This window comes from Knoellia sp. AC549, assembly GCF_979258975.1.
Genome location: NZ_OZ409890.1, coordinates 3,175,070 through 3,232,740, shown reverse-complemented (window position 1 = coordinate 3,232,740; position 57,671 = coordinate 3,175,070). Strand labels below are relative to the sequence as shown.

Annotated in this window: 44 protein-coding genes, 1 tRNA gene, 3 rRNA genes, 4 pseudogenes and 1 riboswitch (2 of these 53 running past the window's edge); of the genes and pseudogenes, 20 read left to right on the top strand and 32 right to left on the bottom strand. The window is 68.0% G+C overall.

The genetic code is table 11. The annotated features are described in order from the left end of the window. A protein-coding gene (locus ACZZ98_RS15735; protein ID WP_463517120.1) for an HNH endonuclease signature motif containing protein crosses the window boundary here: on the bottom strand, positions 1–271 show its start. Its footprint begins 1,337 nt before the window's first position; the window shows 271 of its 1,608 coding nt (coding positions 1–271); its start codon is at positions 269–271; the stop codon falls past the left edge of the window. Between the two features lie 269 nt (positions 272–540). Between ACZZ98_RS15735 and ACZZ98_RS15730 the strand changes: the two genes are divergently transcribed. The 5 genes and pseudogenes from ACZZ98_RS15730 (at position 541) to ACZZ98_RS15710 (ending at position 4,113) form a co-directional block, all read left to right on the top strand. Beyond that, a complete protein-coding gene (locus tag ACZZ98_RS15730; protein ID WP_463517119.1) occupies positions 541–1,290 on the top strand; it encodes a ceramidase domain-containing protein in 750 nt (249 codons plus the stop codon). 161 nt (positions 1,291–1,451) lie between these two features. Further along, positions 1,452–1,562 (top strand): annotated as a pseudogene (locus ACZZ98_RS15725) (NYN domain-containing protein); the annotation flags it as partial. A gap of 335 nt (positions 1,563–1,897) precedes the next feature. Then, positions 1,898–2,488: a DUF6318 family protein gene (locus ACZZ98_RS15720; RefSeq protein WP_463517118.1), complete on the top strand. Its 591-nt coding sequence runs from the start codon at positions 1,898–1,900 to the stop codon at positions 2,486–2,488. After that, complete coding sequence (locus ACZZ98_RS15715) at positions 2,488–3,459, top strand: hypothetical protein (RefSeq protein WP_463517117.1); 972 nt, start codon at positions 2,488–2,490, stop codon at positions 3,457–3,459. The genes ACZZ98_RS15720 and ACZZ98_RS15715 overlap by 1 nt, the downstream gene beginning before the upstream one ends. Positions 3,460–3,678: 219 nt before the next feature. Continuing rightward, the gene (locus ACZZ98_RS15710) at positions 3,679–4,113 is read left to right on the top strand and encodes a hypothetical protein (protein ID WP_463517116.1); all 435 of its coding nucleotides are present in this window, start codon (positions 3,679–3,681) and stop codon (positions 4,111–4,113) included. Positions 4,114–4,275: 162 nt separating this feature from the next. Here the strand turns inward: ACZZ98_RS15710 and ACZZ98_RS15705 are convergent, their stop codons facing one another. Continuing rightward, positions 4,276–7,611 (bottom strand): S8 family serine peptidase, encoded by a 3,336-nt coding sequence (locus ACZZ98_RS15705; protein ID WP_463517115.1) that lies wholly within the window; start codon positions 7,609–7,611, stop codon positions 4,276–4,278. A 236-nt stretch (positions 7,612–7,847) separates the two neighbouring features. Between ACZZ98_RS15705 and ACZZ98_RS15700 the strand changes: the two genes are divergently transcribed. Further along, positions 7,848–8,609: a nuclease-related domain-containing protein gene (locus tag ACZZ98_RS15700; protein ID WP_463517797.1), complete on the top strand. Its 762-nt coding sequence runs from the start codon at positions 7,848–7,850 to the stop codon at positions 8,607–8,609. A gap of 250 nt (positions 8,610–8,859) precedes the next feature. Next, positions 8,860–9,756, top strand: a complete 897-nt coding sequence (locus ACZZ98_RS15695) for an HNH endonuclease (protein ID WP_463517114.1) — start codon at positions 8,860–8,862, stop codon at positions 9,754–9,756. Positions 9,757–9,865: 109 nt separating this feature from the next. Here ACZZ98_RS15695 and ACZZ98_RS15690 read toward each other — a convergent pair whose 3' ends face one another. The 10 genes from ACZZ98_RS15690 to ACZZ98_RS15645 form a co-directional block, all read right to left on the bottom strand. After that, positions 9,866–10,228: a hypothetical protein gene (locus ACZZ98_RS15690; protein WP_463517113.1), complete on the bottom strand. Its 363-nt coding sequence runs from the start codon at positions 10,226–10,228 to the stop codon at positions 9,866–9,868. Positions 10,229–10,490: 262 nt separating this feature from the next. Then, on the bottom strand, positions 10,491–13,469 hold the full coding sequence (locus tag ACZZ98_RS15685) for a vitamin B12-dependent ribonucleotide reductase (protein WP_463517112.1): 2,979 nt from the start codon (positions 13,467–13,469) through the stop codon (positions 10,491–10,493). A 133-nt stretch (positions 13,470–13,602) separates the two neighbouring features. After that, complete coding sequence (gene nrdR / locus ACZZ98_RS15680; protein WP_463517111.1) at positions 13,603–14,118, bottom strand: transcriptional regulator NrdR; 516 nt, start codon at positions 14,116–14,118, stop codon at positions 13,603–13,605. A 296-nt stretch (positions 14,119–14,414) separates the two neighbouring features. Further along, positions 14,415–15,056, bottom strand: coding sequence for a hypothetical protein (locus tag ACZZ98_RS15675; protein WP_463517110.1), 642 nt, complete (start codon positions 15,054–15,056; stop codon positions 14,415–14,417). 246 nt (positions 15,057–15,302) lie between these two features. Beyond that, complete coding sequence (locus tag ACZZ98_RS15670; RefSeq protein ID WP_463517109.1) at positions 15,303–16,811, bottom strand: S8 family peptidase; 1,509 nt, start codon at positions 16,809–16,811, stop codon at positions 15,303–15,305. Between the two features lie 156 nt (positions 16,812–16,967). Next, entirely contained in the window at positions 16,968–17,831 is an 864-nt protein-coding gene (locus ACZZ98_RS15665) for a carbohydrate ABC transporter permease (RefSeq protein WP_463517108.1), read from the bottom strand. Beyond that, a complete protein-coding gene (locus ACZZ98_RS15660) occupies positions 17,828–18,832 on the bottom strand; it encodes an ABC transporter ATP-binding protein (RefSeq protein WP_463517107.1) in 1,005 nt (334 codons plus the stop codon). The genes ACZZ98_RS15665 and ACZZ98_RS15660 overlap by 4 nt, the downstream gene beginning before the upstream one ends. Beyond that, positions 18,829–20,121 (bottom strand): ABC transporter substrate-binding protein, encoded by a 1,293-nt coding sequence (locus tag ACZZ98_RS15655; RefSeq protein ID WP_463517106.1) that lies wholly within the window; start codon positions 20,119–20,121, stop codon positions 18,829–18,831. The genes ACZZ98_RS15660 and ACZZ98_RS15655 overlap by 4 nt, the downstream gene beginning before the upstream one ends. Beyond that, entirely contained in the window at positions 20,118–20,894 is a 777-nt protein-coding gene (locus ACZZ98_RS15650; protein WP_463517105.1) for a carbohydrate ABC transporter permease, read from the bottom strand. Before ACZZ98_RS15650 ends, ACZZ98_RS15655 begins: the two co-directional genes overlap by 4 nt. 60 nt (positions 20,895–20,954) lie before the next feature. Then, entirely contained in the window at positions 20,955–23,333 is a 2,379-nt protein-coding gene (locus ACZZ98_RS15645) for a WD40/YVTN/BNR-like repeat-containing protein (protein WP_463517104.1), read from the bottom strand. A gap of 129 nt (positions 23,334–23,462) precedes the next feature. Here ACZZ98_RS15645 and ACZZ98_RS15640 point away from each other — a divergent pair, with 129 nt between their 5' ends. From ACZZ98_RS15640 to ACZZ98_RS15630, 3 genes are read left to right on the top strand one after another with little or no spacing between them, the layout of a single operon-like run. Next, positions 23,463–23,933, top strand: coding sequence for a hypothetical protein (locus tag ACZZ98_RS15640; RefSeq protein ID WP_463517103.1), 471 nt, complete (start codon positions 23,463–23,465; stop codon positions 23,931–23,933). A gap of 37 nt (positions 23,934–23,970) precedes the next feature. Continuing rightward, the gene (locus ACZZ98_RS15635; protein ID WP_463517102.1) at positions 23,971–24,570 is read left to right on the top strand and encodes a GNAT family N-acetyltransferase; all 600 of its coding nucleotides are present in this window, start codon (positions 23,971–23,973) and stop codon (positions 24,568–24,570) included. A gap of 18 nt (positions 24,571–24,588) precedes the next feature. Beyond that, positions 24,589–25,710 carry a winged helix DNA-binding domain-containing protein gene (locus tag ACZZ98_RS15630; protein WP_463517101.1) on the top strand — a complete coding sequence of 374 codons (1,122 nt, stop codon included), beginning with the start codon at positions 24,589–24,591 and terminating at the stop codon, positions 25,708–25,710. Positions 25,711–25,752: 42 nt separating this feature from the next. Here ACZZ98_RS15630 and ACZZ98_RS15625 read toward each other — a convergent pair whose 3' ends face one another. Both ACZZ98_RS15625 and ACZZ98_RS15620 read right to left on the bottom strand, forming a co-directional pair. Then, positions 25,753–26,220, bottom strand: a complete 468-nt coding sequence (locus ACZZ98_RS15625) for a VOC family protein (RefSeq protein ID WP_463517100.1) — start codon at positions 26,218–26,220, stop codon at positions 25,753–25,755. A gap of 233 nt (positions 26,221–26,453) precedes the next feature. After that, positions 26,454–26,861 (bottom strand): LysM peptidoglycan-binding domain-containing protein, encoded by a 408-nt coding sequence (locus ACZZ98_RS15620; protein ID WP_463517099.1) that lies wholly within the window; start codon positions 26,859–26,861, stop codon positions 26,454–26,456. A 195-nt stretch (positions 26,862–27,056) separates the two neighbouring features. Between ACZZ98_RS15620 and lexA the strand changes: the two genes are divergently transcribed. Further along, positions 27,057–27,803 carry a transcriptional repressor LexA gene (lexA, locus tag ACZZ98_RS15615; RefSeq protein ID WP_463517098.1) on the top strand — a complete coding sequence of 249 codons (747 nt, stop codon included), beginning with the start codon at positions 27,057–27,059 and terminating at the stop codon, positions 27,801–27,803. A gap of 10 nt (positions 27,804–27,813) precedes the next feature. Here lexA and ACZZ98_RS15610 read toward each other — a convergent pair whose 3' ends face one another. Further along, positions 27,814–28,689, bottom strand: a complete 876-nt coding sequence (locus tag ACZZ98_RS15610) for a Sir2 family NAD-dependent protein deacetylase (protein WP_463517097.1) — start codon at positions 28,687–28,689, stop codon at positions 27,814–27,816. 340 nt (positions 28,690–29,029) lie between these two features. Between ACZZ98_RS15610 and ACZZ98_RS15605 the strand changes: the two genes are divergently transcribed. After that, entirely contained in the window at positions 29,030–29,971 is a 942-nt protein-coding gene (locus ACZZ98_RS15605; RefSeq protein ID WP_463517096.1) for a LysR family transcriptional regulator, read from the top strand. 3 nt (positions 29,972–29,974) lie between these two features. Here ACZZ98_RS15605 and ACZZ98_RS15600 read toward each other — a convergent pair whose 3' ends face one another. The 4 genes from ACZZ98_RS15600 to ACZZ98_RS15585 all read right to left on the bottom strand — a co-directional run bounded on the left by ACZZ98_RS15600 (position 29,975) and on the right by ACZZ98_RS15585 (position 34,863). Next, positions 29,975–32,353, bottom strand: coding sequence for a ComEC/Rec2 family competence protein (locus tag ACZZ98_RS15600; RefSeq protein ID WP_463517095.1), 2,379 nt, complete (start codon positions 32,351–32,353; stop codon positions 29,975–29,977). Then, complete coding sequence (locus ACZZ98_RS15595) at positions 32,350–33,303, bottom strand: ComEA family DNA-binding protein (protein ID WP_463517094.1); 954 nt, start codon at positions 33,301–33,303, stop codon at positions 32,350–32,352. The genes ACZZ98_RS15600 and ACZZ98_RS15595 overlap by 4 nt, the downstream gene beginning before the upstream one ends. A 92-nt stretch (positions 33,304–33,395) precedes the next feature. Then, positions 33,396–34,007, bottom strand: coding sequence for a glycerol-3-phosphate acyltransferase (locus ACZZ98_RS15590; protein ID WP_463517093.1), 612 nt, complete (start codon positions 34,005–34,007; stop codon positions 33,396–33,398). Between the two features lie 13 nt (positions 34,008–34,020). Beyond that, positions 34,021–34,863 carry a DegV family protein gene (locus ACZZ98_RS15585; RefSeq protein ID WP_463517092.1) on the bottom strand — a complete coding sequence of 281 codons (843 nt, stop codon included), beginning with the start codon at positions 34,861–34,863 and terminating at the stop codon, positions 34,021–34,023. A gap of 140 nt (positions 34,864–35,003) precedes the next feature. On the opposite strand from ACZZ98_RS15585, the gene ACZZ98_RS15580 reads away from it, so the two are divergent. Together ACZZ98_RS15580 and ACZZ98_RS15575 are read left to right on the top strand one after the other, a co-directional pair. After that, on the top strand, positions 35,004–35,627 hold the full coding sequence (locus tag ACZZ98_RS15580; RefSeq protein ID WP_463517091.1) for a TetR/AcrR family transcriptional regulator: 624 nt from the start codon (positions 35,004–35,006) through the stop codon (positions 35,625–35,627). A gap of 94 nt (positions 35,628–35,721) precedes the next feature. After that, complete coding sequence (locus tag ACZZ98_RS15575; RefSeq protein WP_463517090.1) at positions 35,722–36,129, top strand: RidA family protein; 408 nt, start codon at positions 35,722–35,724, stop codon at positions 36,127–36,129. A gap of 34 nt (positions 36,130–36,163) precedes the next feature. On the opposite strand, the gene ACZZ98_RS15570 is transcribed toward ACZZ98_RS15575, so the two are convergent. The 10 genes and pseudogenes from ACZZ98_RS15570 to ACZZ98_RS15525 all read right to left on the bottom strand — a co-directional run bounded on the left by ACZZ98_RS15570 (position 36,164) and on the right by ACZZ98_RS15525 (position 52,010). Continuing rightward, the gene (locus ACZZ98_RS15570; protein ID WP_463517089.1) at positions 36,164–37,603 is read right to left on the bottom strand and encodes an aminotransferase class V-fold PLP-dependent enzyme; all 1,440 of its coding nucleotides are present in this window, start codon (positions 37,601–37,603) and stop codon (positions 36,164–36,166) included. Between the two features lie 44 nt (positions 37,604–37,647). Next, a riboswitch (SAM riboswitch) is annotated at positions 37,648–37,762 on the bottom strand. Between the two features lie 193 nt (positions 37,763–37,955). Then, on the bottom strand, positions 37,956–38,900 hold the full coding sequence (locus tag ACZZ98_RS15565; RefSeq protein WP_463517088.1) for an NAD(P)H-hydrate dehydratase: 945 nt from the start codon (positions 38,898–38,900) through the stop codon (positions 37,956–37,958). After that, a complete protein-coding gene (locus ACZZ98_RS15560; RefSeq protein ID WP_463517087.1) occupies positions 38,893–39,645 on the bottom strand; it encodes a histidine phosphatase family protein in 753 nt (250 codons plus the stop codon). The genes ACZZ98_RS15565 and ACZZ98_RS15560 overlap by 8 nt, the downstream gene beginning before the upstream one ends. Before the next feature lie 9 nt (positions 39,646–39,654). Further along, positions 39,655–40,384: pseudogene (locus ACZZ98_RS15555) on the bottom strand (DUF72 domain-containing protein). 167 nt (positions 40,385–40,551) lie between these two features. Then, positions 40,552–43,468 (bottom strand): annotated as a pseudogene (gene leuS / locus ACZZ98_RS15550) (leucine--tRNA ligase). A gap of 242 nt (positions 43,469–43,710) precedes the next feature. Next, a 5S ribosomal RNA gene (gene rrf, locus ACZZ98_RS15545) occupies positions 43,711–43,827 on the bottom strand. Between the two features lie 136 nt (positions 43,828–43,963). Beyond that, a 23S ribosomal RNA gene (locus ACZZ98_RS15540) occupies positions 43,964–47,087 on the bottom strand. 353 nt (positions 47,088–47,440) lie between these two features. Next, positions 47,441–48,964 (bottom strand): 16S ribosomal RNA (locus tag ACZZ98_RS15535). Together the 16S, 23S and 5S rRNA genes form the textbook arrangement of a ribosomal RNA operon. Positions 48,965–49,691: 727 nt before the next feature. Then, the gene (locus ACZZ98_RS15530) at positions 49,692–50,486 is read right to left on the bottom strand and encodes a deoxyribonuclease IV (protein ID WP_463517086.1); all 795 of its coding nucleotides are present in this window, start codon (positions 50,484–50,486) and stop codon (positions 49,692–49,694) included. Positions 50,487–50,528: 42 nt separating this feature from the next. Beyond that, complete coding sequence (locus ACZZ98_RS15525) at positions 50,529–52,010, bottom strand: flavin-containing monooxygenase (RefSeq protein ID WP_463517085.1); 1,482 nt, start codon at positions 52,008–52,010, stop codon at positions 50,529–50,531. 121 nt (positions 52,011–52,131) lie between these two features. Here ACZZ98_RS15525 and ACZZ98_RS15520 point away from each other — a divergent pair, with 121 nt between their 5' ends. The 6 genes and pseudogenes from ACZZ98_RS15520 to ACZZ98_RS15495 all read left to right on the top strand — a co-directional run bounded on the left by ACZZ98_RS15520 (position 52,132) and on the right by ACZZ98_RS15495 (position 56,545). Next, entirely contained in the window at positions 52,132–53,268 is a 1,137-nt protein-coding gene (locus tag ACZZ98_RS15520; RefSeq protein WP_463517084.1) for a metallophosphoesterase, read from the top strand. A 1-nt stretch (position 53,269) separates the two neighbouring features. Then, positions 53,270–53,755, top strand: coding sequence for a hypothetical protein (locus ACZZ98_RS15515; protein WP_463517083.1), 486 nt, complete (start codon positions 53,270–53,272; stop codon positions 53,753–53,755). Further along, the gene (locus tag ACZZ98_RS15510) at positions 53,752–54,351 is read left to right on the top strand and encodes a DNA-3-methyladenine glycosylase I (RefSeq protein ID WP_463517082.1); all 600 of its coding nucleotides are present in this window, start codon (positions 53,752–53,754) and stop codon (positions 54,349–54,351) included. Before ACZZ98_RS15515 ends, ACZZ98_RS15510 begins: the two co-directional genes overlap by 4 nt. A 76-nt stretch (positions 54,352–54,427) precedes the next feature. Next, positions 54,428–55,363 (top strand): SRPBCC family protein, encoded by a 936-nt coding sequence (locus tag ACZZ98_RS15505; RefSeq protein WP_463517081.1) that lies wholly within the window; start codon positions 54,428–54,430, stop codon positions 55,361–55,363. Beyond that, positions 55,360–56,106: pseudogene (locus ACZZ98_RS15500) on the top strand (alcohol dehydrogenase catalytic domain-containing protein); the annotation flags it as partial. The gene ACZZ98_RS15505 and the pseudogene ACZZ98_RS15500, both read left to right, overlap by 4 nt. Positions 56,107–56,287: 181 nt before the next feature. Continuing rightward, positions 56,288–56,545, top strand: a complete 258-nt coding sequence (locus ACZZ98_RS15495) for a hypothetical protein (protein ID WP_463517080.1) — start codon at positions 56,288–56,290, stop codon at positions 56,543–56,545. Positions 56,546–56,629: 84 nt separating this feature from the next. Here ACZZ98_RS15495 and ACZZ98_RS15490 read toward each other — a convergent pair. The 3 genes from ACZZ98_RS15490 to rsfS form a co-directional block, all read right to left on the bottom strand. Then, positions 56,630–56,702, bottom strand: a tRNA-Ala gene (locus tag ACZZ98_RS15490). A 77-nt stretch (positions 56,703–56,779) separates the two neighbouring features. After that, positions 56,780–57,460 carry a histidine phosphatase family protein gene (locus ACZZ98_RS15485; protein WP_463517079.1) on the bottom strand — a complete coding sequence of 227 codons (681 nt, stop codon included), beginning with the start codon at positions 57,458–57,460 and terminating at the stop codon, positions 56,780–56,782. Position 57,461: 1 nt separating this feature from the next. Then, on the bottom strand, positions 57,462–57,671 hold the 3' portion of the coding sequence (rsfS, locus tag ACZZ98_RS15480; protein WP_463517078.1) for a ribosome silencing factor. The gene runs 168 nt beyond the window's last position; the window shows 210 of its 378 coding nt (coding positions 169–378); the start codon falls outside the window, past its right edge — the gene reads right to left on this strand; the stop codon is at positions 57,462–57,464.

The following is a 57,671-nucleotide window of genomic DNA, read 5'->3' as shown; positions in this document are numbered from 1 at the left end:
GAAGCGAAGGCGCGTGCTCACGCACCCACGAGTGCACGGAGCCCTGACCCCTCCGAGCCGAGGCGAACTCGCCGCGGTGCGCAGCCTCGGCGGTGACACGCACCTGCGCGGCCGCCGCCTGGGACTTCACCTCATCGGCGAGGGTCATGATCTCGGCGAGATCGGCGGCGCTCAGGGATGACAGCACGTCACCGATGTCGGCCAGCCCGTCACGAGCAGCGCCCAGCACCCCACGCAACGGCGTGACGGGAGCCTGCTGCTGCTCGTCCATCGATCCTCCTCCAACGACTGATCCCAACCTATCGGCGACCACTGACACCGGCCACGCTCCGCGAGATTCGCACTCCCCCAACAGAACTCACGCCGTTCGTGCCCCAGTGGCGGTCCCTGCCGTTCAGCTGAGACCTAACCTAGATCCCACCACTGACAGCCACTCCAGGACAGATGTCACCGCCCTGTGCCACGTTGGGTCGCATGCCAGTTAATCCAGCCGCGCCAACCGAGCCAAAGGCCTCGCACCGGTTCCAGCGTGCGCCGCTGGTGATCACCGCCGCAGCTGCCCTGGCATCAGTCAGCCTGCTCGCCACGGCGCTCGCCCTCGGTTGGTTGGGTCCGGACATCGGCCGTGGCGGGGGCTTCTGTGAGGCGGCGCGGGACGCTCTTGTCCGACAGCCAGCCAACACCTTGAGCAACGTCGGCTTCGTGATCGCCGGGCTCGCGGCTTCTTGGCACGTCTCCCACCGCGGAAGCGGCACGATGAGCGCACGTCTTGGCACGGCATACGCCGTCGTGGTCGTGCTGCTCGGCCCAGGAAGTGCAGCGATGCACGCGTCGCAGAGTGAGCTGGGTGGGCACCTCGACCTCTACAGCATGTATCTGCTCGCGAGCTCCGTCCTTTCGTATGCCGCTGCGCGGCTCCTGCGACTCGCCACCACCGGATTCGTCGGGCTCTTCGTCGCTGCGCTGGGGTTGTGCACGGTCGCCGAGTTCACTTCTGCGGACGTCCCGGTGGTCATGACGTTGGGCAACGCGGTCTTCGCGGTGATGCTGCTCGCCGGGCTGGCCATGGAGGTGGTGCTGCGGACTCGTGGCGGTGTCCGCCTCGACGTGCGATGGGGATTGGCCTCTGTCGCAACGCTGCTCGTGGCCTTTGCGATCTGGAACACCGGCAAGGACGGTGGCCCGCTCTGCGATCCGCACTCTCTCCTGCAACCGCACGCGGTGTGGCACCTGCTCGATGCCGTGGCCGCGTGGTTGCTCTTCCGCTACTACGTGAGCGGTCGGCCGTAAGGTCGACCCAAGCCAGAGACCGCTCCGGACGCGGTCCGACAGCATGGCCATCTCCCGCCCTTCTCCCTCGTGCGATCCGGGTGGGCATGGAGAAGAGCGACGACGTGTGGTTGCATGCCTCTTCGGTCAAAAGCCAGATGTAGCGCAAGGACTCAACGTTCAACGAGAAGTCGCTCGGCTACTCCTCGTTCCAGGCGTTTGTCGAGTCGCACGGTGACCTCGTCGAGATCCAGTCCAAGGAGAACGGACACCTGACCCTCCGGCTGTGCTGACGCGTCGCTGTGGATAAGTCCGCGGCGGGTTCCACGGCTTTCGCCAGACTCCCGTGCCATGACCTTCGAAGCGCCGGTATGCCTCTGGCGTCCTTGGTTCTGCTGCTCTCCGTCCGTTTGGGACGTGTTCGCCGGCCGACCGCCTCGCCAACACTGCGCGATGCGCGTCGGACCGTCATCGCCAAAAGCCAGCGCAAACGCGGCGCTGTGATGCGCTCGAGGCTCTGCCCCAAGTGGCAAAATCCGGCGAATTCTTTAGTCTGGATAGCAAGACACGATGCCTCGCGCCTCTCAGAGCTGCTGCCCGGCACCGCACGACGGAGGGGATCCGCACCATGAAGATGATGACGTATGCCGCAGCCGCAGCGACCGCTGCCACGCTCGCCCTGGGGGGTTGTAACGGCGGTGAAGACGACCCGACGCCGACACCAACGAGTTCGTCGACTACCCCTTCGCCGACCAGTTCGCCCACCCCAAGCGGTTCGACTCCCGTCACAACCTCGCCCAGCCCGTCTGTGAGCGCCAACCTCCCCCCGGCCGCCCGCGCCAACACCGAAGCCGGTGCGATCGCCTTCGCCAAGTTCTTCGTGAACGAGATGGACCGCGGGTACGTCAAGGCCGACTCCGATCCCCTCAAGCCCTTGTTCACCAAGAACTGTGAGGACTGTCAGAACGTCGTGGAAATCATCGACAAACTCGAGGGCTCGGGGACCCGTCAAGCGGCCTCCAGTGCGACTATCGCTGGAGCGACCTACGCGGTCCTCGGCGGCCGGCCTGCGGTCGACTTGTTCGTGCAGTACGCCGGAGTCAATCGCATCGACAATGCGGGCAAGGTGGTGTTCACCGGCAAGGACCGCAAAGTTGCCTACCGATTGCGCCTCACGCACGCGAACGGATGGCTGGTCGATGAAATTGGAACATTGTGATGCTGCGGCGCGCACTTGTCGGTCTCTCCACGGCTGCTCTCGCGGTCGCGTTCCAGATCTCCTTTAGCGAAGCTGCCCATGCAGATACGTGTGAGCCACCACTGATCCCAGTCGAGGTGGAAACCGGCATTGGCTCCGACGGCGTAGAAGGTCAAACGAAGACGCAGTGCGTCCTCGATCCGAAGAACCCAAACACGGGTGAAGACAAAGACAAGGACGAGCCAGCGGGGTCGAAGCCTCCCCCGCCGCCGGACCCATACGAGTACGCGTTCGCCTACGACTGCCCCGGACGGGACCTTTCCTCGCTTGCCGGAGGCACAGTGTCAGGCGAGGCATGCGGGACCGCAGCCCTTGCCTGCCAGTTCGAAGGTCAGGACGGGGCCCAGCGCTTGCAGGTATTCCGCCGCCTCAAGGGTTCCACCGGGGCTTGGGATCAGATCGGAACGACGTGTGGTCCCGAAGACATGCCGCCGGGGGCTCCGGCTCCACCACCCATTCCCACGTTGGCGCAAATCCAGCAGGCGTTCTTGTCTCTGCCGTTCGCCAAGCCAACTGTGAACATTCAGCCGGAGGGCGATGTCACTCTCGTCAACCTGCCGACGTACTTCCAGGCCCAATGGCCAGCTGGCAAGCTTGGTCCCGGCGACATCAGCAAGAAGGTGCAGCTCCTCTCGTGGTCGATTGAGTTCCGGATCGATCCTGCTCGCTACAACTACGACTTCGGCGACGGATCCTTCTCTGGCCCGACAACGGACCTCGGTGGCCCGTACCCCGAAGGCAAGATCCGCCACACGTACGAACAGCCGAACCACGCCGCGTCCGTGAAGGTCGATGCGGAGCTCACCGGCTCATATCGCGTGAACGGCGGTGCCAACTGGATCCCTCTGGGCGGCGTCGCTGATCTCCAGGACGAGCCCGTCGTCACTCTGCAGGTCCGCGAGGCCAAGTCCCGCCTCTACGGGAAGCAGTAGCTAGCGGACAGTGTTGGCCGGCGAGACCCTGTGAACACCTCACGGCCAGATCGTTTCAGGCATCGCAGTGCTTCGAGTTCTCGTCATACTCTGCGCTCATCACCAGCGTCCGCGCCATTCATGGCACGCGTCCGTCACCATGACCAACCTCGGCCGATGCGACGCGGAGCTGTGGAAAACTTCACAGCCGACCTCGCCGGGCTCGCCAGAATGAGTGCCATGAGTGCCATGAGTTCATATCGGGGCAATGTCAGTGGGCGCGCTGGCGCCGTCGCACGCTGGCTGCGCCAGGCCTACTTCCCCGAACCGCCGGACGCCGCCGGATGGACTCCGCCGAGTGGCACCTGGCGACGCATCCGACCCACGCTGGATGGCCTGCTCATCCTGCTACTCGTGAGCATGCCGGCCTCGTTCATCGGGCGCGTCTTCGCGGTAGGAACACAATGCGAATTCACCTGTCAGAGGACCCTATTCACAGTCGGTGGCGTGATCGCAGCCTACTTTCCTTTTGCCTCATCGGCGATCATCACCGCCGTGACGATTCTGCATGCCGCCGCCGGTCGACGCCCCAGGCGCTGGTGGATCCTTGGACTTGCTCTGATCGTGGTCTGGTTCTTCGTCGGGCTGCACTTCATGGACTCGGCCTTGCGCTGACGACGCAAGGACTCGCCGCAGGTGGACACGTGCGAGCACCCAGTTTTCACCACTCCGCCCGCCCAGACGTGGGTGACGCCGCGAGCGCAAACGCGAGTGCACGGCATACAGGGGTGTGTATGCCGTGCACTCGGATTTCGGGTGAACGCACCCGGGAGCGACTCAGTTGACGGCCACCGCCGACCGCACGATTGTCGACCCGAGAAGCGTGGGCGCCCTCATGGCCGTCTCGACGACGCCCGTGCCACGGGAGGCGCCGAGCACGTCGATGGTGTAGCTCAGCGACTCTGCGGCGCTACCGGGACTCGATGTCACGCGCAGATCCTCCGTGGGGAGGTTGCCGACCGGCAGGAACGCGCCCTGACCGAGGGCGTTCTCCGCACCGACGAGGAAGGGCTGTCCGGCCGGGTCGGCCGGCAGGGCGTCCGGGTCGTAGGCGAACGTGATGTCCTCGGCGCCGTTGACCCCGATCCATGTCTGGAACGTCCTCAGGGAGCTCGTCCCGAAAACGTTGACGCGGTGCTCGACGACGAGCCACGTCGACACGCCGTCGGTGAGCGTGCCGGCATACACGCCGGGAGCGCCCGTGCCGTCGAGGTCGGTCCAGAACGGCGCGAGCATGTTGTTGGGCGCTGCCGAGCTGGGCCCGCTCGGCAGGTTGCAACAGTTGTTGTCCGCGGACGTCCCGCCACCGGCGACCAGGTAGCCGTTGGAGTCGATACCCACCTTGTTCCAGCTGCGACCAGCGAACGTGAACGCCGGCACGTTGAAGTTGACGATGTCCTCGTCACCCACAGCAGTGGGAGTGATGCCGAACGCATCGAGCGGGAGGTAGCCGGCAAGAGACCCTGGGCCGATGGCCGGGATTCCCGGAGCCTCTGGTGCCAAGGTTGCCGTGGCCCGGACCGAACGACTCCCAGTCACGACGGCGGGTGGACTTGCGCCGCTCACCGTGAGCTGCTTGTTCACCGTCGTGTCGAGGGTGAGGTCCACCGGGGCGGGTGAGCCGTTGGTGGCGGTGACGGTGCAGGTCGACGTGCCACCACGTGCGATGGCTGCCGGCGTGCAGGACTGGGTCAGGCTGACCGCGGACTGCTTGTGGACGAACGCCACGGGCAGGTGAAGGCCAGCGCCCGACTTCGGCGTGAACACGATCGACCCGAACCGCTGGGAGCCGATGGGCGACTCCGAGCTGATGTTGACGGTCACCTGACGAGACGCACCGGGGTTGAGCGTGAACTGGCCCGGCGTCACCTTGATCCGGGAGTCCGGGGTCGTGGACGCCGAGACGGTGATGCTCTGCATGACCGAGCTCACGTTCTTGACCGTGCGCTTGGTGGTCACGGCACCCGGCATGGTCGGGGCATTGACCGACGGCAGGTTGAGGTGGATCGCCGTGACGTCCGACGCCCCGAGGGCAGCGAAGTTGGCCGCCGACTCGTCGAGCGTGAGGACCACGTCCGCGGCGGCGCCGACATCGATCCGTCCGGCGCCCATGTCGAACGGGTCAGCCGGCGTCGTGAGGTTCTCCTTGACGACCGACGTCTTTGACGACGCCATGAGGGCCGACTTCACCTGTCCCGGGGTCCACGACGGGTGAGCCGCCTGCACGAGTGCCGCAGCACCCGCGACGTGGGGCGAGCTCATCGAGGTGCCGGCGATCGCCTGGAAGTATTCACCAAGAGGCCCGCCGGGGATCTCGTCCGGTGTCGGGGTGTGGCCCGCGAGGACCTGCACGCCCGGCGCCGTGACGTCCGGCTTGAGGTAGCTGCCTGCCGGGCCACGGCTCGAGAACGCCGCCATGACGTCACCCTGCCCGCTCCGCTTCTCCCCCGCGTCGAACTGGGCAGTCGCACCGGGGTTGGCCGCCATGAAGGCGAGGAGCTGTGTCCCGTTGGCAAGGTGCACCGTCGGGAGGTAGTGGTTGTCGGTGAGGGTCTCGGCGAGCGCCGGGTTGTAGAGCACCATCCCGGCGGCTCCACCCTGCTTGACGTTGTATCCCTTGAGGACGCGACCGGGACCGCGCTCGCAGGCGACGATCTTGCCGGTGAACAGTCCGGGTGGTGCCGGGGCGTCGCACAGCGGCCGGCTGTAGGGCGCTGCGCTCGAGAGCACGATCGGCAGCGGCGTGACGCCGGTGCCCGCCGTGATCGAGGCACCGTCGAGGTCAAGGGTCGGCGCTCCGCCGGCCCCCGCGAGGTGCAGCGTCGTGGCGAACTGGCGCTTCTGCGTCGAAGCGGCCACGGTCGTCACCCATGGGCTGAGGTGGTTGGCCGTCGAAGCTCCGGGGCCGTCGTTGCCGGCGGAGGTCGAGACGAACACGCCCGCGGCATACGCATCGAGGAACGCGAGCTCGACCGGGTCACTGAACGGGTCGGTCCCTCCACTGATCGAGAAGTTGATGACGTCGACACCATCGAGGATGGCCTGACCGACGGCGGCTGCCGAGTCGGAGCTGTAGCAGCCGTCGATGCCGCACACCTTGTACTCAGCGAGCCAGGCGCCGGGCGCGACGCCGCGGATGGGGCCGCGATCGACGCCGAACACGGGTGCCGTCGTGAGGACGTTGCCTGCGGTCGTCGAGGAGGTGTGGGTTCCGTGGCCGTTGGAGTCACGGGCCGAGTGGTACACCTCGGCGCCTGCGCGGCCGGGGTCCGAGAGGTAGGTGTCAAGGAAGGGCCGACCGCCGACGAGCTTGTTGTTGCAGACGAACGGGTCGTTCGCGGGGGTCAGCGGGTTGTCACCGAAGTTGCAGGCGAGCGCCGGACCGGGTCGCGGGGCGAGGTTGCCCTGGTCGGCGAACGACGGGTGCTCGGGCCAGACGCCCGAGTCGAGGTTGCCGTAGAACACACCCTTGCCCGCGTCCTTGGGGCCGTTGCTGCCGCCGAGCTCGTTCTGCAGGCCGGTTGCGTTGATGAAGTCAGAGCTCGCGTCGGTCTGCAGCTGACGCAGCTCGTCCGGCATGACCGCGACGACACCGTCGACCCTGACGATGTCCTTGACGCGGTTGGCAGGGACGGTGGCGGCCACTCCGCCGTAGACCACGCGATAGGACTGGCCGAGCTTGGCGCTCGGAGCGGCCTTGCGGACGGCGGCACTGATCGTGCGTTCACGACCTGCTTGGTATGCCGTGTAGGCCCGTTCCACTGTGCTCCTGCCGTTGAGTTTGCGCCCGGTGACACCCGGGCTGGTCGCGGCAAGGCCGCGCACTCCCCCGGCGTAGCTGGCGGTGGCGTCGAAGTCGTACTTGATCATCACGTTGACCGGCGCGGAGTCCGTGCGCCTGAGCAGAGCGTTCGGGGTGCGGGCCAGGCGTGACGAGGCTGCCTTGTCGGAGGTCACCGTGTCACTGGGGGTGAGCGGGGTGGCGGTGAAGGTGCGCGTGGAGGACGGGTTGGGGTCCGTCGTGGAACCGAAGGATGGTGAAGACAGCGTCAGCGCAAGCACTGGCGCAGCTCCGGCGGCGACGATGGCGCGCCGGAGGGGAGATGTGAGCATCGCACGACCTTCCGAGAAGGACGGCCGTGTGCACGCGGCCCTGGGCCGCGAGCAACGGCCAGGAGTGTGTTCGGAATCGAACATTCCGACGCTACGCGCGTGCGGGCTGGCCCGTAGCCCCTTTGGTGAAAGCCAGCAGCCCATTTGGGCGATTCCGGAGAATTCGCGATGTGACCGAACTGGCCCGTGGCCTTGGCTACGGTCGGGCTGTGGCCGACGCGTCCAACGAGGCACCGATGAGGCTCCGCTACGCGGGCACCTGCAGGGTGTGTGACCGTGGCCTAGCCGCGAAGACGTCGGCCGTCTATGAGCGCCAGACCAAGACCGTGCGTTGTCTTGACTGTCCTTCCGTCGCATTAGTGAACCCCGTGCCGACAGGCACCTCAAACGACTCGGATTCGGCAAGCGACCCAGCGGCGCCTGCCCCACCCATGAAGCTCTCACGGCCGGTCGAGGCTCCGCCAGCGGTCGAAAAACCGGTGGATATCGGGGCAGCGGGCCTCTCTGCCCGACGCGAATTCGAACGTTGGCACGCCAAGCGCGAAGAGCGGATACGCACGAAGCACCCGAAGCTAGGTGGACTTATCGTCGCCCTGAGTGCCGAACCGCAGTCAACTACGGCTTGGAACGCTGGCGCCCTCGGCGAGGAGCGGTTGGGTGGCGGACTGAACGAGAGAGTGTCTTCGACACTGCGGTTGCTCCACGATCGCCGAATCCCCGGATCGCGAGCCAATATCGACCACCTCGCTGTGACAAGCACTGGTATCTACGTCATCGACGCGAAGCGCTACGTCGGCAAGCGCCCGACCCTCAAGGTCGAAGGAGGACTGCTTCGGCCCCGGGTTGAGAGCCTTCTCGTCGGAGGCCGAAACCAGACCAAGCTTCCTGGAGGGCGTGCTCAAACAGGTCGACCTGGTGCGTTCCATCGTGGGCGACGGCGTTCCCGTCATAGGCGTCCTCTGCTTCGTGGAGTCCGACTGGCCCTTGTTCGGAGGTGACTTCACGACACGCGGTGTCCTGGTCCTGTGGCCCAGGAAGCTCTACCCACGCCTACTCGCCGAGGGCCCGCATACAGACGGGATCGACGTCTACCACCGAACCCTGGCCGCAGCCCTTCCACCTGCGTAACAGGTCGGGTCGGTCTGCAGGCGTTCCCGAAGGGATGCTCAGCTCTTGCAGGAACCCTGGTGGGCCCGCGGGCAGGCCTCTTTGCGCCACGTGTGTTCGTATGACACCTAAGCTCACACCATGGCTGCTGATCTCGACGCTGAGTACGTTTTTCGAGAGGTGATCGCAGCAGCCGTCCACGCCAGGTCAGAGCAACTTGGTGGATCCCTCCCGTGGGACGAGCTCAGTGACTTCGAACTTCCGGACGGGTCACGGCAGCGCCTCGTCGACCCCGGCAAGGGCGGCATTTGGAACCCGAAGGACTTCGCGGCGACTCTGTCCATCATCACGTCGCCCGACGGGCCCTACCCCGACCGTGAGATCGACGGGGGGTTCCTCCAGTACAGCTACCAGAGAGGCCCCGAAGGCGGAAAGAACCTCAAACTCAGGGCCGCACTGGAGTTGAAGTACCCGGTGCTTCGGCTCGATAAAGTCGCGACCGGTTGGTACAGCCCGATCTATCCCGTGTTCGTTGTCGGGGACAACCCGATCGCACGGGAGTTCACGCTCACCCTTGACGAAGTCATGCGCTCGGTCCCTATCAACCAGCCACTATCGAGGCTTGAGAAGGCTTACGCCACAAGGCTTGTGCAGCAACGCGTTCACCAACCCAGGTTCCGGGCGCAAGTGATGTTGGCCTACGAGCACAGTTGCGCAGTCTGCAACTTGAAACATGCCGAGCTCCTGGATGCCGCCCACATCATTGAAGACGGCGACGACAACGGGGTTCCCGTCGTTCCGAACGGGGTGAGCCTGTGCAAGATCCATCACGCGGCGTATGACCGGAAGTTTCTCGGAGTCACTCCTGATTACGTCGTCGAGATCAACGAGCGCCTACTCGAAGAGGTTGATGGCCCCATGCTGCGCCACGGCATCCAAGAGATGCACGGTCGAACCCTCCAGGTGCCGAAGGCAAAACCGCTACGGCCTGATCCCGAACGACTGAGCATTCGCTATGGGCAGTTCAGGGCCGGTTGACGGCGCCAGCCGGACCCGTGAGCGATTCACTCGCTATGAGAAGTTCATTCAGCTTCATGGTCGTCGACCAGGTCGCACGAGGCCACGCGATCCGACCGACGAAACTGCCTTAGCCCGAGAGCTCCTCAAGGAGCTGCCCCACCGAATCTAGGACCTGTCCGCCATCCTGGCCATCATCCAGCAGGGATTGCACTCCCGATCCCACGATGTACGCCATCAAGTAGGCGGCATTTCCCTTGTAGTTCTTGTCCAGGTCCGCCAACGACGGACCGGGAGCCAGTTCATCGGTGTGCGCGCGGTCGGCTTCCTGCACGCGTGTGAACAGGCTGTTGAGCATGTCGAGTGCTTCCTCACCGCGGCGCCGCCCTGCCAAGATGATGACCTCCGACGGCGGGCGCGGGATTGCAGGCAGCCCCCCGTCATCCTCGGCCCCCAGGCCCCCGAAGTTGTCGCCGAACGCCACGAGTGCCATGAAGCACGCGTACGTCAGCGGGTAGCCATGCTCGTCCCACGCCTCGCGACTGGCGTCGAGCAGCTGCGCTGGGGACCGTGGGGTGGAGATGAGGTCTAACGCACTTTCAGCGGATGGGTGCATCCCTTCACCCTAGGTCTCCAGCAGGCCGCAGACCCAAGCCCCAACGTCCGCCCGCTCACAGCGGCGGCAACGACTCTCAGTCAGCGCAAGAGAACGGCCCCGAGGAAGTCCTCGGGGCCGTTCTCGTGGGACTGCTAGATCAGCTGCAGCCGCTGGTGCTTCCGCAGCCTTCGCAGACGTAGCAAGACCCAGCCGGGCGCATCTTCGTGCCGCAGGTCATGCACATCGGCGCGTCCGCGGAGACGCCCTGGAACTTCTCTAGCAGTTCGGCCGAGCTGTGCACGTCACCGGACACGACGCGAGCCGAGGCTGCACCGGCGCCGGACTTCACCTCGCTGGCGTGCTCCACCGCGTCGACAGCCGGTGACTCGCCGGCAGTCTTCGGAGCAGCCTCCGCCGTCTTCTTCGGCGAGGACGCACCGACGCCCTGTGAGTACGACTCGATCTCGTCCTCGAACGCCTCGGAGTCCTCGCCATCCACCGTCGACGGGGCGTAGGAGCCCGTCTCCAGCTGGCGCTGACGCTCCTCGGCGGTGTGGATGCCCATGAACGACCGGGTCTCGAAGTCGAGGTGGTCGAGCGCCAGGCGGCGGAAGACGTAGTCGACGAGCGACTGGCCCATCCGGATGTCCTGGTCGTCGGTCATCCCGGCCGGCTCGAAGCGCATGTTCGAGTACTTCTCGACGAACGTCTCGAGCGGCACGCCGTACTGCAGGCCCACCGACACCGCGATGGAGAAGGCGTCCATGACACCGGCGAGCGTCGAACCCTGCTTGCCGAACTTGAGGAAGACCTCACCGAGGCGACCATCGGCATACGTGCCAGCAGTCAGGTAGCCCTCGGCGCCACCGATGGCGAACGACGTCGTCTGCGAGGAGCGACGCTTCGGCAGACGCTCACGCGTCGGGCGGTAGACGACCTTCTCGACGACCTGCGCCGGACCGGCGGCCGCAGCAGCGACACCGGCAGCCTTGTCAGCGGCAGCGTCCGTGGCGGTCGAGCCGCCATCGGACAGGGGCTGACCGACCTTGCAGGAGTCGCGGTAGACCGCGAGCGCCTTGAGGCCCATCTTCCAGCCCTGCATGTAGACGTCCTGGATCTCCTCGACCGAGGCGTCCTCAGGCAGGTTGACCGTCTTGGAGATGGCACCGGAAAGGAACGGCTGCGTGGCCGCCATCATCCGCACGTGGCCCATCGCGGAGATGGAGCGCGCACCCATGGCGGTGTCGAAGATCTCGTAGTGCTCGGTCTTGAGACCGGGCGCGTCGATGACGTGGCCCTTGTCGGCGATGAACTCGACGATCGCCTCGACCGTCTCCTCGGTGTAGCCGAGCTTGCGCAGGGCACGCGGGATGGTGAGGTTGACGATCTGCATCGAGCCGCCACCGACGAGCTTCTTGAACTTGACGAGCGAGAAGTCCGGCTCGATGCCGGTCGTGTCGCAGTCCATCATGAAGCCGATGGTCCCGGTCGGCGCGAGCACCGACGCCTGGGCGTTGCGGTAGCCGTTCTTCTCGCCCACCTTGACGACGGCGTCCCACGCCTTCGTCGCCGCACGGTGGATGTCCTTGTCCATCGTGTGCAGGGTGCGGATCGAGTCGTTGGCCGACGCGTGCTTGCGCATGACCCGCTTGTGCGCGTCCGCGTTGCGGGCGTACCCGGCATACGGGCCGACGACACCGGCGATCTCGGCGGAGCGCTTGTAGGCGGCGCCGGTGAGCAGGGAGGTGATCGACGCGGCGAGCGCGCGGCCGCCGTCGGAGTCGTAGCCGTGACCGGTCGCCATGAGCAGCGCGCCGAGGTTGGCGTAGCCGATGCCGAGCTGGCGGTAGTCACGGGTCGTCTTGGCGATCGGCTCTGTCGGGAAGTCGGCGAAGCAGATCGAGATGTCCATCGCCGTGATGACGAGCTCGGCGACCTGCTGGAACTTCGCGACGTCGAAGGTGTCGTCGTCCTTGAGGAACTTCAACAGGTTGAGCGAGGCGAGGTTGCACGAGGAGTTGTCGAGCGACATGTACTCGGAGCAGGGGTTGGACGCGGTGATGCGGCCGGTCTCGGGGTTGGTGTGCCAGTCGTTGATCGTGTCGTCGTACTGGATGCCCGGGTCGGCGCACTCCCACGCGGCCTTGGCGATCTTGCCCATGAGCTCGCGGGCGTCGATGGTCTCGATGACGGAACCGTCGCCGCGGGACTTGAGCCCGAACTCGGTGCCCTCCTCGACGGCGCGCATGAACTCGTCGTTGACGCGCACCGAGTTGTTGGCGTTCTGGTACTGCACGGACACGATGTCCTTGCCGCCCAGGTCCATGTCGAAGCCGGCGTCGCGCAGCGCGCGGATCTTGTCCTCCTCGCGCGCCTTGGTCTCGACGAACTCGACGATGTCCGGGTGGTCGACGTCGAGGACGACCATCTTGGCCGCCCGGCGGGTCGCGCCACCGGACTTGATCGTGCCCGCGGACGCGTCGGCGCCACGCATGAACGACACCGGGCCCGAGGCCGTGCCACCGGAGGACAGCAGCTCCTTGGAGGAGCGGATGCGCGACAGGTTGAGACCCGCGCCCGAGCCGCCCTTGAAGATGAAGCCCTCCTCCTTGTACCAGTTGAGGATGGAGTCCATCGAGTCGTCGACGGCGAGGATGAAGCAGGCCGAGACCTGCTGCGGCGAGGCCGTGCCGACGTTGAACCAGACCGGGCTGTTGAAGCTGAAGACCTGGTGCAGCAGGGCGTGGGTCAGCTCGTGCTCGAAGATCTCGGCGTCCTCGTCGGAGCCGAAGTAGCCGTGCTCCTTGCCCGCCTTGACGTAGGTGAGGACGACGCGGTCGATGAGCTGCTTGAGCCCGGTCTCGCGCGCCTCGGTGCCGACGGCGCCGCGGAAGTACTTCGTCGTGACGATGGTGGAGGCGTTGACGCTCCAGAAGTCGGGGAACTCGACACCGCGCTGCTCGAAGATCGTCTCGCCGGACTTCCAGTTCTGCTGGACGACGTCGCGCTTCTCCCAGGTCACCGCGTCGTAGGGGTGCACACCGGGAGTGGTGAAGATGCGCTCCACCGTGACTCCGGATCCGCCCTTCGTCGAGTTCTTGCGCGCTCCTGCACGTGCGCCGGCGGTCTCCGTCATTGCCTGACTCCCTCTTCTGCCCGGCTCAAACCCGGGCGTTCCATTGACCTGATGTCGATTCTTGCGGTGACCACTGACAGTGGTCGGGTGTCGCTCGAGGAGCGACGGAAGTGCTTTATTCGCGGTATGCCGGTCAGTCCCGTGGGGTGAGCGAGGCACCCGAGCCGCTGGCCGGCATACGGTCGGGTTCGTGTCCTGTCGCGTCCCGTTCGACGCGGAGCAGGGTGATCGCCTGCTCGAAGTCCTCGAGGTTGTCGAAGGCCTGGTAGACGCTGGCGAACCGCAGGTAGGCGACCTCGTCGAGGCTGCGCAACGGCTCGAGGACGGCGAGGCCGACCTCGTGGGCGTCGATCTCGGCCTGCCCGGCGCCGCGGATGCTCTCCTCGACCTGGTGGGCGAGGAGGGCGAGCTGGTCCTCGGTGACCGGGCGGCCCTGACAGGCCTTGCGGACGCCGACGAGGACCTTGGCCCGGCTGAACGGCTCGGCAGCGCCGGACCGCTTGACCACGGACAGTGCCGCGGTCTCGACGGTCGTGAAGCGCTTGCCGCACTCGGGGCACTGACGGCGGCGGCGAATGCTCGAGCCGTCGTCGGTGGCGCGCGAGTCCATGACGCGGGAGTCGGTGTGGCGGCAGAACGGGCAGTGCATGAACCGGCTCCTTTGCGCCTTGGGAGACCCTCAGTGGGGACAAGCCTGGGGACGAACTGGGGACAACGTGTGGAGAAGCGTCCCGCCCCTGTGAACCACATGTGGATGAACTACATCGGTGTAACCACTAGATGTAGTGGCAAGTATGCGCCGCCGAAACCCGCGCCGCAAGCCCATCCGGGCAACTCCTGCGTGTCGTGCGTGGCTCCGGCGTGTCGCCCCCCGTGAGCAACCACAGACGCAGGTATGCCGGCCGCCCGAGGTGGGCGGCCGGCATACCTGATGCGGTGGACAGGTCAGGTCGCGGGCCCTTGGGAGCGGAGCTTGTCGACCTCGCTCATGGCCTCGCGCAGCTGCCCGAGCCACTCGTCCGCGTGCTGGCCGACGAGACGGACCGACCATGCGAGCGCGTCGCTGCGGGAGCGGGCGACGCCGGCGTCGACGAGGGTGTCGAGGACCTGGCGCTCGGGCTGGCGCAGGCGCGTCATGACCGGTGCGGCGAGGTGGGTGAAGAGCGCCTCGGTCTCACCGAGCCGCACCCCCCACGAGACCTTGCGCTCGTAGCGGTGCTCGGCCTCGCGGGCGATCTCGATGCGCTGCTCCTTGGTGTCGGCGCGCCACCGGCTGATGCGGCCCTCGGAGACGGCACTGGTCTCGGCGCCGCCGTCGGTGTCCGCCAGCGTGCCGATGACGGTGATCTCGTCACGGTCGACGTTGACGTCGACCTCGGTGAACCACTCAGAGGGCAGGCGCCCGCTGAACCAGTCCTGGGCGTCGTCGGCGCTGGGGACGTCGGCCTGCTGCCAGCCGCCGGGCCGGCCCATGCCGGGTCCGCGTCCGCCGCGACCGCCACCGCGTGGACCGCGACGTTCGCCGCGTCCTCCTCGGGGCGTGTGCTCGGAGTCCTCGGGGCTGAAGTGGATGTGGTGGGACCTCATGGTGGGTCTCCCTTCCTGGGGGAACTGCATCTTCTTGCAGTGCTTACATGATTACACAACTACACAACAAGCCACATCATTCCGGGCCTCGCTGTGCACTGCCTCGCCACAGCGCAGCAGTGCACAGCGGACCAGCACCAGAGGGGCCCCACTCATCCCCAGGCAGACGCAGACTGCCGGGGGTGAGCGTGGTGCTCACCCCCGGCAGTCCGGGAGACTTCTACGTCAGTCGACGAACCTGTTGCGTCAGCTGACCGCCTTGAGGGCGTCGATCATGCCCTCACCGAAGTAGCTGTTGTCCTCCGGCGTACCCACGCATGCCGGACCGGCGGCCGTGGAGCAGGCTTTGTCGGTGGCGTCCGCGCGCAGCTTGGCAACCATCTGCTCGGGGGTGAGCTCCGGGTGGACGGACTTCATGAGCGCGAGGACACCCGCTGCGTGCGGTGAGGCCATCGAGGTGCCGCTCTTGTTGCCGTAGCCGTTGTCCCGCACGATCGTCGAGAGGATCGCGCTTCCGGGGGCGGAGACGTCGATGACGCCCAGACCGCGGTTGGAGAAGTTCGACAGGGCGCCGGTGCGCGTCGCGGACGACGTGGTGACCACGCCGGGGAGCTCAGCGGGGATGTCGTGGCACTCGTTGTTGATCGTGCGCAGCACCGGGGTGCTGTCGTTGGGGCTGCCCGGATCCTTGAACTTCGTCTTGTCGGACAGGTCGTATGCCGAGTTGCCGGCTGCCGCCGCGTGCACGACGCCCTGCTTGGTGGACCATGCGACCGCACGGGTCACGGCCTCCTTGGCAGCGGCCTGGTCGGGCTGGTCACTGCACCAGAACTCGAACGGGTCGATGTAGTAGCTGTTGTTCGTGACGTCCATGCCCTTGAGACCGGCCCAGACGAAACCGCAGACGGCGTACTCGGGGTAGATGTAGCCCTCGTCGCTGACGACCTTGACCGCGGCCATCCGCACGTTCGGCGCGACACCGACGATGCCGACGCCGTTGCGAGGAGCGGCGATGGTGCCCGCGACGTGGGTGCCGTGGTCACTCGTGGTGGGGTTCCACCCGGTCGCCGAGGTGTCCGGACGTCCGCCGTCGGTGCAGTTGACCGAGGTGGCCAGGTCGATGTTGGGCTGCAGGTCCGGGTGGTCCGGGTCGATGCCGCTGTCGAGGACGCCGACGAGCACGTTGCGGGAGCCGTCAGTGATCTTGTGGGCCTGGTCGGCCTTGATCATCTGCATGTCCCACTGCTCACCCTCACGGGTGTCCAGGGCCTCGGCCGGGGTGGTGGGAGCCTCGACGTCACCGTTGGTGGGCTTGGACGCCCCCTTCTTGTAGCCACTGGCGCCGGGGCCCCACGGGGCCTGCGCGGCTGCCGGAGTTCCCTCGAGGACCTCGGCGGTGCGGGACGCACCGACCGAGTCCAGGGCGTTGCCGCCGGCGGCCCGGACGTCGGCCCGGAAGGCCGAGCGTTGGGAGTGGGCGACGACCACACCGATCTGCGGCCAGCTCTGGACGACGACGCCGCCGGCCTCGGTCACGGCCTTCTCCACGAGGCGGGTCTGGCCGGGGTTGGCGACCTTGGTGTTGAGGATGTAGCTCATCGTCATCCCGTCCGGCGCCGCGATCGGCACGGGGGTGGACGTCTCAGTGATGGCGGCGGTGGCCACGGTGGGGGCGGCGCCGAGCAGGGCGACGGCAGCTGCTGCTGACGCTGCGACGGCGAAGGTTGTCCGCCGACGCGCAGTGGAACGACTCATTCTGACTCCGTTGTGAGGGGCTGCAACTCTCCGTGAAGGCGGAGGGACCACCCCTCTTCGGGGCAGCGTCGTCCATCCTTGCTGCATCGTCGAGCTATTTCTAGTACACCCGAACGAATCATGGGACATGACCACATTGGAAGTCTGATGGGCCGGTCAGGCGCGGCTGCGCTGGCGCAGCGCCAACCGCGACGCCAGCCACAGCGGCAGCGCCGCAGCCAGGGCGGTGAGCCCGAGGAGGGTCACCGACAGTGTCGACGCGTAGCCGAGCTCGCCATACTCGAACGCCCGCTGGTAGAGGTGCAGCGGCGCGGTGACGGTCGCGTTCGCCGGACCACCCTCGGTGACGAGCAGGGCCGGGACGAAGGCGTTCTGCACCACGACGACCACGTCACGCACTGCCAGGACGAGGACGATCGGCGCCATGAGCGGCAAGGTCAGCCGCCGTGTCGCGAACCACGCCGAGCCCCCCTCGACCGCGATCGCCTCGTAGAGCCGCGGAGGGATCGCCGCCCGTGCCGCCAGCGCCACGACGAACGCCTCGCCGACCTGGAAGGCCATGACGAGCACCAACCCGAGGCGAGCACCCCACGGCTCGGTGAGGAAGCCCGGGTCCGGCACCCCCAGCGCCCGCAGCACAGCCGGCAGCGGGCCGTAGAGAGGGTTGAGGATCCACAGCCACAGGAGCGCCCAGGCCGCCTCCGGGATGACGGACGGCAGGTATGCCGCGACCCTCCCCACCGAGGCCCCCGCACCTTTGCGGGCGAGCAGCAGAGCCGCCCCGACGGCGAGGGCCAGCCGCAACGGCACGGCCAGGGCGGCGACGATGGCGCTCACCCCCACCGACCGCCAGAACGGCGCGTCACTGATGAGCCGCAACCAGTTCTCCGCGCCGGTGAAGACTGGCGCCCGGAAGCCGTGGTAGCTCGTCGACGCGAGGTAGCCGGCGAGGACGAGTGGCACCCCGACGAGGAGCAGCGACCCGAGCAGGTAGGGCAGGGCCAGCGGCGAGCGCCTCACGCGACCCGCTCCCCCGTCGTCGCGTTGAAGCGGTGCTCATGGGCGCGGTCCCAGGACAGCCGCACCTGGTCACCGGGTCGGGGCTCGGAGCCGCGCGGCACCCTCGCCACCACGGCCGTCCCCTCGGGCGCGCAGACCAGGTGGATGAGCGAGTCCTCCCCCGCAGGCTCCCTCTCCATGACGGCGCACAAGGGCCCGGAGCCGCTGGGCTCGAGGCGGACCCGCTCAGGACGCACCCCCACACACACTCCACGCTCCGGCGGCAGGATGTTCATGGGCAGCGGACCGAAACCACGGGCGACAGCGATGTGGGACGGCGCGGCATACAGCGCATCCGGGGTGTCGCACTGGACGACGCGGCCCCGGTCCATCAGCGCCACGCGGTCACCGAGAGCCATCGCCTCACTCTGGTCGTGGGTCACGTGGATCATGGGCACCCCGAGTCTCCGCTGCACGTCACGGATGACCCCACGCATCCGACCACGCTGCTCCGCGTCGACCGCGGCGAGGGGCTCGTCGAGCAGCAGGGCGCGCGGGGAGCGGATCATGGCCCGCGCCAGGGCCACCCGCTGTCGCTCACCGCCGCTGAGCTGGGAGGGCATCCGGTCCAGGAGGTCCTCGACGTCCAGCGTTGCCGCGACCTCGACCACCGCTGCCTCGGTCCCCTTGCGGTCGGAACCGCGGGCGCGCTCGCCGATCCCGATGTTGTCCCGCACCCGCAGGTGCGGGAAGAGCGCGGCCTCCTGGAAGACGAGCGCGACACCCCGGCCACCTGGTGCGGTCGCCGTGAGGTCCTCGCCGTCGAGCAGCACCCGCCCCGAGTCGAGTGGCTCGAGCCCGGCGACGGCCCTCAGCAGCGTCGTCTTGCCCGAGCCCGAGCGGCCGACGACGACGAGCAGCTCGCCCTCGCCCACGGTGAGATCGACGCCGTCGAGGGCCACGACGTCATCGCGGCCGCGCGCCCGAAAGGCCCTGTGCGCAGCCTCGATCCGCAGGCTCATGAACCCTTCGCCAGGAGTGGGTCAGCCTGTGACCGGATCTCGTCGATGACCTCGTCGAGCGGCACATGGTCCTCGAAGGCGCGCTGCAGCTGCGTCCCCATGATGTCCTCGACCTCGGGCCACACCGGCGTGACCGGGGTGTGCTGCAGGTGCGGGATGGCGTCCAGGAAGACCTGGGACGACGCGGGGGCGCGGTCGGGGCTGAGGAACGCCGGTGAGGTCGCGACCGACTTGAGCGACGGCACGGTCCGCCCACCCAGGGCGGTGACGGTCTGGCCCTGCTGCCCCACGGCATACGCGATGAACTTCGCGGCGGCCTCCTTGTTGGGCGAGCTGGCGGCGATGCAGTAGGCGTCGGAGTGGAGCACCGAGGCAGGCTGGCCGAGTGACGGCAGCCCGGCGACGTCGAACTCCAGTCCCCTCTGCTCACGCAGTGCCGGGACCTCGACGCGCGAGCTCATGAACATCGCGACCTTGCCCGTCATGAACTGCTCCTCGAGCCCCTGCGCCGCCATCTGCTCCTTGGAGGGAGTGGCACCCGAGGCGATGAGGTCGACGACCTGCTGCAGTGCGGCCCGCGCTCCGGGCTCGTGCAACGTCGTGCGCGTCGGCTTCGCCGTGTCGTCGACGACCGTGCCGCCCTTGCTCCAGATGAGCGGCGCCATGCGCGTGATCGACGGGTCGATGCCGATGCCCTTGACGGATCCTTTGGTGAGAGACGTTGCGGCAGAAGCGAACTCGTCCCACGTCCAGCCTGGCTTGGGCGGCTCGACACCGGCTGCAGCGAAGAGCTTGGTGTTCCAGTAGACGACGAGCGAGGAGATGTTCTGCGGCATGCACTGGAGGTCGCCCCCATAGGTGAACGCCTTGAGCGGCTCCTCGTAGTAGTCGCCGCGGTTCATGCCGTTCTCGGCGAGCAGGGGCCCGATCGGCTCAACCGCGCCACGCTGCACGAACGGCGCGTACTCGCGGTAGTTGATGAGGAAGACGTCGGGCGCGTCCCCCGACGCGAACGCCGTGGACAGGCGGGTCAGGTGGTCCTTGCGGCCCACCGGGACCATCTCGACGTCACCACCACCAGAGCCCTGGTATGCCGTGACGAGACTGCGATAGACCGCCGCCTCCTCCGGTTCGGCCTTGACCTGGAAGGTGATCGGCGCGCTGGCAGCGCCGCCACCACCGGCCGCCGGCTCGCCCTCACCGGAGGGGCCCGGGTCACCACAGGCGACCAGACCGGCGGCGACCACCGCAGCGCCGGCGAGGGCGCTGCTCCACCGGCGGCGCCTCATCGCTTCACCACGGAGGCGAAGAACGCCCGTTGGCTGACGAGGAACGCGAGGAGCGCCGGCGCGGTGACGATGACCGCGGCGGCGAGATAGATCGGATACAGGGCAGTCTCCATCTCACTGAGGTTCCGCAGGCCCAGCGCCACCGGCCAGTGGCGCGGTGACGCGACGAGCGTCAGCGGATCCATGAACGTGGACCAGTAGTACACGAAGCTCAACGCGGCGACCGCCACGGCCGCCGGGCGGACGAGCGGGAACGCGATCCGCCGCCACACGGCATACGGGCTCATGCCCTCGAGCGTCGCGGCCTCGAGCACCGAGGTCGGGATGCGCGAGTAGGCCAGGGCGAAGAGGAGCACATAGAACGGTGTCGTCCCGGCGAGGGCGAGGAGCGCCACCGTGAGCGGGGTGTCGGTGAGGCCGAGGGTCCGCAGCACGACGACTCTCGGCACCCACAGGGCGGAGGCCGGGACGAGCATCATCAGCACCGAGACACCGGCGAGGAGGGCGCGCGTGCGACCCCGCGACGTGACCAGCGCCAGACCCGCCATCGACGTCACGAGCACGGTCACCGGGACCGCCACCGCGACCAGAAGCAGCGAGTTGAGCATGAGCCGGAGCAGGGGCATGAAGTCGGCGACGGTCCCGTAGTTCGACCAGGTCGCCGGGTCGGGCCAGAGGTCGAGCCCGTCCGGTGGCGGCTGGAGGGGACGCTGCAGCGAGCCCAGCCCCATGACGGCGAGGGGGGCGAGGAAGAGCAGGCACAGCGCGGCCACCCCGACGCCCCGCCCGAGGGCGGGACGTCGGGGTGGCCGGCTGCTGATCGACGGCAGGGCTCAGCCGGCGTCAGCGAGAGACGTCGTCCAGATGCTGCGGCCGTAGGTCGCGGCGTAGAGCGTCTCGCTGCCGTCCGGCAGGTCGATGTCGTTGATCGGGACGAGCGGGAGGTTGGCACCGACCTTGATCCAGGTCTTGCCCAGGTTGGTCGTCCGGTAGACGCCCACGTCGGTGGCGATGAAGAGCCAGTTGGCCTTGGTGGGGTGCCGGATGACGTCGTTGATGGGCGCCTGCGGAACGCGCTTGCCCACGATGTCGGACCAGGTCCTGCCGCCGTCCCGGGTCATGACCAGGTGCGGGTAGCCATCGCCCGAGCGCCAGCCCGAGAAGCTGGCCCAGGCGACCTTCGGGTTCTGCGGGTCGACCGTCACGCGGGTGACCCAGCGGCCCGGGAAGGTCGGGCTCTCGATCTTGGTCCACGTCACCTCGGCTGCCGGTGCCATCGCGTTGCGCGACACCCACATGAGGCCCGAGTCGGTGCCGGCGTAGACCAGGTTGGGGTCAGCCTTGGTCGTGCCGATCGCGGTGATCGTGCCGAACCCCGGTGCCCGAGGCTCGGTGCCCTCGGTGAGGTCCGGGCTGATCTGCTCCCAGCGACGCTGGCCCACATCGGTGTTCATCCGGCTGACGTACTCGCTGGCGCCGAACATGATCCGCGGGTCGGCAGCGAACTCCAACGGTGCGACCCAGTTCTTGCGCAGACCGGGGATGCTCATGTTGAAGGCCGACTGCCCCGTGTCCGTGCCGACGAAGCCGCGGCAGCCACCGTTCTGCGAGCACCCGTAGTACTTGCGGTCGTTGGTGGGGTCGATGCGGTTCATCATCCCGTCGCCACCCACGAAGTTGAACCAGTCGCCGTTGGTGCTGTTGTCCAGGGCCCACGACTTCAGCGAGCCGTTGTCCTGAGCACCGGCGTTGAGGCGCTGCGGGTTCTGGAGCGAGACGTCCATCGCGTAGAACTGCGTGACCGGCAGGTCCGGCGTCTTCTGCCAGAGACCGCGAGCCGCACCGTTCTGGGTGGACCAGTAGAAGCCACCGTCGTTGCCGAGGTAGACCTTGTCCTCCACGAACGGGTCCCACTCGACGCCGTGCTGGTCGGCGTGCGGCGTCTGCGACGTGGTCCAGGTCTGGCCACCGTTGAGGCTCTCGGCGAGCTGGACACCGGCGACGAAGACGTGCTGCGGGTCCTGGGGGTCGACATAGACCCGGCCGAACCACCATGCGAAGCCGCCGCTGACGTTCTGCAGCGTGCCGGTGCTCGTCGAACCCACCGCCGTCCACGTGGCGCCGGCGTCGGCGCTGGTGAAGAAGCCGTTGAAGTTGCCGCGGGCCGTGCTGGAGATCAGGTAGGCGCGGTTGGGGTCGCTGTCGGAGAAGTCGACGCCCATGCGGCCGACGAGGTTGTCAGGGGTCTGCAGCGCCGGGTTGGTCTCGCTCTGGGGCAGCGGGGCGTCCTGGATCTCGGTCCACGTGCGACCGGCGTCGGTCGAGCGGTAGAGGTAGGAGTTCGGCCCGTAGATGCGCGACTTCTCGTCACGGATCTTGTCCCAGGTGGTGGCGAGCATGACGTCGGGGTTGCTCTTGTTGATGCTGACGTCGATCGCGCCCGTGGCGGCGGATCCGGGGACGATGACGCGCTCCCACGTGGAGCCGCCGTCCTCGGTCAGGAAGAGGCCGCGGGTCGGCTCGGTGTCGTGCAGCGCGCCCATGACGGCGACGAAGACGCGGTCGTCGTCGCGCGGGTCGATGACGATCTGGCCGATCGTGTCGCTGTCCTTGAGGCCCATGTTGGTCCAGGTCGCGCCGTCGTCGCCGGACTTGTAGACACCGTTGCCGTAGTAGGCCGAGCCACCACCGTGGTCGGGCTCGCCGGTGCCGGCCCAGACGACGCCCTTGGAGTCGACAGCCACCGCACCCATGGACTGGGGCAGCTGGTCGTCCCAGGCGACGTCGAACGTCGCGCCGCTGTCGGTGGACCTCCAGAGGCCGCCGGTGCCCGTCGCGATGTAGGACACGCCCTGGGTCGTCGGGTCGGCCGCGATGTCGCGGATGCGGCCACCGATGTTGGACGGGCCGAGGTTGCCCCACACCTGGTCGGTGCTGGGACTGCCCTGCGACGTCCTGCCCATGGAGGTGGACTGCGCCACCGCTTCCTTGACCGCGTCCTGCGGGATCGACCCGTCGGCGTTGGCACGCTGGAGGTACATCCACTCCTCGGCGCCGGTCGGGTCGGCCGAGGGCCGGTCCTGCTGCTTCGCAGCGCTGGTGCGTCGCTTCTTGTCTTCCGATTCCGCCACGGAGGCCGCCGAGACGCCGACCGGTACGGCCAGAGCTGTCACGGCGACGAGCGGCCACCACTTCTTGTGTGCGAGTGCCACTTGCATTCCTGCCTGCAGGGTCGGGTCGGCCCCGTCGGCGGACCACGATCTGGTCAACCTAGTCGTCACAACTGACTAGGTCGAGGGTCTGGACGGACTACCTGTGAGTACTGTCCATAGACTTGTCCAATGCCCGCCTCCCGGACCCGTCTCGCGGCTCACTTGGGGGTCGGCGTCGTCGTCGTCGGTGCTCTGGTCGGGTGCTCGTCCGGAGATGGTGAGGGGAAGGCCTGTCCGACACCCAGCGCTGCCCCGGCCTCCGAGATCGCGCTCCTGCCGTCGGGCCTGTCCTTCGACGGGGTCGGCGAGGTCACGAGGGTCAGCTCGACCCAGGGCCACGTGAACGCCCGGGCCGTCTCGACCCAGCCGCTCGAGGAGCTCACCGTCTCGATCCAGGACGCCGTCACCGCGGCTGGCTTCCGACCCGCCGGCATGGACAACGAGGGGTTCGAGGCCGAGGTGTTCTTCACCTCCGGGACGTATGCCGCGGGGCAGGCGCTCGTGCGCGCCGCCGACTGTGAGGGCCAGTGGGAGATCGACCTCGTGCTCGTCGACCCCAGCCAGCTGCCGAGCGCCACTCCCAGCCCGACCACGAGCTGAGCGGCTCCTGTCGTGGGCCGCGGGCATCATGGGTCCCATGACCTCCGAGCCCGTGTGGGAGACGCATCCGGTCACGCCCGACCGGTTCGAGGACTTCGTGACCGTCGTCAACAGGAACCGCCGCAGGACGCACTGCTGGTGCCTCTCCCATCGGCTCACCGCGGCCGAGGTCACCGAGCTCGGCGGCACCGGGGAGGACCAGCGGGAGCTGGCGATGCGCGCCCTCTGCGAGCGTGAGCATCCACCGGGCGTCATCACCTATCTCGACGGCGAGCCGGTCGGCTGGTGCAACATCGGGCCCCGCGCCGAGATCACCCGCCTCCAGCGGTCCGCGCTCATGCCCCCGACCGACGACCTCCCGGTGTGGAGCATCGTCTGCATCGTCGTCCGCAGCGGCTTTCGAAAGCGCGGGGTGACCCGGCACCTCATCGAGGGTGCGGTCGACTACGCACGGGCCAACGCAGCTCCCGCCGTCGAGGCCCACCCCGTCGACCCGCAGGGCCGCATGGACCTCACGATGGCGTTCGTCGGGACCAGAGCGATGTTCGAACGCTGTGGCTTCGAGGTGGTCGGCACGACCGGGGCGACGGCCAGCAAGATGCCGCGCCTCACGATGCGCCGAACCCTGCCGGCCTGAGCGCGGCAGGATGTGGCCATGCCCCGACACGTGACCCGGGAGTGGGTCATCCGGCGACGCCTCGCTGTCCAACGACTCTCGTCCGCGCCGCTCCCCCACGCTGCCGATGCTGTCCGCCTGCTCACCTGTGTCCAGAGCCAGGACGCGCCGCTCGCAGCGCACTCCCTCGCCATGCGCTCACGCGCGCCGACGTATGCCGCGGTGCTGGCCGAGCAGTCGGCCGGCGGTTGGGTGCGCACGCACATCCTCCGACCGACGTGGCACCACGTCGCGCCACAGGACCTTCGCTGGATCCAGGGGCTCACCGGCGGCAAGGTCGAGGCCGCCATGCCGGCCCGACACCGCCAGCTGGGACTCACGCCCGAGATCATCGACCGGGGCATCGACCTCCTGCGCGAGCTCCTTCACGGAGGTCGGTCGATGACGCGCAAGGAGATCGGGCCGGAGTTCGCCGCCGCAGGCCTGCCGGGACCGGGCGAGACGATGGCGCACCAGCTGATCTGCGCCGAGGTGAGGGCCGTCATCTGCTCCGGGCCACCCCGGGGCACCGAGCACACCTACGCCTTGGTCGACGAGACGATCCCGTCGGCGGAGTCGGACACGTGGTCGCGTGCGAGGTCGCTCGTCGAGCTGACCCACCGGTTCCACGCCGGGCACGGCCCTGCCTCCGAGCGCGACCTCCAGCGCTGGAGCGGGCTCACCCTCACCGAGATCCGTTCTGCCACAGCGGAGATCATGACCTCCAGCTCGCTTCAGTCGACGCACCCGCTCGAATCCGTCGAGTGCCAGGGCGAGACCCTCTGGTACGACCCCACGGTGACGGCCCGCGCGTCGCGCAAGCACACGGCATACCTGCTGTCGACCTTCGACGAGGCGGCACTGACCTATCCCACGACCGGTTTCCCGAGGAGCAACCCCGACGCCGACCGGACCCGACTCATCTCCGAGGCTGCCGGTGGGATCGTCGTCGTCGCCGGGCAGGACCTCGGCACGTTCAAGCGCAGGACCGAGGCCAAGCGCGTCACGGTCACCGTCCGCCCCGAGGTCGACCTCGACCACGCGGAACGCGATGGCATCGCCGAAGCCGCGCAGTTCCTGGCAGCCTTCCACGACCTACCCCTGAACCTCGTCTTCGCCTGAGGGTGAGGCGTCCGACTCCCCCGTGAGCAGCAGTGGATCGGGTCAGGCGTCGTTGGTGCCGAACCCGTCGCGCTCGGCCCGTTCGTGCGAGTCCTCGGTCTCCTCGAAGAAGGTGATCGTCAGGCCCGCCGGAGCGTCGACTCTGGAGTTGAGCGACATCCATGGGGTGAGGACCGGCTCGGCGACCACGGTTGCTCCAGCACTCTCCGCCTCGCGGGTCGCCGACTCGGCGTCGTCCACCTCGAACGCGATCCGGATCTTTGGGCTCGGCGTCCCCGCCGCCTCGACGGCGTCGATCGCGATCCTGTGCGCAGGACTGGCGATCTCGAAGGTCGCCCGGCCCGCCTCGAGGATCGCGACGCGGTCCTCCCCTCCTGAGGAGAACGCGGCGATCTCGTCCATGCCGAGGACGTCCCGATAGAACCGGACCGCCGCGTCGTAGTCCTCCGCCTCGACCACCACTCGCAGCTGCCTGACCTTCTGCACGCGTCCACCCGTCTCGTCCGTCATGACAGGTCCAAGCGCATACAGCCCCGTCTTATTGCACCGGAGCGACCTCTCGCGTCCGACCTCGACGCCACGCCTGTCGCTGGAACGCGACCAACCCGCGGCCGAGACGAGACAGCAAAGGGCGCCCCGCGCGAAGAGTGGCGGGGCGCCCTCCATGCTGAGTCGGAGAGGGGTCGAAGCTCATCCAAGGACTCAGGACCGAACCGGGGTCGAAGCGGCTCGGAGTGTGTGCGTCAGCCCTGCGGGATGACGATGGTCTGACCGACCCGGACCTGGGCCGTGGCAAGGTCGTTGGCCGCCTGCAGCTCGGCGACACCGGTCGCGACCGACACCCCGGCGAGGTGCTGTGCGGCGATCTCGGAGAGGGTCTGCCCCTGCTGCACCGTCACCGTCACGTCGGGCGCCGACGCAGCCGCTCCTCCCGTGAGGGCGACGAGTCCGACCACGAGAGCGACCAGGAGAACGAGGCTCGTCAGGGCGAGACGACCGGCGCGGGTGACCCTCAGCGCCGGCGCCGCGAACACCGGCACCGACGCGCCGGTGGGGACCGACACGAGGCGCGGTTGCGTCGAGCGACGCGGAACCGGACGCGGTGCGGCATACCCGATGGTCGTGCCGTCCAGCACTGCAACTGCACTCATGGTGTCCTCCTGGATCGGTGTCACGCTCGAAACGGTGTTCGAACGAACGCTTGTACGATTTCTAGCACGGACGTTCGAGGAGTTCAAGACACGCGTCGAACAGATGTTTGAAACACCTGCCCGAACTCCGTAGTCTGTGCTCATGTCAGAAAGCCAATCAGGCGCCACCGACAACGCCCTCTGAGGAGACGAACCATGAGCGACAAGCGCCGCCAGGACGACGCCGACGTCCACCAGCTGCCCGACCGTGACCCGGGCGACGGCACCCTGACGGTGCGGCAGCGCAAGGTTCTCGACGTCATCCGCAACTCGGTCGACCGCCGTGGCTACCCGCCGAGCATGCGTGAGATCGGCCAGGCCGTCGGCCTCACCTCCCCCAGCTCGGTGTCGCACCAGCTGCACGCCCTCGAGAAGAAGGGCTACCTGCGCCGCGACCCCAACCGGCCCCGCGCGCTCGAGGTCATCTCCCCCGACACGCCGAGCGATATCCGCGGCTACCGAGGTGGAGCGGCTCCTGACGACATCGACGCCGACCTCGACCCGACGGGATCGGGCGACACGCGGCCGGAGGCGAGCTATGTGCCCGTGCTCGGCCGCATCGCCGCCGGCGTGCCGATCATGGCCGAGGAGATGGTGGACGAGGTCTTCCCCCTGCCCAAACAGATCGTCGGCGAGGGCTCACTGTTCCTGCTCAAGGTCGTCGGTGACTCGATGGTCGACGCCGCGATCTGTGACGGTGACTGGGTCGTGGTGCGTCAGCAGCCGAATGCCGACAACGGCGACATCGTGGCGGCCATGCTCGACAACGAGGCGACGGTCAAGACGTTCAAGCGCAAGGACGGCAAGGTCTGGCTCATGCCGCACAACCCGTCCTTCGATCCCATCGACGGCGACCACGCGACGATCCTCGGCAAGGTCACGGCGGTCCTGCGTCGCATCTGAGCGGCTGGGCTCACCCCACCCGCGCGGCCAGCTCCCGCGCCAGGGCGGTCAACGTGACGCCGAGCGGCGCATCGATCCGATGCGTTGTCTCGGCGTCTCCACGCGTGGGGCCCAACGTGACGACGACGACGGGTATGCCGTGTGCCGCGGCGCGTCGCACGAACCGGTATCCACTCATCACCTTGAGCGACGACCCGAGCACGACGAGGACCGGCGCGGCCTCGGTGAGGGCGAAGCACTGCTCCACCCGTGGTTTGGGCACCGAGCCGCCGAAGAAGACCACATCGGGCTTGAGGGTGTCGTCCCCGCACAGGAGACAGCGAGGCGGGACGAAGGTCTGCACGGCCTCGTCGGCAAGGACGATGTCGCCGTCGGGCCGGATCTGGCTGCTCACCCGTGAGCCGTCGCCGACCAGTCCCAGAGCCAGAGAGGCAAACCCGGGGTTGGCGTCGTCCATGAAGGCCTGCACGAGGTCACGGTCGGTGCGTTCGCCGCAGGTGAGGCACTCGACGTCGGCAAGGCTTCCGTGGAGCTCGATCACGTCGCGCGTGCCGGCGTCCTGGTGGAGGCCGTCGACGTTCTGGGTGATGACGGTGCCGATCGCGCCGACGCGCTGGAGCTCGGCGACGGCTCGGTGCCCGGCGTTGGGCTCGGCGACGGAGAAGCGCTGCCAACCGATGAAGCTGCGGGCCCAATAACGTTGTCGCGCATCACTGGTCGCACAGAACTCCTGGTGCGACATGGGTGTCACCCGCCGCTTCCCGTCGGGCCCGCGGTAGTCGGGGATGCCACTCTCGGTCGAGATGCCGGCGCCGGTCAGGACCAACGCAGGGCCGCGGTCGCGCAGGAGCGATGCGACCTCACCCACGGACACCTCTCGACTCACCCCACCATCGTAGGTCGCCCAACGCACCGCGCTGCATCACTCGCCCGGGCAGGCGCTCTGGTGGACCAGCGCTCCCGTGACCATCCAGCGCCAGTCGGTGGCCGACCCGCCCGCGTACGCTCCGGCTCCGCACTGGCACCTCCAGTGCCACCGGCCGAGGGCGTCACAGCTGACGTCCGGGTGGTGGCTGCGGCGGGCTGTCCGCCTTCGCATCGTGGCCTTCATGCTGGAGAGGAGGGCTCGGCACCACCGCCAGATACGCCCGACCCTCGTCCGTCAGCGCATCACGCGGCGTGCAGAGGACTGGCCGATTGATAACTGACTGTTATAGGATGGATCCATGATTGATGCAGCCGGCCTCCGGGTCATGCGCGCCATCGCCGACGAAGGCAGCTTCACCGCGGCGGCGCTCTCACTCGGATACTCCCAGCCCGCCATCTCGCAGATGGTCCGTCGCCTCGAGACCCGCACCGGCACGACACTCGTCGAGCGCATCGGCCGCAGCGTGCGCCTCACCGAGGCCGGTGCCGTGCTGGCCCGCCACGCCGGGCCGGTCCTGTCGGCCCTCGATGCCGCCGAGGAGGAGGTCGCCGCCATCGCCGGGCTGCGCTCTGGCCGCGTCCGCCTCATGGCGTTCCCCAGCGCCTCGGCGACCCTCGTCCCCAAGGCCCTGGCCAAGGTCAAGGCCGAGCACCCGGGCGTCTCCATCACCTTCAGCGAGGGCGAGCCGCGTGAGTCGCTGGCCGCGCTGCGTGCCGGGGAGTGCGACCTCGCGGTGGCCTTCGTCTACGAGGGCACCGACCTCGGCCGTGGCGAGGAGGACCTCGACGCGTTCGTCACCACCCCCCTCCTCGACGACGAGGTCCTGCTTGCGGTGCCAAGCACCCACGACCTCGCCGGTGCCAAGCACGTCGACATGGCCGCCCTCAAGGACGAGACGTGGATCGCCGGCTGTCCCCGCTGCCGAGGCCACCTGCTCCAGCTCGCGAGCACGGCGGGTTATGTCCCCGACATCGCCTACGAGACCGAGGACTACGTGGCGGTGATGGGACTCATCGCCGAAGGGCTCGGTGTCGCGGTCATCCCCGACCTCATCCTCAAGACGGTCCACCACGAGGACGTCGCGGCCCTCCCGATGACCCCGGCCTCGCGCCGCCACATCGTCGCCGTGACCACGCCCGACCTTCAGCGCGTCCCGTCGGTGAGGGCCACGCTCGACGCGCTCGTCGAGAGCGCCAAGGCGTCGACGGCCAAGACCCGCAAGAGGGCCACTGCTCGCTGACCCTCACTTGGCGGTGACGACCTGGAGCTGGTCCCCCCGCTCCACGACGGCGACGTGGCCCCGCTGGTCGGTGCGGTAGGCGGCATACCCGTTGCTCCTCAGCATGCTCAGGTGGGCAGCTGTCGGGTGTCCGTAGTCGTTGTCCTTGCCCACGCTGATGACCGCCACCGGAGCCCTGACGGCAGCCATGAGGGCGGGGTCGAGGTTTGCGCTGCCGTGGTGCGGTGTCTTGACGACGTCGAACTCGCCTGCAGCAGAGGCCATCTCGGGGTCTCGCCGCATCCTGAGCACGAGGTCGTGTGCGGCCTCCCGCTCCACGTCGCCCAGCAACAGGACGTCGACCTCACCGACGTGGACGGCGAGCACGATGCTCGCGTTGTTGGGCACCGATCCGGCCGCGATGCGGCGCACGGGCGCCCACACCTCTGCGGTGGCCTCGCCGAACGAGAGCCGGTCCCCTGCCGCGACGGCCGAGACGGGTATGCCGCGTGCTCGCGTCCAGCCGGTCACCTCACCGACCTGGTGACCCGGCTCCGCAACCGGTGAGACGAGGACCTGTCCGACCTCCCGACCACCGAGAACCCCGGGCAGGCCCTCGACGTGGTCGGCGTGGAAGTGCGTGAGGACGACAGCGTCGACGACCTCGACACCGAGCGAGTCGAGACAGCCGTCGGCAGAGGCCGGCTCGGGTCCGGTGTCGACCACGAGCGCACGCCGGGGGCCGGTGCGGACCACCGCCGCGTCACCCTGCCCGACGTCGCAGAAGGCAACGCGCCAGCCGTCGGGAGGCCACGTCACCACCCGCGTCGGGATCGTCATCGCCGCGCTGAGGGCGACGACGACGAGGGCGAGCAGTGGTCGCACGACCGCGGCACGCCCGAGCCATCGCCCGGTGACCAACAGCGCCAGGGTGAGCCCCGCGAGCAGCAGGGCACCCGGTGGACCGTCGGGCCAGGGCAGCGTGCCGCCCGGGACGTCAGCCATGACGCGCGCGGTCCGCGCGATCCCCAAGGTGGGCACGGCGCCGAGCCAGCCGAGGAGCTGGGCGGGAGCATCGGCGACGACCGACACGAGAGCGGCCGCGACCCCGGCAACCGTGGCCGGGGCCACGAGGGGTGCGGCCACGAGGTTGGCGACGACCCCGACGATGCTCACCGACCCCTGGAGCAGGACGATGAGGGGGGCGCACATCGCCTGTGCCGCAACGGGTATGGCGATCGCCGGGCCCATGAAGGCCACCCTGGGGTGGAGTCTCGCGGCGATGGCATCGCCCCAAGGTCGGGTGAAGAGGAGCAGGCCGAGGGTGGCGAGGGCCGACAGGGCGAACCCGAAGGACCGCGCCATCCACGGGTCGATGACGAGCACCACCACGATCGCGCCGGAGAGGACCGGGAGCCCCGCGGCGCGACGCGATCGGCTCATCCCGATGAGCCCGATGAGGCCCATGGCGGCAGCGCGGACGACGCTCGGCTCTGGTCTGGCAAGGACGACGAACCCCAGGATGGCGAGCGCGACGACGAAGGGCCGCCACCGGCGTCGCACCCCCATGAGGACGCAGAGCCCGAGCACCAACCCACCCACGACGGCGATGTTCGAGCCGCTCACCGCCGTGAGATGGGTCATGCCCGTCGCCTGCATGGCCTCGGTGAGGTCGGCCGGGGTGCGACTCGTGTCGCCGATGACGAGCCCGGGCAGCAGACCTCGTGCGTCGGCCGGCGTGGGGTCGACAGCCCTGCGAAGTCCCGCTCGCAGGTGCTCGGCGACCTGGGCGACCACGCCCGCCGGCCTCGTGACCTCCTGGCTCGAGACCCGCAGCACCGCCACCTCGGGGTAGCCCGGCTGCGGCGGTGCCAGACGCCCGCGCAACCGCACGCCCTCGTGCCACTTCAGCTGCAGCAGGGTCGCGTCGCCCCTCAGCGAGATCGGCGCGTGCGCCGAGGTGATCCTCCCCCGCCCGTCGACCCGATGCGCGCTGGCCCGTGCCATGACGACCGGCTCACTCCCGCCCCGCGCCTCGAGCATGACCGGATCCGAGGTGATGGTCGCCTCGACCGTGACCACGGCCCGGGCCGCGGTCAGGTCGTCGAGATCGCCCAGGCCGCGCAGGGCGTGCTGACCGTTGCCGGCGACCTGCACCAGCAGGGTGACACCGAGCACAAGGACGAGTCGTCGGCCGCGACCCCAGAGCTGCAGCACGAGCACGAGGACCATGAGGCCTGCCGTCACCGCCCATCGCGGCCCGGGCGACCAAGTCAGGGTGCCCGCCAGGGCGGCCCACGCCGCGAGCGCCGGGACGAGCAGCCGGACGTCACTGAAGCGAATGACCTCGCGCGTCCACTCGTCCCGCCGGTCCCGGAGCTCCGCGGGATCCGCGAGCGTCACAGCGTGACCTTGGGAGTCAGCTGGGCCAGCAGCTTCTCGCCGATCCCACTCACCTCGCCGAGCTCCTCGACGCTCGTGAACCGGCCGTGCTCGGTGCGCCAGTCGAGAATCCGTTGTGCGAGAACGGGTCCGACGCCGGGCAGAGTGTCCAGGGCGGAGAGGTCGGCCGAGTTCAGGGAGACGGTGCCGCCGGCAGGAGCGGCGCCGGAACCCGCGCCAACGCCCCCGGCCGCACCGGAGCCAGCACTGGCTCCCGGCCCGGGTCCGGCGACGACCTCGCCCGGCCTCGGCACGACGATCTGCTCTCCGTCGACGAGCACTCGGGCCAGGTTCACGGCTGTCAGGTCGGCCGTCCGAGTCGCTCCACCGGCCGACGCCACCGCATCGCCCACCCGCGCGCCGGCGCTCATCCGGTAGACACCGGGCCTGGCCACCTGCCCGACGACGTGCACGACTGCGGTGCCTCCAGCAGCAGCGCCACCGGCGTTTCCGGAGGCCCCTGGCGGGCCCTGGGTCGCGGCCACACCGGCTCCGTCCCCACCACCCGGGCTCGAGCCACCGGGCGAGGCTCGCGACAGGGTCGAGGTCCCGCGGCTCACTCCCGTGGGCTCCGTCCCGGCTCCCATCGTCACGGATGCCCCGTCACCACCAGAGGCCAGCCAAACTCGCACGCCGAAGACGACGGCCACGAGCAGGACGACCACGAGCACCGCCATCACCGCCGACCGGCTCGGCACCCAGCGAGCCCCCCGCAGGCTCACCGGCAGCTCGAAGACCGGACCGCGCGGCACCTCGAGCGGTCGGTGCCGACCGCGATCCTCCGCGTCGAGCCGAGCACCCTCGCCACCCTCGTCGCGTCCACCGTCACCACGGCCACCGACGGTGGCGCCACCTCGCACCCTCGCCAGAGCGCGCGGTGAGACGGCGTCTGGATCACGGCGGGGCGGCATACCTCGACGTTAGGAACGCCGGGCACGCGACCCAACTCCGTCCTCACCATCTGTGGACGGCCAAGGGCCGGTCGCGCGCCTGTGGACAAGCCTCAGCCGCCGAGACGCCCCGCCCACGCCGCGATGTTGCGGTGGTGCCGCGCCAGGACGATGAGCGACACGAGCACGAGCCACACCCCCACGCCCCGGTCCACCGTCGTGCCGGCGCGCGCCGTGAGCCACACCCCCGCGCCGAGCAGGAACGTCGACGCCACCACCGACGCATTGCCGAGCCGCCTGACGAACGGCAACGCGGCCAGGAAGACGACGAACGCCGCGAGCGCCACCCACGGCACGACCGCCAGCATCGCGCCGAGCGAGGTCGCCACTCCCTTGCCGCCTCGACCACCGAGGTAGGGGCTGTAGATGTGCCCGAGCACGCACGCCACCCCAGCGGCAAGCGCGACCCACGTGCCCAGGGTCCGCAGCACGACGAACGTCGGCACGAGCCCCTTGAGCACGTCGAGCAACCCGACGACGATCCCCCACTTCCTGCCGGCGACACGGCCGAGGTTCGTCGCACCGGGGTTGCGTGAGCCGACCTGGGCCACGTCGATGCCGCGGGCACGACCGATGATGGTGGCCGGGTTGATGCCTCCGATGGCGAAGCAGAGCGTCGCGACGACCAGCGTCACCACGACCATGCCGGGGACGGTCAGGCTCACGGCGCGCCCGCGGTCAGACCCGTGGACTGACCGCGATGGCCAAGGTGCCCGGGCCGACGTGCGCGCCGACGACGGCACCCAGCTCGACGATTCTGAAGTCCTCGATGCCCTCGATCCGCGACTGGAGTCGCTCCGCGAGCTTCTCGGCCCGCTCGGCCGAGTCGAGGTGGTGCACGGCGATGTCGACCGCCTGCGAACCAGCCGCCTCGACCGCGAGCTCCTCGAGGCGGGCGATGGCGCGGGAGGAGGTGCGCACCCGCTCGAGGGGGACGATCGAGCCGTCCACCAGACCCAGGATCGGCTTGATCGCCAGGGCCGAGCCGACGAGGGCGTTGGCCTTCCCGATGCGCCCGCCGCGCCGCAGGTGCTCGAGGGTGTCGACATAGAACACGACGGTCGCGGCGGCGCACCGGGAACGCACGGCCTCCGCCACCTCCTCTGCCGACACGCCACGGGTGGCGAGAGCCGCACCGGCAAGGACGGCATACCCCATCGCCATGCCCATCGACCGACTGTCGATGACCGTCACGGGGACGGGCGACTGCTGGGCGGCGAGCTGCGCCGAGCCGAGGGTGCTCGACATGGCAGCCGAGATGTGGACCGAGACGATCGCGTCGGCGCCCTTGTCGGCGAGGTCGCGATAGACGTCGAGGAAGGCCTGGGGTGCGGGCCGCGACGTGGAGACGGGGCGGAACCCACGCAGCGCCTCGGCGACCTCGCCCGCCGCGATGTCGACTCCCTCACGGCGCTCCTGTCCGCCGACGACGACGTGGAGGGGGACGACACCGATGCCGTGCGCCTCGACGAGGTCAGCAGACAGGTATGCCGTGGAGTCGGTGACGAGAGCGGTGGGCACGATCCGAGGCTAGTGCTCAGGCGGGGGCGCCGTGGTCATCACGCACGCACTGGTCGACGGCCGCGACAGCGAGCCTGTCCGGAATGACTGTGACAGCGAGGCGATCCTCATGCGCGCGCCGGCAGGCTGACAATGGGGGCGTGCCCGACTCCTCCCGCTCTGACCTTGCTGACCGCCTCCTGGACATCGCCTACGACATCACGGCGGTGTCGGGACCCACCGCCTTGTCCCTTCGCGAGGTCCAGCGCCGTGCCGGAGTCTCTGCGGCCACGGCGTACTGGCACTACAAGGACCGGGCGGATCTGCTCCTTGCCGTGAGCCGGCGGGCCACCGCCGACCTGGCTGACGCACTCGTGGACGCCGCCGTCAACCGCGTGTTCTCGGAGACCTCAGACCTGTCCGCCGTCTGCCTCGCCTACATGCACTTCGCTCGCGACCACGAAGGACTCTTCCGAGCCATCGTGCTGAACTCCTCGACCGAGGAGCTCATGCACCCGGCGGAGTCTGCGCGTGGTCGATCCGGACTGGCAGCGTTCGAGGTCCTGCAACGGGCCGTCGCGGACTTCGACCCCGATCACGAGGTGACATCGGGTCTGGGCAACGCCCCCGTTCATGTGTGGGCGGCGTGTCACGGATTGGCGGTGCTGTTGATCGACACGCCGATGGCCGGGCGACCAGAGGTCGAGAAGGAGGACCTGCGCCAGCAACACGTCCGCTTTGTCCTGAGCTCGCTGTCGCAGCGCAGCACACGAGAGCCGGACTGACCTTCTCTAGCACTGCTAGAGTGGCGTCCAGTGGGTCTGACACCGGACGTCGACGCCGTCGACGTCCCAGAGCCTCCGAACGAAGGAAACGACAATGCCCGTGCATCTCAGCCACCCCGACGGCCTGCTACAGCAGGATGACTACGCTCCCGTCGCCCTGGCGACGGGATCTCGCCTTCTCCTGCTCGCGGGACAGACGGCAGCGAACGCGGCGGGCGAGGTGACCTCGAGCGACCTCACCGGTCAGGTCCACGCCGCGCTGCACAACATCGCCGTGGGGGTCACCGGCGCGGGTGGTGGGGTCAGCGACATCGCCCGGATGACGTTCTACGTGGTCAACTGGACGCCGGAGATGGGAAGCGAGCTTCTCGAGGGCACCAAGCGCGCCCAGGAGTCCGATGGCTTCAGCTCCCCCTTGCCCCCCATCACCCTCATTGGCGTCCAGGGACTGTGGGTACCCGAGCTCCTCGTCGAGATCGAGGCCACCGCCGTCCTGAGCTGATCGAGCACCGCCCCTGGTCGGATCACGTTCGTCCTCACCAGGGCAGGTCGACCAGCGTCTCGCGTTGGTCACCGACCGGCACCCACCCGCGCCCGTCGACCTGCTCGTAGGCGACACCCGGGCCGGTGGCCGCGAGCGATGCCACCGCCGCCAGGAGGCGGTCGACGTGCTCGTCGGTGGTGGCCAGCCCGGCGCTGACGCGCACGGCTGTGGTCACCTCCACGTCCTCGTCGGCGAGCAGGGCGTCGACGAGGAGGTGGGCGCAGAACTTGCCGTCACGCACGCCGATGCCGTGCTCGGCAGACAGCACCGCCGACACGAGCGACGAGTCGACGTCCTCGAGGGTGAAGGTCACCACCGGGGCGCGGTCGGCGTCGTCGCCGAAGATGCTGAAGGTCTCGACACCGTCGATGGCGCGCAGTCCGTCGACGAGGCGGGTGGTCAGGCGCGACTCGTGGCTCTCGACGGCCCCCCGGTTCTCGCGGATGGCGGCACAGGCCGCGGCGACGGCCACGGCGCCGAGGACGTTGGGGCTGCCGCCCTCATGACGGGCCGGACCGGTCTGCCAGGTCGTGCTGAGGGGACCCACCTTGGCGGTTGCGCCGCCGCCGGCGAGGTAGGGCGGGGCGGCGTCGAGCCAGTCCGCGCGACCGACGAGCACGCCCGTGCCGTAGGGGGCATAGATCTTGTGGCCGCTGAACGCCACGTAGTCGACTCCCAGGGTCTCGAGGTCGATGCGGCGGTGACCCGCGAGCTGGGCGGCGTCGAGCGCGACGCGGGCACCCCGCTTGCGGGCGGCGGCGGCGAGGCGTGCGACCGGCCAGTACTCCCCGGTGACGTTGGAGGCTCCGCTCAGGACGACGAGGATGCTGGAGCTCGTCGCGCGCTTGAGGGCCTCGACGAGGAGTGCCTCGGCATCCGTGTGCGTCAGCGGCACCGGCAGGCGGGTGGTCCTGCGGGCCTCCCACGGCAGGAGCGTTGCGTGGTGCTCGGTGGCGAAGACGATGACCTGGGTCCGGCGCGGAAGCGACCGGGCCAGCAGGTTGAACGAGTCCGTCGTGTTCCTCGTGAAGACGACCTCGTCGCTCTCGCGGGCGCCGACGAAGCGGGCGACCTCGTCGCGTGCGGCCTCGTAGTAGTGGCTCGACACCTGGCTCGTCCAGCCCTGTCCGCGGTGCACGCTCGAGTAGGTCTGCGTCGCCCTGTCCACGGCCGCCTTGACGCTCACGAGGGCGGGGGTGGAGGCGCCGTGGTCGAAGTTCGCGTACTCGACGAACGTGCCGTGGCAGGTCGGGACGCGCGGTGCGGTGACGACGGCCGGCACCGTGACGTCCGGCGATGCCGGTGCCTTGGTGTCAGTATCAGTGGCGGTGTCGGCCGCGGCTGGCACGGGGGCCGGCGCGGGGACGGAACGCAGCCACGGCTGGCGGCGCTCGCGAGTGAACGTGTGCGGGATCGAGCTGGCGATGGACATCCGGTGCTCCCTGGAGAGTCATTGGACTCCCGAAGGTGCTCGCGAGTCCGCGCTTGCCGGCTGCGTTGCTGCAACCGACCAGGTCGTCACCCGGAGCACCCCACCGCGGAGGAGGGTTGCCGACCAGCAAGCCGGGGCTGAACACTGGTACTCGTGACCTTGGTTGGGAAGTCTAGGCCTGGCGCGTCCGCCTGAGGCACCCCACGTCCACCATCTGGATACCCGTGATGGCGACGGCAGCCCCCGCGCGTTGAGCGCGGCGTTCAGCCGCCGATACTCGGCCAGCCCCACGGCATACCACCGACAGGCTCGAGCGCCGGCGTGACCAGCGGCTGATCGGCGCCGACGTGCCTCAGTCGCCCCGCAGCGACCCGAGCACGAGCGGCAGCTCGGGCGGGATCTCGCTGGCGAGGTAGCCGACCCGGCCGAAGCGCGCCATGAGGACGTCGCCCGCGGCGGCGTGGACGTACTTGGCCCAGACGAGGGACTGCGTCAGGTCAGCGCCACGGCACAGCAGACCCAGGGCAGCACCAGCCACCACGTCACCGCTTCCCGACGTCCCGAGGCCGGTGTCACCGGTGGTGACCTGCCAGACGTCGCCACCCGCGACGACCCAGCTGCTGCAGCCCACGACCGCGCCGAACCGATGGGCCACCGCGATGGCCGCCTCGACGACGTCGTCGGCCGACAGGTCGTCCTCGCCGGCGAGCCGGGCGAGCTCGGCGGGGTTGGGAGTGAGCACGAGCCGCCCGGCCAGACTGGAGGTGACCGCCGCGTCGACGTCCGGCAGCACGGTCGCGGCAAAGGCGTCGAGGACGACGGGCGTGTCGGCCGGCAGGACCGCCACGATCTCGCGGAGAAGTCGGGCGGCGCCCTCGGCGTCCATGAGGCCCGGTCCGACGAGCAGTGCATCGGCCCGGGAGAGCTCGCGTTCGAGGAGCGCCCCGGAACCCACCCCGGTGATCGCACCCTCGTCGTCCTGCGGCAGCCCGGTCGTGCCGCACTCGGGCACCGCCACGGCCACCTGCATCGCGACGCCCTCCGCCGTGCCGAGGTGCAGCCTCCCGGCACCCATGCGCAGCGCGGACGTCCCGCCGAGCATCGCCGCCCCGGGCGTCGAGCAGGAGCCGCCCACGACGAGCGCCAGTCCACGGCTGTACTTCGTGCCGTCCGGCGCCGGCAGCGGCCACGACCGCAGCAGTGCAGGGGTGACCAACCTGGGCGACTCGGGCGACCCTCCCTCGACCCCCGAGGGGAGCTCGTCGTCGACTCGGCGAGGCGCGCGCTCCTCAGACATGCTCACCCCCGACCTCGTCGGAGGCTCCGGGCTGGTCGGTCAGCTCCACACCCTCCTCGCGGAGGTGGGAGTCGAGGTTGTAGTCGGTCACGACCCATCCGGTCGGGGAGTCGTCGTCGCGGCGGATCCGGCAGATGGCGGCGTTGCGCAGTCCGTTGGTCCGTGCCCGGTCGAGGACCTGCTCCTCGTCGAGGCCCTCGGCGACGTAGCAGAAGAGCAGGAGCACGACGTCGTGCCCGGTGACGAGCACGCGATCGTGCTTCTCGGTGCCCGCGAGGTCGGTGAGCACGGCACGAACCCGCCCGGCGACATCCGCCCACGACTCACCACCCGGCGGACGGTAGTAGAACTTGCCCAGCCACTCGCGCCGCTCCGCCTCCTCCGGGAACTGGGCCGTGATGCCCTGCGCGGTGAGCTGGTCCGTGATGCCCATGTCGCGGTCGCGCAGCCGCTCGTCGACGCGGTAGTCGAGCTCGACCTCGGCGACGGCCAGAGCGCGCTCCGCGGTCTCGCGGGCCCTGCGGTAGGGGCTGGTCCAGATGACCTGGGGCTGCTCGTCCGCCGGAAGCGCCGTCAGCCATCGGCCGACGGCATCGGCCTGCTCTCGCCCCAGCGGCGACAGCACGACGTCGGGATCCCGGGCCGGGACGTCGATCCGGTCCTGACGCTCTCGCTGGGCCAGCTCGGCCGCCACGTTCCCCTCGGACTGACCGTGCCGGACGAGGATGAGTTGCGTCAGCGCCATGGAGCGAGCCTAGATCAGCGGTGGGGCCGCAGGAGGTCCCCCGCCCAGCCGCTCCTGGAGGCGCAGCGCGTCGTGCGGGGCATGCACCCTGGCGTCGTTGTCGAAGTAGACGAACACGTCGAGACCTGCAGCCGACCACTGCTCGACCCGGCCGGCCCAGTGGTCGAGGGCCTCGTCACCGTAGCCACTCACGTAGAGCTCTTGGTCGCCGTGCAGGCGCACGTAGGCGAGGTCACTGGTCACTGCGTCGAGCATCGGCCACGTGCCGGCAGAGTCGGCGACGACAAGACCGATGTCGTGTGCCCTCAGCAGCGCCGCGAGGTCTGGGGTGCGGAACGAGTCGTGCCTGACCTCGAGGACGTGGCGCAGCGGCAGGTCCACCGGCACGGTGGTGTCGCCGTGCCCCTTGAGGCGGGCGGGCTCATGGTGCGCCGCCGCCCAGCGAGCCGCCTCGCCCGTGCGCCGCGGGAGGAGGTCGAAGAAGGCGGAGAGACGTTCGGCGTCGAAGGGCAGCTGAGGTGGCAGCTGCCAGAGGATCGGCCCGAGCCGGTGACCGAGGGAGAGCACCCCCGAGGCGAAGAAGTTCGCCAACGGCACCTCGACTCCCCGGAAGCTTCTTCATGTGCGTCACGAACCGTGGGCCCTTGACCGAGAAGACGAAGTCCTCCGGCACCGAGGCGGCCCATCGGCTCCAGCTGCTGGCGCGCTGCAACGAGTAGAAGGAGCCGTTGACCTCCACGGAGCCCAGCCGCTCCGCGGCGTACTCGAGCTTCCCGGCGCTGCGGCAGACCCGCCGGATAGAAGACGCCTCGCCACGCGGGATAGCGCCAGCCGGAGATGCCGACCCGGATCATCCTTCGATCCTGCCCCACCAGGCGGCCGCGCGTCGCGCCCGGGACGACCGACTCAGAGGGGAACGACGTTGACGAGCTTGGGGGCTCGCACGATGACGGTGCGCACTCCCCCGGCCGTCGCCTCGAGCACCTTGGGCAGGGCGAGCGCCTTCTCGCGCAGCTCGTCCTCGCTGATGTCGGCTGCCACCTCGATCCGGTCACGCACCTTGCCCTTGATCTGGATGACGCAGGTGACCGACTCCTCGACGAGCAGCGCCGGATCGGCCACCGGGAAGTCCTCGTGGGTCAGCGACTCCTCGTGCCCGAGGCGCGACCACAGCTCCTCCGCGATGTGCGGGGCCAGTGGCGCGACCATGAGCACGATCTGCTCGGCTGCCTCCCGTGGGACCGCGTCGAGCTTGGTCAGCGCGTTGTTGAGCTCGATGAGTCGAGCGATCGCGGTGTTGAAGCCGAGCTCGTCGTAGTCCCGTCGCACCGCGTCGATGGTGCGGTGCAGCACCCGCGCCGTGGCCTCGTCGATCGGGCGCTCCGAGACCCGCACCTCGCCGGTCTCCTCGTCGACGACGTTGCGCCACAGCCTTTGCAGGAAGCGCTGCGAGCCCACGATGGCCCGGGTGTCCCACGGCTTGCTCTGGTCCAGGGGGCCGAGACCCATCTCGTAGAGCCGCAACGTGTCGGCACCGTAGGCGGCATACATGTCGTCCGGGGAGACCATGTTCTTGAGCGACTTGCCGATCTTGCCGAACTCACGGGTGACCCGCTGGCCCTGCCACGTGAAGGACGGGTGCCCGTCCTCGCCGAGGCCCTCGTCGACCTCGGTGGCCTCCACGGGCTGGCCCCGGTCGTCGCGGAAGGCCGCTGCCTGGATGTAGCCCTGGGCGAAGTAGGTCCGGAACGGCTCCTCGCTCGACACGTGGCCGAGGTCGAAGAGCACCTTGTGCCAGAAGCGCGCATAGAGCAGGTGCAGCACGGCATGCTCGACGCCACCGATGTAGAGGTCCACGCCACCGGGGTCGCGGGTGCCGGCGGGCGCACCCTCGACAGGGGTGTCCCGTGGGCCGATCCAGTACTCCTCGTTCGCCGCGGAGACCAGCTCCTCACGGTTCTCGGGATCGAGGTAGCGCAGGTAGTACCAGCACGAGCCGGCCCAGTTGGGCATCGTGTTGGTCTCGCGACGATAGGGCTGCACGCCCCGGCCGTCGCCGAGGTCCAGCTCGACGTTGACCCATGCGTCGACCCTCCCCAGGGGCGGCTCCGGGGAAGCTCTGTGCGTCCTCAGGGTCGAACGTGCGCGGGCTGTAGTCCGGCACCTCCGGCAGCTCGATCGGCAGCATCGACTCGGGGACCCCGTGCGCGGTGCCGTCGGCGTCGAAGACGATGGGGAACGGCTCGCCCCAGTAGCGCTGGCGCGAGAACAGCCAGTCGCGCAGCTCGTAGCTGACCGTGGCCTCACCGTGCCCACGCTCGACCAGCCACTCGAGCATGGCAGCCTTGGCCTCGGCGATCGGCCTGCCGTTGAGGTCGATCGAGTCGTTGGCGGAGTTGATCGCCGGGCCCTCACCGGTGAAGGCCTCGTCCTCGGGGTGACCCGGCGTCGGCTGCACCGTGCGGATCTTGGGCAGGTCGAAGACATCGGCGAAGTGCCAGTCCCGCTCGTCCTGGCCGGGCACGGCCATGATCGCCCCCGTGCCGTAGCCCATGAGGACGTAGTCGGCGACGAAGATCGGCAGCTCGGCGCCGGTGGCGGGGTTGACCGCGTAGGCACCGGTGAACACACCGGTCTTCTCCTTGCCCTCGATCTGGCGCTCGACATCGCTCTTGCGAGAGGCCGCCCTCCGGTATGCCGTGACCGCAGCTTCCGGGGTCGCCTCACCACGCGTCCAGCTCGGGTTCGTCCCCGGAGCCCACGCGCTCCCGCTGACGAGGTCGTCGACGAGCGGGTGCTCGGGCGCCAGCACCATGAAGGTCGCCCCGAACAGGGTGTCGGGCCGGGTCGTGAAGACCTCGATCGGCTGGCCGTCCGCGGGAGATCCGACGACCCGGAAGGCAACCCGCGCCCCGTGGCTGCGACCGATCCAGTTGCGCTGCATGGCCTTGACCTTGTCGGGCCACTGCACGCGGTCCAGGTCGTCGGCGAGGCGGTCGGAGTAGTCGGTGATCCGCATCATCCACTGGCGCAGGTTGCGCTTGAAGACGGGGAAGTTGCCGCGTTCGGAGCGGCCGTCGTTGGTGACCTCCTCGTTGGAGAGCACCGTCCCCAGTCCGGGGCACCAGTTCACGGGAGCCTGTGAGGCGTAGGCGAGCCGGTGGCTGTCGATGATGTCGGCACGCTCGACCTCGCTGAGGTCGGACCAGTCGCGGCCGTCCTCAGCAGGCAGTGGCCGCTCGCCGGAGGCGTACTCGGCGATGAGCTCGCTGATGGGACGGGCACGGCCGCGCTCACCATCGGGCCGCTCGGCAGTCCGGTCGTACCAGGAGTTGAAGATCTGCAGGAAGATCCACTGCGTCCAGCGGTAGTAGTCTGGGTCCATCGTCTCGATCGAGCGACGCTGGTCCAGACCGAGCCCCAGGCGCCGTAGCTGGCGGGCCATGATGACGATGTTGGCCTCGGTGGTAATCCGCGGGTGCTGGCCCGTCTGCACGGCATACTGCTCCGCCGGCAGTCCGAAGGCGTCATAGCCCAGGCAGTGCAGGACGTTCTTGCCGAGCATCCGGTGATAACGCGAGAACACGTCGGTCGCGATGTAGCCGAGGGGGTGCCCGACGTGGAGGCCGGCGCCGCTGGGGTAGGGGAACATGTCGAGCACGAGAAGGTGGCCGCCCTGGTGGCGAGCAACAGCCGCTGGGTCGCCGTAGGGACCGTCCGGGTTGGGCGCGTTGAAGGTCCCGCTGGCTTCCCAGCGGTCCTGCCACGCCAGCTCGATCTGGTCGGCCAGCTCGGCCGTGTAGCGGTGCGCCGTCTCGCTCATGTCATACCTGTCTGCTCAAGAACTCTGCCCTGTCCGATGGCTCTGCCGTGCCCGGGCGACTGGCCACAAAAAAGCCCCTCACACAGGAGGGGTTCGCCGCGGTGACGTCCGTGGTGGAGAGTCAGCGCGGCCACGGAAGAAGCTGCTGCAACCTGGCCATGGCGTCAGGGTATCGCAGCGCTGCCGATGCCCCCAAATGCGAAATGGCCCGCCATTGTTGGCGGGCCATTCCGGGAATGTTTGTCCGGCTGCGTCCTACTCTCCCACACCGTCACCAGTGCAGTACCATCGGCGCTGAAGGGCTTAGCTTCCGGGTTCGGAATGGAGCCGGGCGTTTCCCCTTCGCTATGACAGCCGAAACTCTATGGAGATGTGGTTGACCCCTCCCGTTGCACACCGGGGCCCACTCCCTTGGTGTGGGGGGTGGTGGTGTGTGGGGGGGTCCCGACCGTATCTCGGGAACTGCACAGTGGACGCGAACGCAACTTTTTAGTGTGTATCAAGTTATCGGCTTATTAGTACCAGTCAGCTACATGCATTACTGCACTTCCACGTCTGGCCTATCAACCCAGTAGTCTAGCTGGGAGCCTCTCGGAGCAGAGCTCCATGGAAATCTCATCTTGAAGCGTGCTTCCCGCTTAGATGCTTTCAGCGGTTATCACTTCCGAACGTAGCTAATCAGCGGTGCTCTTGGCAGAACAACTGACACACCAGAGGTTCGTCCATCCCGGTCCTCTCGTACTAGGGACAGCCCTTCTCAAATTTCCTACGCGCACAGCGGATAGGGACCGAACTGTCTCACGACGTTCTAAACCCAGCTCGCGTACCGCTTTAATGGGCGAACAGCCCAACCCTTGGGAGAGACTCCACCCCCAGGATGCGACGAGCCGACATCGAGGTGCCAAACCATGCCGTCGATATGGACTCTTGGGCAAGATCAGCCTGTTATCCCCGGGGTACCTTTTATCCGTTGAGCGACGCCGCTTCCACAAGCCAGCGCCGGGTCACTAGTTCCGACTTTCGTCCCTGCTCGACCTGCCGGTCTCGCAGTCAAGCTCCCTTGTGCACTTACACTCGAAACCTGATTACCAACCAGGCTGAGGGAACCTTTGAGCGCCTCCGTTACCTTTTAGGAGGCAACCGCCCCAGTTAAACTACCCACCAGGCAATGTCCCTGATCCGGATCACGGACCGAGGTTAGATATCCAGAACGACCAGAGTGGTATTTCAACGTTGACTCCACGAACACTGGCGTGCCCGCTTCACAGTCTCCCACCTATCCTACACAAGCCGTACCGAACACCAATACCAAGCTATAGTAAAGGTCCCGGGGTCTTTCCGTCCTGCTGCGCGTAACGAGCATCTTTACTCGTAGTGCAATTTCGCCGAGTTCATGGTTGAGACAGTGGAGAAGTCGTTACGCCATTCGTGCAGGTCGGAACTTACCCGACAAGGAATTTCGCTACCTTAGGATGGTTATAGTTACCACCGCCGTTTACTGGGGCTTAAATTCTGAGCTTCGACCCCGAAGGATCTAACCCGTCCTCTTAACCTTCCAGCACCGGGCAGGCGTCAGTCCGTATACATCGTCTTGCGACTTAGCACGGACCTGTGTTTTTAGTAAACAGTCGCTTCTCCCTGGTCTCTGCGGCCGTTTCCCCTAGACAGCAAGTGTCTTCAGGGTCTGGGCCCCCCTTCTCCCGAAGTTACGGGGGTATTTTGCCGAGTTCCTTAACCATGATTCACTCGATCGCCTTGGTATTCTCTACCTAACCACCTGAGTCGGTTTGGGGTACGGGCGGCTCGAACCTCGCTAGAAGATTTTCTTGGCAGCATAGGATCACCCTGCTTCCCGCATTCGCGGTCACTATCAGGTCTCAGGATATGTGTGAGACGGATTTGCCTATCTCACTCCCTACACCCTTGGACGTGGACTACCATCGCCACGCGGAGGCTACCTTCCTGCGTCTCTCCATCGCTTGACTACTACCTGATCGGGTCACGCGCTCCACTCACGACCTCCACCCGAAGGCTTTGGTTCACGAGCTTCAGGCGTTTAGCATCACAAGGTTCGTCATGGGCGGTTCTTCGCCGGTTCCGGAATATCAACCGGATGTCCATCGACTACGCCTGTCGGCCTCGCCTTAGGTCCCGACTTACCCAGGGCAGATTAGCTTGACCCTGGAACCCTTGGTTATTCGGCGGACGGGTTTCTCGCCCGTCATTCGCTACTCATGCCTGCATTCTCACTCGTGTGGCCTCCACGGCTGGTTCACACCGCCGCTTCCCTGGCCACACGACGCTCCCCTACCCATCAACACGCTTGGACCACCCACCCGCAGGTAAGATGGCCGGGCAATATGTCAATGCCACAGCTTCGGTGGTGTGCTTGAGCCCCGCTACATTGTCGGCGCGGAATCACTTGACCAGTGAGCTATTACGCACTCTTTAAAGGGTGGCTGCTTCTAAGCCAACCTCCTGGTTGTCACTGCAACTCCACATCCTTTTCCACTTAGCACACGCTTTGGGACCTTAGCTGGTGGTCTGGGCTGTTTCCCTCTCGACTACGGAGCTTATCCCCCGCAGTCTCACTGCCACGCTCTCACTTACCGGCATTCGGAGTTTGGCTAACGTCAGTAACCTGTTGAGGCCCATCGGCTATCCAGTAGCTCTACCTCCGGTAAGAAACACGTGACGCTGCACCTAAATGCATTTCGGGGAGAACCAGCTATCACGGAGTTTGATTGGCCTTTCACCCCTACCCACAGCTCATCCCCTCAGTTTTCAACCTAAGTGGGTTCGGTCCTCCACGACGTCTTACCGTCGCTTCAACCTGGCCATGGGTAGATCACTCCGCTTCGGGTCTAGACCCAGCGACTCATACGCCCTATTCGGACTCGCTTTCGCTACGGCTTCCCCACACGGGTTAACCTCGCCACTGAGCACTAACTCGCAGGCTCATTCTTCAAAAGGCACGCTGTCACCCCACAAGGAGGCTCCAACGGATTGTAGGCACACGGTTTCAGGATCTATTTCACTCCCCTCCCGGGGTACTTTTCACCTTTCCCTCACGGTACTTGTCCGCTATCGGTCACCAGGGAATATTTAGGCTTAGCGGGTGGTCCCGCCAGATTCATACGGGATTTCTCGGGCCCCGTATTACTTGGGATAACTCTCTGAAGTTCACGTCATTTCGTCTACGGGGGTCGCACCCTCTGTGCCGGGCCTTTCAATGCCCTTCGACTATGACGCAAATTTTTGACTCCATGCCGGGATGTCAGTCCCGACCGAGAGGTCCCACGACCCCGTACCTGCAACGCCTGACAGCTATCACACAGATACGGTTTAGCCTCATCCGCTTTCTCTCGCCAATACTCACGGAATCGCGGTTGCTTTCTCTTCCTGTGGGTACTGAGATGTTTCACTTCCCCACGTTCCCTCTACCTGCCCTATATATTCAGGCAGGAGTGACTGGACTTGCCTCCAGCCGGGTTTCCCCATTCGGAAATCCACGGATCACAGTCTGGTTATCGACTCCCCGTGGCTTATCGCAGATTCCTACGTCCTTCTTCGGTTCCTGGTGCCAAGGCATCCACCGTGCGCCCTTAAAAACTTGAGCCACAAAGATGCTCGCGTCCACTGTGTAGTTCTCAACATACGGGCGGCCCCACACCAAACCCGGCGCCTCCCACCACCCCAAAGGAGTCGTGGTGGTTCACCGTGGTGGAGGTCCTGACCGGATACCGGCCTTCAGGAACGAGCATGCGCTCGAGCCCTCAGGACCCAACAACGTGTCAGACGCCGGCCCCTCGACAACTGCGGTCCCTCCCAGCTCCCCCAAAAGAGAACCAGGTGTACTGGCAGTCGCGAACGACACGGCGTCAAATAATCGATGTTCCACCCTTGAGCACCTGCTGCCCCACACTCGGGGACAGACCAGGCTCTGGACCGTTGCCGGCCAGTGCTCCTTAGAAAGGAGGTGATCCAGCCGCACCTTCCGGTACGGCTACCTTGTTACGACTTAGTCCCAATCGCCAGTCCCACCTTCGACGGCTCCCTCCCACAAGGGGTTGGGCCACCGGCTTCGGGTGTTACCGACTTTCGTGACTTGACGGGCGGTGTGTACAAGGCCCGGGAACGTATTCACCGCAGCGTTGCTGATCTGCGATTACTAGCGACTCCAACTTCATGGGGTCGAGTTGCAGACCCCAATCCGAACTGAGACCGGTTTTTTGGGATTCGCTCCACCTTACGGTATCGCAGCCCTTTGTACCGGCCATTGTAGCATGTGTGAAGCCCAAGACATAAGGGGCATGATGATTTGACCTCATCCCCACCTTCCTCCGAGTTGACCCCGGCAGTCTCCTATGAGTCCCCACCATCACGTGCTGGCAACATAGAACGAGGGTTGCGCTCGTTGCGGGACTTAACCCAACATCTCACGACACGAGCTGACGACAACCATGCACCACCTGTATACCGACCTTGCGGGGCACCCATCTCTGAATGTTTCCGGTATATGTCAAGCCTTGGTAAGGTTCTTCGCGTTGCATCGAATTAATCCACATGCTCCGCCGCTTGTGCGGGCCCCCGTCAATTCCTTTGAGTTTTAGCCTTGCGGCCGTACTCCCCAGGCGGGGAACTTAATGCGTTAGCTGCGGCACGGACCTCGTGGAATGAGACCCACACCTAGTTCCCAACGTTTACGGCATGGACTACCAGGGTATCTAATCCTGTTCGCTCCCCATGCTTTCGCTTCTCAGCGTCAGTAGTGGCCCAGAGACCTGCCTTCGCCATCGGTGTTCCTCCTGATATCTGCGCATTTCACCGCTACACCAGGAATTCCAGTCTCCCCTACCACACTCTAGTCTGCCCGTACCCACTGCAAGTCCGGGGTTGAGCCCCGGATTTTCACAGCAGACGCGACAAACCGCCTACAAGCTCTTTACGCCCAATAATTCCGGACAACGCTCGCACCCTACGTATTACCGCGGCTGCTGGCACGTAGTTAGCCGGTGCTTCTTCTGCAGGTACCGTCACTTGCGCTTCTTCCCTGCTGAAAGAGGTTTACAACCCGAAGGCCGTCATCCCTCACGCGGCGTCGCTGCATCAGGCTTGCGCCCATTGTGCAATATTCCCCACTGCTGCCTCCCGTAGGAGTCTGGGCCGTGTCTCAGTCCCAGTGTGGCCGATCGCCCTCTCAGGCCGGCTACCCGTCATCGCCTTGGTAAGCCATTACCTCACCAACAAGCTGATAGGCCGCGAGTCCATCCCAGACCGAAAAACTTTCCACACCATAACCATGCGGCTTGATGTCATATCCGGTATTAGACGCCGTTTCCAGCGCTTATTCCAGAGTCTGGGGCAGGTTACTCACGTGTTACTCACCCGTTCGCCACTGCTCACAGGAAGCAAGCTCCCTGATCACCGTTCGACTTGCATGTGTTAAGCACGCCGCCAGCGTTCGTCCTGAGCCAGGATCAAACTCTCCGTTGATGTTCAAACACCCGAACCCCCCAAAGGAAGCCCGAGCAATACTGAACCCAATAAAGGGTTGTCTACCCGGCTGAGTCTGAACAACCAGCAATTAAGCTGAATGATCATTGTCAACCAAAGGATAATCGAAACGCAGCCACCACTCATCACCCACAAAAGGCAAATCACAGCCACCACGAAACGAGGTTAATTGGCATCGATTTTTGACACGCTGTTGAGTTCTCAAGGATCGGACGCACACCACCACCCAACCCACACCGGGGCCAGACAACAGGGCAACCTGACAAAACCTACCCACGGCCACACTTGGGCGTCAAATCCAAACACCGCACACCTTCACGGCCCGGACCTGAACACACCTGGGTCTTCGTGGGTTGTCCATCCTAGCAGCCTTGCGGCCACTTCCGAAACCGGCCGTTCCCGGCGATCTTGGCTGGATGACGCTCCCAACCGCGGTCCCGGAGGGCCACGTCCTTCACGACTCTTTCATCGTGTCGAGCTGTTGGGGTCTACCCCGGGACCGGCCTACGTCGTGCTTGGCGCTGAGCCTCACACCGTGGTGTCCGTTCCTCCCTGTCGGGCTGACGTCGAGAACAGTAGATGACGTCTGGTCCAGAACACAAATCGGCTCCCACGCAACGGGCAGAGGCGGCGTGCGGCATACCGAAAACCGTTGTGGCACAGCGGAACAGGCCTTGGCTGGCGCCCCCGCCGACCCACGTCCTCGTCAGAGGCGCTCGCGCAGCCACGCGAAGTCGGCCTGGTGCTCCGCAGCGCCACCGGGCGTCTCGCAGACCACCGGGGCGCCGGCCGAGCGCACCACTCCCGCGAGCAGGTCGGCGTCGATCTGTCCCGACCCGAAGTTGGCGTGCCGGTCGGCGCCCGAGTCGAAGGCGTCGCGGCTGTCGTTGCAGTGGACGAGGTCGATGCGCCCGGTGATCGCGAGGACGTCGTCCACGACGGTATCGAGCTTGTTGCCGCCCGCGTGGGCGTGGCAGGTGTCGAGGCAGAAGCCGACCCGGTCGGACTGCGATGCGGAGCCGATGGCGTCCCACACCCCGGCGATGCGCTCGAGGTAGCGGGCCATGGCGTTGTCGCCACCGGCGGTGTTCTCGAGGAGGAGTGGCACCTTGAGGTCGGTCGCGTCGATGGCCTTGCGCCAGTTGTCGAACCCGACAGCCGGGTCATCGGTCTTGCCGACGTGGCCCCCGTGCACGATGAGGCCCTTGGCCCCGATGTCCGCCGCGGCGTCGACGTGCTGCTGGAGGAGCTTGCGCGACGGGATCCTGATCCGGTTGTTCGTCGTCGCGACGTTGATGACGTAGGGGGCGTGGACGTACAACGCCACTCCGGCCGCCTCGGCGTCCGCGCGCAGACCGGCGGCTCCCCCGGCATACCGGATCTCCGGTCCCTTGTATCCCTGCGGGTCACCGAGGAAGAACTGGACCAGCGTCGTGCCGCGCTCCGCGGCTTCGGCGAGCGGGTCGGTCTGGTCGACGTGGGCACCGATGGTGAGGCTCATGACGACCAGTCTAGGAACGACCGGTGTCAGCGGGGCCGGACGTCAGAGTCCCACCACGACCGGCGGTCGCGCCATCAGCGGCTCGAACTCGAGGACCCCGTCGTCGACCCGGCGCGACGACATGAGGCGCAGGTCGTGGAAGTAGTTCTGCCGCACTGTCCAGGGCTTCGTCGTGCCCTGCTTCGGGAAGAGGTGCCGGGAGCGCTCGAGGTAACCCGACGTCAGCCCGAACGGTGGGCTGCCGTCCTCGATCCCCTCCTCGAGCCGGGGCGTGGCGGTGGCCGCGCCCGTCGCCGCCATCCGGGCCAGGACTGCGCAGACGAACCGCGCCGTGAGGTCGGCGCGCAAGGTCCAGGAGTTGTTGGTGTAGCCCAGGCACACCGCGAGGTTGGGCACCCCACCGAACATCGCGCCCTTGTAGAGGTAGCGCTCGTGCGGGGCGAAGCTCGCACCGTCCAGGGTGAAGGTGATGCCGCCGGCGACCTCGACCCGCAGGCCCGTGGCGGTGATGACGGCGTCCGCCTCGAGCTCCTCGCCGCCCGCGAGCCGGATACCGGTGCGGGTGAACGCCTCCACCCTGTCCGTCACAACGGAGGCCGCGCCGTCCCGGATGGCCGCGAGGAAGTCGCCGCCCGGGACCACACACATGCGCTGGTCCCACGGGTCGTAGGCCGGGGTGAAGTGCTCGCGCACGGCCTGCTCGCCGACGAAGCGCGCGTTGAGCCGCGCGATGCCCCACCGGACCACGCCCGGGAAGCGCTGGCTGAGCTCGTAGAGGCCGACGTTCTGGACGACGTTCCTGGCCCTGATCGCGCGGTGCGCCGCCCGGGTCGGCAGGAGCCGATGCAGCCCGTTGCCCACGGCGTCCTCGTCCGGGAGCGGCAGGACATAGCCGGGACTGCGCTGGAGCATCGTCACGTGGGTGGCGCCCTGGTCCGCGAGCGCCGGCACGAGCGTCACCGCCGTGGCGCCGGAGCCGATGACCACGATGCGCTTGCCCGCCGGGTCGAACGCCTCGGGCCAGAACTGCGGGTGGATGACCGGGCCGTCGAACGTCGCCCGCCCGGGGAAGTCGACGACGTGACCTGTGTCGTAGGAGAAGTAGCCGGTGCAGACGTGGAGGAACTGGGCGGTGTGCTCGATGAGCCCGTCGACCGTCTCGGACTTCACCGTCCAGCGACCGGTGCCCGAGGACCACGCCGCGGCGATGACGCGCTGGCCGTAGTGGATCCGGTCCTCGACGCCGAACTCGCGGGCGGTGTCGCGGATGTAGCTCCGGATCGCCTCCCCTGACGCGAGCACGTCGGTCCCGGTCCACGGCCGGAACGGGTAGCTGAACGTGAACACGTCCGAGTCGGACCTGATCCCGGGATACCGGAAGAGGTCCCACGTCCCACCACTGACCTCGCGCGACTCCAGGATCGCGAACGAGCGGTCGGGGTTCAGCTGCGTGAGCCGACACGCCGCGCCCACGCCGGAGAGCCCGGCACCGACGACGAGGACGTCGACGTGGAGGCTCTTCATCGAGGGGACTCCCTGGTGGGCGGCGAGACGGAGCCCCCATGAGACCACGAGGGGGCCGGTCCCTGCACCGTGAAAGCATGAGGCCTCCATCACGACCACCGTCAAGCATGAGGACCCCTGCGTGCCCCTCTTCGCCCTCGTCGCTGCGACACTCGTCGGCCTGCTCACCTTCTGGTTGCACCGTCGGCTCGTCGTCGCGCCCGGTTGGCGGACGCGGTGGAGGTATGCCGGGACCGCCCTCGTCGTGGCGCTGACGGTTCTCTCCGTCGTCACCGTCGCAGGCGGTCTCCGATGGGGCACGGCTGAGGACACCCGGCCCGTGGCCTGGGTGGCGCTGACCTGGCTCGTCGTCGCCCTCTATCTCGTCCTGACCATGGCGGCCGGCCAGCTGCTCGCCCTGCTCGCGTGGCTCGTCACGCCCCACGAGCGCCGGGCCACCGTGCTGCGCCGGTTCAACCGGGTGGTCGCCGTGGTGGCACTGGCAGCGGCACTGGGCACGACGGCATACGGCGTGGTGTCGGCAGCCGACCCCACGATCAGCCGGACGACCCACACGGCGACGGAGCTGCCGCAGGCGTTCGACGGCACGACCGTCGCACTCGTCACCGACCTCCACGCGGGCGTCGTGCACGGGGCCGACTTCGCCCAGGAGGTCGTCGACCGGGTCAACGCGGCCGCGCCAGACCTCATCGTCCTCTCCGGCGACGTCGTGGACGCACCCTTCGACCGGCACCGCGCCGAGATCGCCCCCCTCGCGGACCTCGAGGCTCCCCTGGGGGTCTTCGCGGTCACGGGCAACCACGAGATCTACACCGGTTCCACCGCCGAATGGGTCGCCGAGTGGGAGCGCCTGGGCATCACCGTCCTCGCGAACGCCTCGCAGGTGCTCACCCGCGAGGGCGCAACCATCCGCATCGCCGGAGTGCACGACCACGAGGGCACGGGCGACTTCGCCCCTGACCCCGAGCGGGCACTCGCGGGCACGTCCGACGCGTTCACCCTCTATGTGGCGCACCAACCGCGGATGGCTGAGGTGTCGCAGGATCTCGGTGTCGACCTGCAGCTGTCCGGTCACACGCACGGTGGCCAGGTCTGGCCCGGCGAGCTGGTCGTGCCCCTGCAGCAGCCGATGGTCGAGGGCTTCGCGGTGGTCGACGGCGTCCCGGTGATCACGAGCCGGGGTGCCGGCACATGGGGTCCACCCGTGCGGGTGGCCGCTGCTCCCGAGATTCCGCTCATCACCCTGAGGAAGGGCTGAGATGCCGAGCGCGACCTCGCCGGGAGCACCGAGGTACCGGTCCGTCGCCCGCCCCGGGAGGCCCCTCGTCGTCGTCGGTGCTCTCGTCACCGGTGTCGGTGTGGTCGCCGGGCTGCTCGTCGCTGCCCTCGGTGGCTGGTCCGTCGCGCTGGGCCTCGTCGTCATCCTCGGGTTCGGCGCCCTCGGTTGGCTCATCGCCCGGGGCACCGTGACCGTCAGCGTGACCGACCGGGACATCCATGTCGCCCATCCCCTCGCCTCACGACGGATCCGGATGGAGGACGTCACCGACGTCGGTGCCGGGGACCACGTCAACGGCTTCGGCTACGGCTGGGGCGTGCGGTGGGAGGGCCGGGGCAAGTGGGCCTACCGCGTCGGGGGCCCGATGGCGACGGTCGTGCACCGCCGCGGTCGCCTCGGCGTCTCGCTCGAGGACCCGCACGAGTTCGTCGAGGCCGTCGTGGCCGCTCGCCAGGACATCGCGTGAGCGAGGTCGTCGTCGGTGAGGACGGCCTGTCCCGTCCGGTGTGGGCGTCCGTGGACCCGATGCTCCGCGACTACTACGACACCGAGTGGGGTATGCCGGTGCGAGACGAGCGCGGTGTCTTCGAGCGGCTCTCGCTCGAGGCGTTCCAGTCCGGGCTGTCGTGGGCGACGATCCTGCGCAAGCGACCTGCCTTCCGCGAGGCGTTCGCGGGCTTCTCCCCCGAGGCCGTCGCCGAGTTCGGCGACGACGACGTCGAGCGGCTCATGGGTGACGCCGGCATCGTCCGCAACCGGGCCAAGATCCTCGCGACGATCCAGAACGCCCGGGCCACGCTGGAGCTGCGCACGGACCCCGAAGGTGACCTCGCGGCATACGTGTGGTCGTTCCGGCCCACGCAGACGCCGCGCCCCCGGACGTTCGCGGACGTGCCCACGACCTCACCCGAGTCGGTGGCCCTGTCCAAGGGGCTGAAGCGCAAGGGTTTTGCGTTCGTCGGACCGACGACGATGTTTGCGCTCATGGAGGCGCTCGGCATCGTCGACACGCACCTCCTCGACTCGCACCGTCGGGGCACGTCGGGCGTCTGGCCGCACTGACCCCAGGACCACGCCCGCCGGATCGATGACCCCGGTGGTGATGAATGGGATGCGTGCGCAGGGGTAAGGGGGGCATATGAAGAGCACGCAGAGTCCGGAACGCGGGATGGACCGACTGGTACGTGGCCTGGGCCTGGCCAGCGCAGGACTGGGGGTGCCGATGGTGTGGCGCCCGGACGACGTGGCGCGCAGGGTCGGCGTCGACGACGCGGCGAGTGCCCCCATGGTGATCCGCGCGGTGGGGGCCCGCGAGCTCCTCCAGGCCGGGTTGCTCCTCCTCGGCCCCCGCAAGGCGGTGTGGACACGGGTCGCCGGTGACGCCATGGACGTGGCGGTCCTGGGGCATGCCTGGAGCAGACGCTCGAGCACCCGACGATCCAGGTTGACCGTCGCGACCGCCGCCGTCCTCGGCATCGCCGCCGTCGACGGGTATGCCGCCGTGCGCACCGCCCGCTCGCAGCACGGCTCTGGCCGGCCGGGACCGCTGGGACTGCAGGCGTCCATCACCGTCAACCGCACGCCCGAGGAGGTCTACGCCTTCTGGCGCGACCTCGGCCACCTGCCCTCGTTCATGGGCCACCTCGAGTCCGTCTCCGAGAACGGTGGCGGCACCAGCCACTGGGTGGCCAAGGGCCCTGCCGGCACCTCGGTGTCCTGGGACGCCGAGATCACCGGTGAGGACGTCGGGCGCCGGTTGGCCTGGAAGTCCCTTGAAGGCGCCGACGTCGACAACTCCGGGACGGTGCACTTCTCGCCCGCCCCCGGCGACCGCGGCACCGAGGTCAAGGTCGTCCTGCACTACGACGTCCCCGGAGGGCTGCCCGGCCGCGCCGCCGCGAGGCTCCTCGGTGAGGAGCCGGAGCAGCAGGTGCGTGACGACCTGCGCCGGTTCAAGCAGGTGATGGAGACGGGCGAGGTCGTCCGCTCCGACGGCCTGCCCCACGGCACCCGAGCCGGGAAGCAGCTCCTGCAACGACCTGCGCGAGCCCTCAGGAAAGGCGGACGGCGATGAGAGCCCTTGTCTGGCAGGGACCCACCAAGGTGGCCGTCAAGGACGTCCCCGACCCGCAGCTGATGAACGACCGCGACGCCATCGTCAAGGTCACCTCCACCGCGATCTGCGGCTCCGACCTGCACCTCTACGACGGCTACGTCCCGACCGTGGAGCCCGGTGACATCTTCGGGCACGAGTTCATGGGCGAGGTGGTCGAGCTCGGCAGGGGCGTCTCCAGCAACGGGAACGGGCTGCGGGTGGGGGACCGTGTCGTCGTGCCCTTCCCCATCGCCTGCGGCGGCTGCCACTCGTGCCAACGCGGGCTGTCGTCGCTGTGCGAGAACTCCAACCCCAATGCCGGGGCGGCCGAGAAGGTCATGGGCCACTCTCCCGCAGGGATCTTCGGCTACTCCCACATGCTCGGCGGCTACGCCGGCGGGCAGGCCGAGTTCGTCCGGGTGCCCTTCGCCGACGTCGGACCCCTCAAGGTCGAGGACGACCTCACCGATGACCAGGTGCTGCTCCTCACCGACGTCCTGCCGACCGGGTGGATGGCGGCTGACATGTGCGACATCCAGCCGGGCGACGTCGTGGCGGTCTGGGGCGCCGGTCCGGTGGGACTGATCGCGTGCCTTAGCGCCACCCTGATGGGTGCGGCCAAGGTCATCGTCATCGACCGCGTCCCCGAACGGCTGGCCATGGCGCAGGACCACACCGGCGCGCACCCCGTCAACTACGAGGAGACCTCGGTGCTCGAGGAGCTGCGAGAGCTCACCGGCGGACGCGGGCCGGACCGGGTCATCGACGCGGTCGGCATGGAGGCCCACACCGACCTCACGGCCGTGCACTACTACGACAAGGCCAAGCAGCTCGCCAAGCTTCTCCACCGAGCGGCCGCAGGCGCTGCGGGAGGCCATCCTGTCTGTCGCCAACGGCGGCACCGTGTCGATCGTCGGCGTCTACGGCGGCTTCGTCGACAAGTTCCCGCTCGGGTCGCTGATGAACAGGTCGGTGACGGTGCGGACCGGTCAGGCTCACGTGCACCGCTACATCAAGGAGCTCCACGGTCGCGTCCGCAGCGGCGAGATCGACCCGACCTTCATGATCAGCCACCACCTGCCGCTCGAGGACGCGCCCAAGGGCTACGACCTGTTCAAGCACAAGGCGGACAGCTGCACCAAGGTCATCCTCAACCCCTGACCGGGCGGAACGGGCGGGCCGGGCAGCACCTGGACGAACGAAGAGGACCGGACGCAGAATGCGTCCGGTCCTCTTGTCGTGCTGTGGAGCATAGGAGATTCGAACTCCTGACCTCTTCCATGCCATGGAAGCGCGCTACCAACTGCGCCAATGCCCCGAGCTGCCCCGGTGGGACGTCCCCCGAAGGCGACTGCGGAAGTTTACGACGCGCTCTGCTCCGCAACCAAATCGGGGTCAGGCGACCCCGGGGTGACGCGCCGGCGCGGTCTGCGCCGACTGGTTCCACGTCTGGATCCGCCACCCCGCGCGGCCCTCCACGAGCTCGGCCCAGTGGCAGTTGCCCAGCCCGGCAAGCGCGATCCACGAGGTGCGCTGGTCGATGCCGACGAGGTCGGCCGCGAGCGCGCGACCGGCCACACCGTGGGTGGCGATGACCGCACACTCCCCCGACGCCAGCTCGGCCAGGAGGTCGTCCACCCCGGCGCGGCACCTCACGGCGACGTCGGCGACCGACTCGCCATGACCGCCTCGTCTGAAGTCCTCGCCCCGCAGCAGCCGGTCCATGTCCTCGGGATAGCCCTCGCGGACCTGGTCGCCGGTGAGTCCCTGCCAGGCGCCGGCGTGGATCTCACGGAAGCGCTCGTCGGTCGAGATGGGTATGCCGTCCACCCGCGCGACCGTCTCGCCCGTCACCGTCGCTCGGGACAGGTCTGAGGCGACGACGCGCACGGGCGCGAAGGCTGCCAGGGCCTCGGCCGCGGCTTCGGCCTGCGCCAGTCCTCGCTCGGACAGCGGCGAGTCGAGCTGCCCCTGCCACACCCCCGCAGCGTTGTGCCCGGTCTCGCCGTGGCGGAGCACGATGAGGCGGCGTGGTGCACCGACTGCCGTCACGGCGGCGTTCAGGCCCGGGGTCACCTCAGGCCCGCTGCTCCGTGCCCACGGCGCCGAGGTCGACCTCGGGGCAGTCCTTCCAGAGGCGCTCGAGCTCATAGAACTCGCGCTCGTCGTCGTGCTGGACGTGGACGACGATGTCGCCGAAGTCGATGAGCACCCAACGACCATCGCGCTGGCCCTCACGGCGCACCGGCTTGGAGCCCATGGCGCGCAGCGAGTCCTCGACCTCGTC

Coding starts and splice junctions, on each gene's coding strand:
- ACZZ98_RS15720 (WP_463517118.1), top strand. CDS start 1,898: ATGAAGATGATGACGTATGCCGCAGCCGCAGCGACCGCTGCCACGCTC.
- ACZZ98_RS15715 (WP_463517117.1), top strand. CDS start 2,488: ATGCTGCGGCGCGCACTTGTCGGTCTCTCCACGGCTGCTCTCGCGGTC.
- ACZZ98_RS15710 (WP_463517116.1), top strand. CDS start 3,679: ATGAGTGCCATGAGTTCATATCGGGGCAATGTCAGTGGGCGCGCTGGC.
- ACZZ98_RS15705 (WP_463517115.1), bottom strand. CDS start 7,611: ATGCTCACATCTCCCCTCCGGCGCGCCATCGTCGCCGCCGGAGCTGCG.
- ACZZ98_RS15700 (WP_463517797.1), top strand. CDS start 7,848: ATGAGGCTCCGCTACGCGGGCACCTGCAGGGTGTGTGACCGTGGCCTA.
- ACZZ98_RS15695 (WP_463517114.1), top strand. CDS start 8,860: ATGGCTGCTGATCTCGACGCTGAGTACGTTTTTCGAGAGGTGATCGCA.
- ACZZ98_RS15690 (WP_463517113.1), bottom strand. CDS start 10,228: ATGGCACTCGTGGCGTTCGGCGACAACTTCGGGGGCCTGGGGGCCGAG.
- ACZZ98_RS15685 (WP_463517112.1), bottom strand. CDS start 13,469: ATGACGGAGACCGCCGGCGCACGTGCAGGAGCGCGCAAGAACTCGACG.
- nrdR (WP_463517111.1), bottom strand. CDS start 14,118: ATGCACTGCCCGTTCTGCCGCCACACCGACTCCCGCGTCATGGACTCG.
- ACZZ98_RS15675 (WP_463517110.1), bottom strand. CDS start 15,056: ATGAGGTCCCACCACATCCACTTCAGCCCCGAGGACTCCGAGCACACG.
- ACZZ98_RS15670 (WP_463517109.1), bottom strand. CDS start 16,811: ATGAGTCGTTCCACTGCGCGTCGGCGGACAACCTTCGCCGTCGCAGCG.
- ACZZ98_RS15660 (WP_463517107.1), bottom strand. CDS start 18,832: ATGAGCCTGCGGATCGAGGCTGCGCACAGGGCCTTTCGGGCGCGCGGC.
- ACZZ98_RS15655 (WP_463517106.1), bottom strand. CDS start 20,121: ATGAGGCGCCGCCGGTGGAGCAGCGCCCTCGCCGGCGCTGCGGTGGTC.
- ACZZ98_RS15640 (WP_463517103.1), top strand. CDS start 23,463: ATGCCCGCCTCCCGGACCCGTCTCGCGGCTCACTTGGGGGTCGGCGTC.
- ACZZ98_RS15635 (WP_463517102.1), top strand. CDS start 23,971: ATGACCTCCGAGCCCGTGTGGGAGACGCATCCGGTCACGCCCGACCGG.
- ACZZ98_RS15630 (WP_463517101.1), top strand. CDS start 24,589: ATGCCCCGACACGTGACCCGGGAGTGGGTCATCCGGCGACGCCTCGCT.
- ACZZ98_RS15625 (WP_463517100.1), bottom strand. CDS start 26,220: ATGACGGACGAGACGGGTGGACGCGTGCAGAAGGTCAGGCAGCTGCGA.
- ACZZ98_RS15620 (WP_463517099.1), bottom strand. CDS start 26,861: ATGAGTGCAGTTGCAGTGCTGGACGGCACGACCATCGGGTATGCCGCA.
- lexA (WP_463517098.1), top strand. CDS start 27,057: ATGAGCGACAAGCGCCGCCAGGACGACGCCGACGTCCACCAGCTGCCC.
- ACZZ98_RS15605 (WP_463517096.1), top strand. CDS start 29,030: ATGATTGATGCAGCCGGCCTCCGGGTCATGCGCGCCATCGCCGACGAA.
- ACZZ98_RS15595 (WP_463517094.1), bottom strand. CDS start 33,303: ATGCCGCCCCGCCGTGATCCAGACGCCGTCTCACCGCGCGCTCTGGCG.
- ACZZ98_RS15575 (WP_463517090.1), top strand. CDS start 35,722: ATGCCCGTGCATCTCAGCCACCCCGACGGCCTGCTACAGCAGGATGAC.
- ACZZ98_RS15570 (WP_463517089.1), bottom strand. CDS start 37,603: ATGTCCATCGCCAGCTCGATCCCGCACACGTTCACTCGCGAGCGCCGC.
- ACZZ98_RS15565 (WP_463517088.1), bottom strand. CDS start 38,900: ATGTCTGAGGAGCGCGCGCCTCGCCGAGTCGACGACGAGCTCCCCTCG.
- ACZZ98_RS15560 (WP_463517087.1), bottom strand. CDS start 39,645: ATGGCGCTGACGCAACTCATCCTCGTCCGGCACGGTCAGTCCGAGGGG.
- ACZZ98_RS15530 (WP_463517086.1), bottom strand. CDS start 50,486: ATGAGCCTCACCATCGGTGCCCACGTCGACCAGACCGACCCGCTCGCC.
- ACZZ98_RS15525 (WP_463517085.1), bottom strand. CDS start 52,010: ATGAAGAGCCTCCACGTCGACGTCCTCGTCGTCGGTGCCGGGCTCTCC.
- ACZZ98_RS15515 (WP_463517083.1), top strand. CDS start 53,270: ATGCCGAGCGCGACCTCGCCGGGAGCACCGAGGTACCGGTCCGTCGCC.
- ACZZ98_RS15505 (WP_463517081.1), top strand. CDS start 54,428: ATGAAGAGCACGCAGAGTCCGGAACGCGGGATGGACCGACTGGTACGT.